This is a genomic window from Herminiimonas sp. KBW02 (genome assembly GCF_003852535.1).
Lineage (GTDB): Bacteria > Pseudomonadota > Gammaproteobacteria > Burkholderiales > Burkholderiaceae_D > Oxalicibacterium.
Genome location: NZ_QAJP01000004.1, coordinates 963,300 through 1,020,970 on the forward strand (window position 1 = coordinate 963,300; position 57,671 = coordinate 1,020,970).

A 57,671-nucleotide genomic window follows, 5' to 3' on the forward strand; every position below is an offset into this window, starting at 1 on the left:
TTTGTTGCCTGGTCTGAACGACCAACCAATATCAAGCTCCGTCAAGCAGCCATTGCTGCCTTCATCGCTTCCATCTTCGTAGCCATCCTGGGTGTCGCTTACACGCTGCTCTTTATCGTGCCGAACCTGCCGTCCATTGATGCGCTGACTGATTACAAACCCAAGATTCCGCTGCGTGTGTACACCGCAGACAACGTCCTTATCGGTGAATACGGCGAAGAGCGCCGTGACTTTGTCTCGGTTGCGAATATCCCGGCCAGCATGAAGAACGCGATCATCGCGATTGAAGACAATAACTTCTACGAACACGGCGGCGTGGATGTGCTGGGCGTGGTGCGTGCGGGTCTGGCCAACCTGGTACGCAGCCGGTCGCAGGGCGCGTCGACCATCACCATGCAGGTGGCGCGTACCTTTCTGCTGACGCGCAAGAAAACTTACAGCCGTAAACTGCAGGAAGTCATCCTCGCTTACCGTATCGAAAAGAACCTGAGCAAAGACCAGATTCTTGAGCTGTATATGAACCAGATCTACCTGGGGGAACGTGCTTACGGCTTTGGTAGCGCGGCGCGGATTTACTTCGGCAAGCCGATCAAGGACCTGACCATCGCCGAATCGGCGATGTTGGCCGGTATCCCGAAAGCGCCGGCCAGCGCCAATCCGGTCGTTAATCCCAAGCGTGCAACGGAGCGTCAGCAGTACATCCTCAAGCGCATGCATGAGTTGAAGTTCATCACGGATGAACAGTACAAGCAGGCGGCCGCAGAGAAACTGAACGTGCTGCCGAACGGCAATCGCTTCCGCACCCATGCCGAACACGCAGCGGAAACCGTGCGCCAGTTCATGTACGCACAGTACAAAGACGAGATTTATACCAGCGGCTTCACTGTCTACACCACACTGACCAAGGCCGATCAGGATGCCGCCTACGATGCGGTACGCCGTGGCGTGCTGGACTATGACCGCCGTCATGGCTATCGCGGACCGGAAGGGGCTATCGATCTGCCGAAGGATGAGGAAGACAGGCAGCAAGCGATCGATGATGTGCTGGCCAAGTACCCGGATAGCGACGATTTGCGCGCGGCCGTGGTGACGGAAGCAAATGCCAAACTGATACGCGCTGAATTGCTGTCCGGCGAAACGGTAGAGATTACCGGCGAAGGCTTGCGTTTCGCGGCTGCCTATTTGTCCGACAAGGCGACGGCACAAAAGAAACTGGTGCCGGGTTCCGTCATCCGCGTGGTACAGGATGCGAAAAAGAAATGGATGATCTCGCAATTGCCTGAGGTAGCTGCGGCTTTCGTTGCCGTCAATGGGCAGGATGGTTCCATCCGTGCGCTGGTCGGTGGCTTCGACTTCGCACTGAATCAATTCGATCACGTTACGCAAGCATGGCGTCAGCCGGGCTCGACCATCAAGCCTTTCATTTATTCGGCCGCGCTGGAAAAAGGCTTCTCTCCCGGCACCCTGATTAATGATGCGCCGCTGGCCGAAGACAGCGAAGGCGAGCAGGGCAGCAAAGCCTGGAATCCGGGTAACGACAATGGTAAATACGACGGTCCGGTGACTATGCGTACCGGCCTGAAGCGTTCGAAGAATCTGGTCTCCATCCGCATCCTGCGCAAGATTACCCCTGCGTATGCAATCGAGCATCTCGGTCATTTCGGTTTCGAAGCAGACAAGCAGCCAGCCAACCTGACGCTGACGCTGGGTACCGGTTCGGTTACGCCGCTGCAGATGGCGGGCGCGTACTCGGTATTCGCTAACGGCGGCTTCAAGGTGGCGCCGTATCTGATCCAGAAAGTAGTTGATGCGCGCGGCAAGGTCTTGCTGGAAGCGCAGCATCCGCAAGCCGGTGATGAAACCGCCCGCGCCATTGATCCGCGTAATGCTTTCATTACCGATTCCATGATGCGTGACGTCGTGCGTTCCGGTACTGGCTATCTGGCCAGCCAGCGCCTCGGTCGTAGCGACCTGGCTGGTAAAACAGGTACCACTGATAACGCGATGGATGGCTGGTTCGCCGGGTATGGCCGCGATATCGTCGCGGTGGCATGGATGGGTTACGACAAGCCACGCTCGCTGGGTACGCGTGAGTTCGGCGGCACGCTGGCCTTGCCGATCTGGATCGACTATATGCGTACCGCCTTGCGCGGCAAACCGGAGATGGCAAAGATAGCGCCGCCGGGCGTCACGCAGGTGGATGGCGACTGGATGTACGACGAGTACGCGAATGGCGATTCAGTCAAATCGCTGGATGTAGACGAGCAGAAGAGTTTCTGGGAACGTATGTTCAATTCTGGTCCGAACACCGAGCCACAACTGCAAACACCATCTGCACCAGCACCAGGTACGCCTGAAGAAAAAGAGAAGAAGCGCCTCGACGATTTGTATCGCGGCTAATCCGATCTGCGGCGCATGCCCAAAAAAAACAGCCACTGCAGTTTTGCAGTGGCTGTTTTTCTTTCTGAATTCACTTTAAATAATTCGCGTAAACCAGCGTCTGCAAGTGCTTGATATTGCAGCGCTTAATCTTCGCTTGTCCGTGCCTTGCGACAGCGTACCTTAAGGCAGGAACGGAACTGACAACAGACGCAAACCGATGGAGATCCAGCGCTCTTCGCTGCCGCTGCCAAAGCGGTTGCCGTAGGTGGTATCGATCTGCACATGGTCAGGCACCAGCCAGTGACGCACGCCGACCTGATAAAAAGGACGGCCTGCACTTTGATCGAACGTTTCTGCGATCAGCCAGGTACGCTCGGACAATTGCGTCTCGGAACCCAGGCCCCAGGTCGCACGATTGCGGTTATTCGGCTTGTCATGCAGCCAGCCGACATTGGTATGTAGTACGAAGCGATCGTCGCGGAAAGAGAAGCTGGCTGGTACATAAGCGTACGGCGAGCTCAACAAATGCCGCTGGCTCTCCGAACGTGGCTGCATTGCATTGCCGAAGGCCAGACCTATGCCCCAGCCATTCTTTTCCAGTGTTTTGAACAGGGTTTTACCCTGCATGATGTAGCTCTGGTTTTGCGTTTGTCCGTTTTGATTGATGGCGGAGCCGCCCAGGCTGACTTCGAGATTGCCGGTGAAATTGCAGGCCGGGATGGCCCAGTATTCGGTACTGTTTTTATTTCCCTTGACCCAGCTTTCGACCTGGCAGGCCTTGGCATCCACGATGCGCGCGTCATCGGTGATCATCGGGCGTGCAGCGTAGGTGTTCAGGCTCGCCGTGGCGGTCAAGGCCAGCAGGCTACGCAGCAGGAGGGGGGAGTGTGGGGTAAAACGCATGCCAAGTCTTTCTTGTATCTCTTACCCGCGGGTAAATAATGATGTGTGCCGGTGCTAATGCGAAGTAGCCAGCGCGACGCGTCGTCGGCCCAGATTCTTGGCCTTATACATGGCACCGTCGGCACGATGCAGTAAACCTTCGCTGGTCGTTCCGGAATCCGGATATGTCGCGACGCCAATACTGGCAGAGATATGTGACGTGAGCGTGTCGTCCAGCACGTAAGGTGCAGAAATGGCATCCACCATCTTTTCTGCAACAAAGCGGGCATTCTCCATGGTCGCGCCGACCATCACCATGGCGAATTCATCGCCACCCAGTCGCGCGACCACGTCGGAATGCCGGCTATTGGTTTTCAGGCGTGTCGCGACCGCACGTAGTAATTTGTCGCCCGCTTCGTGGCCGTACTTGTCGTTGACTGCCTTGAAGCCGTCGAGGTCGATATACAGGATAGACAGCACAGTCTTGTTGCGTTCGCACAGTGCCAGTTGCTGGCTGACGATCTCATGGAACAGCGCGCGATTCGCCAGACCGGTGAGTACGTCGTGATTCGCCTGGTGCTGGGCCTGATGCAGCATTTCCGACGCGCGCGCAAGCGAGGTACCGACTTCGTCTGCTTCGCGCAAATGCAGTGGCGGCACGATCACCAGCTTGCCAGCGCCCAATGCCAGCGCCGGGCCGGTCAGGCCATGGATGGAATCGGCGATACGACCACCAATCAACCAGGCTGCGGATACGCTGCAAGCCAGCAGGATAATCGTGGCCAGGATGAGCAGGAACAAAGTATTGCGCAGCTCATACATGATGCTTTGTGTCGGAATGCCGATGGCCAGCGACCAGTCCGACAGCTTGGAGCGGCTGAAGACAGTGTGTACTGAAGTGCCGTCGTAAGTCACGCTCTCGAACATGTCTTCATCTGCGCTACGCATGCGGCGCACGATTTCAGGCACGCCTTTCTTGCCTATCAGTTCCGGCTTGTTGCCAGTGCGGGCGACGATGGTGCCGGCGCTGTCAAAGATGGCGGCGATCCAGCCTTCCGGTACGTGTTGCTGTTGCAGTAGTTTATCCATGCGCTCCGGCATGACGCCGGCGCTCAGGCTGTAGCGAGTTTGCCGATTGCCTGGCACCGGTACAGTAATCGCAAACAGATTTTGTTTGGAGACGGTGCCAAAAAACAGATCGGAAATTACCGGCTGCTCATCCTTGAACAACTCTTCAAGGCGAATGATTTCCGTATGTGGTGGTAATGCGGAACCGTAGGGCTGATGTGTGTTCAGGTACTGGTTGCCCTGATTGTCGGACAGCACGATGTTGATGCCATCCTGGTCGCGCTGGTTTTTCAGTACTTGCTGCGCCTGATTATAAAAAGCGCGTAAATTGTTGGAGGCGAGGTAGGGGGAGGTCGCCAGGGTAATCAGCGAAGATTCGATGCTGGCGAAGTCCCGGTCAACCACCGAAATCATCGCGCGTGCGGTGCTCAGCGAATTAAGCAGCAACTGATCGCGGGCGCGCTGGTAATCATGGGCGATGAGCAGGACGGCCATTAAGGCCGCGGGCACCACGCACGCCATGACGAGTAAAACCAGCTTTGAGCGGATTGTTGGCGCGAGCTTGGTTTTCATTCTCTACGGCGGCTAATTGGCGGTAAAAGAAGCGGGGAAGGCCGAATTTTATCTCAAGTCGTCTCGCGCTCCGCGAATTTATTGCCAAAATAGAACTTGCGCTTCATTAATTTTGTTAAAGCGCAACGAACGGCAGATAATAGGCTCTTTAAAGCGCAGATAAGATTTCCATGTGGAAATAATCGACTCATGCCTGTGCACTTCGGCAGGGTGCGGGTACGCATATATATAGAGTTCTAATGAAGACAAGAATAGAAATCAGCGGATGTTTTCCGGTTCTGAGTTCCCTGAATGAACAGCAATTCATCAATGCGATAGAACCGCGTTTTATCGATATCCGTAATCCGGTAACCGGCCTGCAAATCGATTTGTTCGGCAAGGTGAGTGCGCTAGAGATTGCGCGCGAGCAAGGGTTGGTAATCGCGGAGATCGACATTCCGGATGATTTCCTGAGCAGGCACAAGCTGCAACGGGATCAACTGGAGCAGGTGCTGGTGGCGCGCGTCAGCAAACTCAGGCATCCGGCAACCGGGGCGATGGCACCGGTAGAGGCTCGTCTGGCGGCAAAATAGCAGGTTAAATATATTGGTAATTTAAATGAGATAAATTAAGCATCTTATTGAATTTAAAGTAAATAGTATTATTTAACAATTGCCATCTGGATTCATTGCTCTCGGCGTTTGTGGATCGCATGTCCTACATATTTCTGGAACGATTCAATCAATATAAAGCTCTCTGCCATCAGATCTACCAGGGCTCTGAGCTTTCTTCCCATATAACGTTGCTGTTGATAAACGCAATACACCGGTACTTTGTCAGCATGCCAATCCGGCAAGACGGCGGATAAAATCCCCGCATCAATTTCCGGCCGGGTAAAGAAGTCCGGCAGTAAAACAATACCGTAGCCATCTATCGCAAAGGTTTTTGTTATCCAGTAGTCGTTTGTGGTGACGATAGTCCGGGGCTGGCTATCGCAGGACGCACCTTGCTTATGTAAATGCCATCGTCCCCCGTGCGGCGCGGTCGTGAGGATGATGCGTGGGTGGTGTTCCAGGTCTTCCGGACGTGTCGGCGTGCCATGGCGCCGCAAATAGTCCGGGCTGGCATAGAGACGATAAGTGAGATAGCCCAGCAATTTCGCCACCAGATTGGGCTGATTGGGCGGCCGCGAGCAAACATAGCAATCGACATTGTCCGGAATGCTGGCTATGTCTTCCCCCACCAGATCCAGGTGGCAGGTAACGTTAGGATAGCTATCCAGATACAGACCGAGCACCCGCGATACAAAACTGGTCCCCAGGTGACTATTCGTCAGCATGTAGAGATCGCCGCGCAGTCCTGCAGACAGATTCTGTACATCCGTCTGCGCAGTGGCGATCCCCGCGTTGAGCTCTGCAAGAATTTGCTCGCAATGAGCATAGAAAGCTGTGCCGGCCTCAGTCGGTGCTATCCGGCGCGTCGAGCGCAGGAATAACTGCACCCCCAAAATTTCCTCAAGTTTTGCGATCTGCCGGCTGATAGTGGTCTTGGGAATGCCGCCTACATTTTCGGCGCGCCCCAGGCTGCCGTGCCGCATCAGGAGCACAAATGACTCTATGAGTTTGATGTCCATCATTGCGCGGACAGTCCATAGGAAATGACTGAAACCGACTGTGCCAAAAATGGAATAGACCTTTTCATGCATCCCCTTATGCCGTACTTCAGGAAAAACTATAGTGCCCCACATCAGCACATCGATTCGGTGCCAGGAGCTTTTAAATCATAACAGCGCCGACGGGCAGTGAAGTAAGGGGGAATGTATATCACCCATGCCTGGTATGTATTGAATGATGGTCGGGTCACTTCCCGGGTTATCAAAAAGAGCCGCACCATAAAACTTACAAAATCGGAGACAGATTATGTGGAGACCTACCCGCCGTGATGCCCTTAAGCGGCTTTCCGCTATCGGTTTGACTGCATTTGCAGGAAGCCGAGCATTGAATGCCTTTGCTGATGATGTTTTAAAGGTTGCGATTGTGTATGTTTCTCCGGTCGGCGAGATAGGCTGGACCAAGCAGCACGACCTGGCAAGACAGGCGATGGAAGCTGCGTTTCCGGGCAAGATCAAGGTGGTGAAAGTTGAAAGCGTCAGCCAGGTGCAGGACGCCGAACGGGTCTTCCGTGATCTGGCAGCAAGGGGCAACAAGCTGATCTTCGGTACCAGCTTCTCGCATATGAGCCCGATGCTCAAAGTCGCCCAGGCGATGCCCAAAACCACATTTGAACTGTGTTCAGGGATCAAGACCCTGAAAAACCTGGGTGCATTCGAAGCGCGTTGTTATGAGGGGACTTACCTGGCCGGCATCATTGCCGGAAAGATGAGCAAGAGCAATATCCTTGGCTTTGTCGGCGGTTTTCCGGTGCCGGATATATTGGGGCCGGCAAATGCCTTTCTGCTGGGTGCGCGCAGCGTCAACCCGAAAATGACGTGCAAGGTTATCTGGCTGTCCTCCTGGTATGACCCGGCGAAGGAGCGGGACGCCGCCAATGCACTGATCTCGGAAGGGGCGGATGTTGTGATGTCGATGACGGATACGCCGACCACCGTACAAGTAGGCGAAGAAAAAGGCGTGTGGACAGTCGGCTATGCGAGTGATATGTCCAGATACGGGCCGAAAAAACACCTGACATCGTTCATGGTGGACTGGAGCAGTGAGTACATCAATGCTGCACGTACCGTCATGGACGGAACCTGGACCTCCAGCCACCGCTGGGACGGATTGAAAGCAGGGGTGGTGAAAATGAGCCCTTACAACCCGGCGATACCAAAGGATGTTCTGGCCTATGTGGCAGAACAGGAACGCGCCATCATCGCCGGAAAATTACTGCCCTTTGCCGGACCGCTACGGGATCAACGCGGCAATCAGCGGGTAGCGGCCGGGGCTGTGCTGCATGAAGATCAAATCAAGGGCTTCAATTGGTTTGTCGAAGGCATGCAGGGCAATTTGCCGAGAAGCTAGGCAAGGTTCTTATTCCCATCAACTTGTATAAGTGACCGCCGCCGCAAGGCCGGGTGGCGGGACTCTTTGTATCCGGCATATGACTAATCTCTCTGTACGTGTGAACAAAATCACGCAAGAGGCGTGCGACATCAAGTCTTTCGAATTGCTGAGCGCATCAGGCGAAGCTTTACCCGCATTTGCTCCGGGTGCGCACATCGATGTGCGACTGGGGGAGGGAGTAATACGCCAGTATTCCTTGTGCAACGGGCCGGATGAAACTGACCGCTACCTGATTGCCGTGAAAAAAGAAACTGCTTCACGCGGTGGCTCCCTGGCCATGCATGAACGCATCAGGGAGGGCGACCTGATCACCATCAGCAGTCCGCGCAATCACTTTCCGCTTGAGCAATCGGGAGGGCCGTATCTGTTACTGGCGGCGGGTATCGGCGTAACGCCAATACTGGCGATGGCGCGTCATCTGCTGGCGGCTGACGCCCGCTTCGAACTGCATTATTTCACCCGTTCGATTGCGCACACGGCCTTCCAGGCTTTGCTATCCGGTGCCGGGTTCGCCGGGCACGTGCAATTTCATTACGGGCTCGAGCCGGACGGATTGCGCGCTTATCTGGAGCAGTTGCTATCGGTTTACCCGAAGAATAGTGCGCTCTATCTATGCGGGCCACGTGTGTTCATGGATTTGGTCGAATCCGCTGCAGCTGCGAGCTGGCCGCCGGAAGCAGTACATCTGGAATATTTCAATGCCGAACCGCAATCCCGCGACGCGGAGCACGTGTCATTTGAAGTCAGGCTGGAGCGTTCGGGCGGCACGTATCTGATTCCGCCGGACATGACCATCGTTGAAGTATTGGCGCAACACGGCATTCATATCGAAACTTCGTGCGAACAGGGCGTGTGCGGAACCTGCCTCACAGCGGTGCTGGAAGGAATTCCGGACCACAAGGACGTGTACCTCACCGCTGCGGAAAAAAAATCGTGCGACAAGATCATGCCCTGTGTATCACGAGCAAAGAGTGGCTTGTTGGTACTGGATTTGTAGCGCCGTTTTTGTAGCTCCGCTCGTGTCTTGGTAAAGCCAGCTTTAGTACAAGCAGCAAGAAGTGATCGCAGCCCGAAACATAAACCTATAGGAGAAAAGTTAACTATGACTCTCAACGCAGACGCCATGCATAGCTGGTCCGTGGTAGCGACTTCTGCCGAAGTAGCGACAGGCGAAATCGTGCAGGCATTTTTGCATGGGCAGGAACTGGCGCTCTGGCGCAATGCCGCCGGAGAGATACAGATATGGGCGAATCGCTGTCCGCATCGCGGCACACGCTTCACGCTGGGGCGCATAGTCGATGACCAGTTGTCCTGTGGTTACCATGGCTGGCGCTTTGGCAGTGGCGGTCTATGCACTTATATTCCGGCGCACCCCAAATTACAGCCGCCTAAGAACGTATGCGCAAAGACTTATCCGGCAGTCGAGCGCTATGGAATGATTTGGGCTTCACTGGGTGCTCCGGTCGCAGAACCGCCGCATCTGCCGGCACTGGCAGATGTCGGACAGCACGCCGTGTTCTGTCGCAGCTTTGTGATCTATCAATCTGCCGAGAAGGTGATGTATCAACTGCAGCAGCTTGCGGCAGATCGCTACGAGTCGCCGGAATCTAACGTACTGGTAGGCCAGGATGGCAATGGCGGAACAATAACCGTATTGCTGCAGCCGATGGCAGAAGGCAAATCCATTGCGCATCTATGGGCCAGTTCCAGCGATGCAACGGAAGACGTTAATAGCGTGCGTCAGCGTAACAACGCCTATTTCAAACAACACAGGCAACAGCTTGAAGCCTGCGTCTAGATATACACCCATCAATCATCCGGAGAAATATATGTCAGCCCAATTGGATCCTGTCGTATTGAATGACTGGTTTGTCGTCTCGGCAGCGCACACATTATTGCCAGGCGAGCCTTTGCTCACCCAATTGTTGGGCGTAGCCATCGCAGTCTGGCGCGAGGCCGACGACAGCCTGCACGCCGCCAGACATGGTGCCGACGAAGTGTGCGGCAAATACAAAGTCTGCGAGCGTTATGGCTATATATGGGTATCGCTTGGCAAGCCGGTCAGGGATATCTATTCACTCCCGGAATTCACTCAGCCCGGACGTCGCTTCGTCGATTGCGGTTCGTTTGGTGTCAAGGCGTCAGGCCTGAGAATCATAGAAAACTTCCTGGATATGGGGCATTTTCCTTTCGTGCATACCGATATTCTGGGCAAAGAGCCCCATACCGAAGTCAAGGATTACAAGGTGGAGACGGATGCCGAGACCCAGGAGTTATGGGCCACGGAATGCCGATTCTGGCAACCCAGGGCGGCGGCTTCAGCGACCGATGGCCTGGATGTCGAATATACCTATCGGGTGATGCAGCCATTTACGTCCGCGCTATACAAGACCTGCCCGACGCGAGCGGACGAACGGGATGTCATTGGCCTCTATGTACAACCGGTCAGCGAAGAAGAGTGCAAGGTCGCGCTATGGATGCTCTTGTTTGACGACATGCATACCGATGGCGAACTGATCGCTTTCCAGCAAACGATTTTTGGCCAGGATAAGCCCATCCTGGAAAGTCAGTTGCCCAAGCTGATCCCGCTTGATCCCAGGTCGGAGATCCCGACCCGTGCCGATGCATCCTCGATTGCCTATCGACGCTGGTTACGCGAGATCGGATTGCAATACGGCGTGCAAAAGGCTGCCTGAAGAGCATCTGTTACATGATGCTCCCGAACACCAGAACAGAAGGAATGCGCATGATCAAGCTCTATAACTACGAATTGTCCGGTAACTGTTACAAGCTGCGGCTGCTGATGAGCATGCTGAAGCTGCCCTATGACGCCATCGCAGTGGATTTTTATCCTGGACGGGAACACAAATCAAAACGCTTCCTCGCGCTCAATCCGTTCGGACAACTACCGGTACTGGAAGACGGTGCACTAAGGCTGCGTGATGCACAGGCGATATTGGTTTACCTGGCCACTCAGTACGACGCAAAGCGTACATGGTATCCCGACGATCCGGCTGCAATGGGGCAGATCACTATGTGGCTTGCCGTTGCCGATGAGATTACCCGCACCGCCTCTGCCGCACGCCTGCACGATGCACTCGGCTATGTGCTGGACATAGCAAAAGCACGCGCCGACGCGCATGCGCTGTTCCGCATCATTGATGACCATCTGGCCGACAAGGAGGTGATAGGGCAGCACTGGCTGGCCATGAACCAGGCAACCATCGCCGACATAGCCTGCTTCCCCTACATCGCCATGTCGCACGAAGGCAATATCATGCGCGACGATTATCCGGCGATCCGGCGATGGATAGAGAGGGTAAGACGGTTGCCAGGATTTGTCGGCATGTCGGGGATTTTTGCTCCTACGCTTTAAGGCCGGCGCGATATGGCCTGTCAGTGCGGTTTATATGAAAGGAAAAGATTTGCGTCGCAAAGCGTCTGAATGATGAGTTTGCTTTGCATAAGAAGATTTTTCACTATAAGAAATAAAGAGACAAATGACAAATCGCCTGGAACTTCATAGCATTACCAAACGCTATCCTTCGGTTGTCGCGAACGATGGCATCAACTTAACTGTTAAGCCAGGTGGCATCCACGCAGTATTAGGAGAAAACGGCGCGGGCAAATCCACCTTGATGAAAATCATCTACGGTGCGGTCAGGCCCGATTCCGGCAAGATGTTCTGGAATGGCAAGCAGGTGAATATTGCTAATCCGGCGATGGCACGGCATCTGGGTATCGCGATGGTATTCCAGCATTTCTCCTTGTTCGATACCCTGACCGTAGTTGAAAACATCGCCTTAGGCTTACCGCGCGATACCAGGCTGGATGAGCTGGCCCGGCGCATTTCAGAGACAGCGCAGCAATATGGTTTGGAGCTTGAGCCGCAGCGTCATGTGCATACTTTGTCGGTCGGTGAATGTCAGCGCGTGGAGATAGTGCGCGCCTTGCTGGCCAGGCCGCAATTACTGATATTGGATGAGCCTACTTCGGTATTGACGCCGCAAGCGGTCGAAAAACTGTTCGCAACCCTGCGCCAGCTGGCCGCAGAAGGTTGCAGCATTCTTTACATCAGCCACAAGCTCGATGAAATACGCACCTTGTGCGATACCTGTACGGTTGTACGTGCGGGTAAAAATGTGGGGAGCTGCGATCCGCGCAGGGAAACCACGGCCAGCCTGTCGCGCATGATGATAGGTCGCGAGCCGCCACCGATCAGGCATCTTCCCCGCGCTCCTGGCCAGACCTTGCTGGCGGTGAAAAACCTGTCCTTGCGCAAGAGTCATCCTTTCGCCACGGAACTGTCCGATATCAACTTCGACATACGGGGCGGGGAGATCCTCGGTATTGCCGGTATCTCCGGCAATGGGCAACAGGAACTATTGGCAGCCTTGTCCGGTGAAGATACGCGTGCCGGGGCTGAAATGATTGTATTGCAGGGAGTGTCTGCTGGGCGCATGGATTCTGCGCAACGGCGTACCCACGGTTTGGGTTTTGTGCCGGAAGAACGTCTGGGACGCGGTGCGGTGCCTGAAATGTCGCTGGCGGACAATATCTTGCTGTCGCATCAGAACGCGGCAACCATTGTGGCCGGTTTTATTCGTAAAAATTCCATCGCAAAAATGGCTGCCGATGTCATCCGGCGTTTCGGTGTGAAAGCGCATGGGCCAAATGCCGCAGCACGCAATCTGTCCGGCGGGAATTTGCAGAAGTACATTGTCGGCCGCGAAATCCTGCGCAAGCCTGCCGTACTTGTCGTCGCGCAGCCTACCTGGGGTGTGGATGTCGGTGCCAGCGCGCAAATACGTGCCGAGCTGGTCGCATTGCGGGATGCAGGATGCGCCTTGCTGGTCATCTCGGAAGAACTGGATGAGCTGTTTGAAATTTCGGATCGTTTGCAGGTTATCGCCAAGGGGCGTCTTTCACCGTCGATCCCGGTTGCCGATGCAACTATCGATTTGATCGGTCTGTGGATGAGCGGCATGTGGCACGACACTGCACCTATGCCAGTCAAGGAGGTCTTCTATGCTTAAGCTGGAGGCGCGCGCACGTCCATCCCGACTCATATCGTGGATGTCGCCAGTGCTGGCGGTGTTGCTGACCGTGATCTGCGGTGCGATTTTGTTTGCAACTCTGGGCAAGGATCCGCTTGCCGGTCTGGCGGTATTTTTCCTGGAGCCGCTGCAAGATTTGCATGGGTGGTCAGAAGTGGGCGTCAAGCTGGCGCCGTTGCTCATGATCGCCGCTGGCCTGGCGATATGTTTCCGTGCCAATGTATTCAACATCGGTGCGGAAGGGCAATTGGTATGCGGCGCGATAGCCGGCGGGGCCGTCGGCTTGTATTTGGATAATGGCAGTACTGGCGGTGCATTCATGATTACCGTTGTTTTGCTGGCAGGCATGCTGGGCGGTATGGCATGGGCGGCGATTACGGCCTTCCTGCGCGATCGTTTTAACGCCAATGAGATTCTGGTGTCGCTCATGCTGGTATATGTCGCGCAGCTGCTATTGAGCTACCTGGTGCAGGGCGTATTTAAAGATCCGGACGGCTATAACTTTCCACAGTCCCGGATGTTTTCTGAAGGGTTTCTGCTGCCAGTATTATTGGAAGAAACCCGCTTGCACATCGGCATACTGTTTGCGTTGCTGGCCTCGTTCATCGCCTGGCTATTTTTAGCGAAAAGCTTTGCCGGTTTTCGCCTGCAAACCGGCGGTATGGCGCCGCTGGCTGCACGCTATGCCGGTTTCTCTTCGCGCAAGGCGCTCTGGACTTCCTTGCTGATATGCGGTGCCTTATCCGGACTGGCTGGCGTATGCGAAGTGCTGGGGCCTATCGGTCAATTGACGCCGTCGGTATCGCCAGGCTACGGCTTCGCCGCCATCATCGTGGCTTATGTCGGCCGCCTGCATCCTATAGGTGTCATATTTTCCAGCTTCATCATGGCGCTGTTTTATATAGGTGGCGAGCTTTCGCAATCACGCCTTGGGATACCGAATGCCATTACTGGTGTATTCCAGGGGATATTGCTGTTTTCGCTGCTGGCTTGCGACGTCCTGATCAATTACAAGCTCCGCTGGAGCAATACCGCCACACATGCCCGCTTGCTTGGGAGTGAATGATGGAAACTTTTGCGTTATTGGTAGCTGCGTCCATCAATGCCGGCACGCCTTTGATGTTGGCTGCGTTGGGTTTATTGATTAATGAGAAATCAGGCGTCGTGAATCTCGGCGCCGAGGGCATGATGCTGGTCGCCGCCATAGTCGGCTTCGCGACGACGGTCCAGACTGGTAGCGTGACGATGGGGCTGATCGCGGGTGCGGGCTCCGGCATGTTGCTGGCCGCTTTTTTTGCCTGGCTGACAGTATGGCTGGGTGCGAATCAGGTGGCAACCAGTCTGGCCTTGTCCTTGTTTGGTAGTGGCGTGTCTGCTTATATCGGCATCAGCTACGTCAGCAAGACACTGCAAAATAGCAAATTCAGCATACCGTGGTTGCAAGACATTCCGTTTCTCGGCGTCGCTTTATTCAGGCAACACCCGATGGTGTATTTCTCGATGCTGCTATGTGCTGCGATTGTATGGTTTCTCTATCGCAGTCGTGCAGGTCTGGTATTGCGCGCAGTAGGTGAGTCGCCATTGTCCGCCCACGCACTTGGCTATAAGGTGCGTCTGATTCGTCTGGCAGCCCTGATGTTTGGCGGTGCATGTTGCGGCCTGGCGGGAGCGTTTCTGTCACTCATTTATACGTCGCAATGGCTGGAGGGCATGGTGGCAGGGCGGGGATGGATCGCACTGGCCCTGGTGACCTTTGCCAGTTGGCGTCCATTGCATATCATGGCGGGCGCGTATCTGTTCAGTAGCGTCACCATTTTGACCTTCTTCATGCAAAGCAAGGGCGTACCCGTCGCATCGCAATTGCTTTCGATGTTGCCTTATCTGGCGACCATACTTGTGTTGGTCTTGATTTCGAGTAACGCGAACCGTATCAAACTCAATATGCCTGCATCACTTGGCAAACATTTTAATCCGGGTAGTTAATGTCGACAGCGTTTCCGTCAAGATGAAGATCTGATTGCTCGTGCAGTTTTGAGCATTCAGATTACATTCAAATGCTGCTGCAAGCATTTGATTTAGATGAAATAGCTTTGCTTGAGCTATGCCCGGCTATTACTACGTCTGCCTTGTTTGCTGAGCGCGTTCAGAATCCGTCGCTGATTGGTTGGTGACAGGTGTTCGACAAACACCATACCTTGCAAGTGATCCATCTCATGCTGGATGCACATTGCTTTTAAACCTTCCGCCTGCACGTCGATAGTCTTGCCGTTCAGATCCAGCGCACGCACATGCACCCATGCTGCGCGCCTGACGCTTTCATACACATCCGGTACGGACAGGCAGCCTTCCTCGAATTCAGCCTTGCCGCCCATTTTGATGATGCTCGGGTTGATCAAGACCTGCAGCCTGTTTCGTCGTTCGGATACATCCAGCACAATGATTTGCAGATGCACATCGACCTGGGTTGCGGCCAGGCCTATGCCGTCGAGTGCATACATGGTTTGCGTCATATCGGCGACCAGGCGACGGATATCCTCGTTGACCAGTTGCACCGGTGCGGCAACCGTGTGCAGACGCGGATCAGGATATTGCAGTACGGATAATCTGGTCATAATTTACTTAAGCTAATCAACATTCAGATGCTGTTTCAAGCATTTGAATTTATTCGACTTTTGTTTCCTTGCTGGCTTTGGCCGCATCCGGATTATCCGCCTCCCAGCGTCCGGCAATGTTCTTCAACAGAATGTTCACAGCTGCCAATTGACGGTTCTGTGTACTGAGCAAACTGTTCTCGCTCGTCAATGCAGTGTTTTGTGCGATCACTACATTCAGATAGCTGACCGTACCCGCGCGATATTGATCCAGCGTAATTTCCAGCGTTCTTTGCGCGGCTTCCAGGCTTTCGCGCTGTAGCTGGGTTTCTTGCTGCAACTGTGCGGCAAGGATGAGATTATCTTCCACTTCCTGCAATGCCGTCAGCACGGTTTGCCTATAAGTTGACGTGGCCTGGTCGGCGGCGCTTTGGGCCTGGGCACTGGCCAGACGGCGTTGACCGCCATCGAAGATGGCTTGCGCTACGGACGCACCGAGCGACCAGAACAGATTCGGTGCGCTGATCAGATTGTTCAGCGAATTGTTTTGATAACCACCACCGGCAGACAACACGAGTGAAGGGAAGTAGGCTGCATGTGCGACGCCGATTTGTGCGTAGGCTGCGGCTACTCTTCTTTGTGCCGCGGCAATATCCGGCCGACGTTCGAGCAGGGTGGTCGGCAGCAGTTGTGGCACCAGTGGTGCTTGCGGTAAAGCGGCATTGCGTTCCAGTGCCAATGCGGACGGCGGTACGCCCAGCAATACGGCGATTGCATGTTCCAGTATCTGCCGTTGGGCAACAGCTTCGGCCAATTGCGCCTGCGCGGCCTTGAGCTGGGTTTGGGCCTGCAGCACATCGACACGCGCCGCCACGCCACCGCCATAACGGAACTGCGTCAGGTCGAGCGAGCGCTGGTAAGCCGCCACGCTGCGTTCCAGCACCACCATTTGCGCATCTGCGGTGCGTAGCGAGAAGTATGTTTGCGCCAGCGTGGCCTGGGCCGACAAGCGTGCGGCGGCGAGGTCGTCGACGCTGGCTTGCAGGCTGGCTTGTGCGCCGGTGGTGGCTTGTGCCAGACGTCCCCACAAGTCTATCTCCCAGCTTGCATTGCCGGACAACGAGACGTTGTTGTTCGGGTTCTGTACCGTCGTCGAACGGGTGGTGCTGGTCGCGTTGCTGGTACGCGTGCCATTCAGGCCGACCGATAAGGTAGGCAGGCGTGCGCTGTAGCTGGCGGCAACTGCCGCGCGTGCAGCCGCGACCTGCGCGACCAGTGATTTCAGGTTTTCATTGCCGACTACCAGACGGCCTTCAAGATCGTTCAGCACCGGATCGTTGAACAGGGTCCACCAGTCATCAGGCACGGTTGCGGCATTCGCTGCTGTACCTTCCTGCCACAATCCCGCTTCCTTGAATTGTGTCGGCGCAGGCGCTGCGGGCGGTGGCACAGGTGCACTGGCGCAGGCTGCCAATAGCAGTGTGGGCGCAATGATTAATAAGTAAGGGCGCATAAAATTCCTCTAAAACTCAGGCCGTAGCCAGTTGTGGGGCCGGGCTGTGCTTATGCTTGTCGCGGCGCAGCTTATCCATCAACACAAAGACGACAGGGGTCGTGTACAGCGTCAGCAACTGGCTCAGGATCAGGCCGCCGACGATGGCGATACCGAGCGGCTGGCGCAGTTCTGCACCGTCGCCGCTACCCAGCGCCAGTGGCAAAGCACCGAAGATGGCGGCAAAGGTCGTCATCAGGATAGGGCGCACGCGTAATAACGCCGCGCGATAAATGGCAGGGCCGGCACTGATGGCGCCGTGGCGTTGCCGCGTAATCGCAAAGTCGATCATCATGATGGCGTTCTTCTTGACGATACCGATCAGCAATATGACGCCGATCAGGGCAATGATGGAGAACTCGGTATTGAACATTTTCAGCGCCAGCAGCGCGCCGACACCAGCCGACGGCAAGGTCGACAAAATCGTAATCGGATGGATCAGGCTTTCATACAGTATGCCCAGCACCAGGTAAATCACGATAATGGCGGCGCCTATCAGCAAGGGTTGCGACGACAGCGATTCCTGGAAGGCATTCGCCGTGCCCTGGAAACCGCCGCGTACCGATACCGGCACGCCCAGCTTGCTGATTGCAGTATTGATGGCGACCGTCGCGTCTGACAGCGATACACCCAGCGGCAGGTTGAAGCTGATGGTGGATGCCGGGGTACCGCTTTGATGGCTGACGGCCAGCGGCGTATTCGTGGTTTCAACCCGCGTGAAGGCAGACAGCGGTACTTGTGCGCCGGTATTGCTGGTGACGTACAGGCGCTTCAGGGTTTCCGGCCCTTGCAGGAATTCCGGCGCCAGCTCCATCACGACCCGGTATTGATTCAGCGGGTTGTAGATGACGCCGACCTGGCGCTGGCCAAAGGCATTGTTGAGCGTGCTGTCTATGGTGGCGACGCTGATGCCCAGGCGTGCTGCCGCCTCACGGTCTATCACCAGCGAGGTTTGCATGCCCTTGTCCTGTTGATCGGAGTTGACGTCTGTCAGCTCGGGGATTTGCGCCAGCGCATTGCGGATCAGCGGATCCCAGGTGCGCAGATCTTCTATCGTGTCAGCTTGCAGCGTGTACTGGTACTGTGCGTTCGATTGGCGACCGCCGATGCGGATATCCTGCACCGGCACCATGAACAGGTTGGCCCCCGGTTCATGCGCCAGTTGCTTGCGCAAACGGGCAATCACGACATCTGCCGGGACTTTGCGCTCTGCCAGCGGTTTGAGCGTGATGTAAAACATGGCCGAGTTGCTTTGTCCGCCGCCGGTATTGCCGCTCACATTGGCGACCGCCGGATCGGAGCGAATGATGTCGGAGAAGGTATCCAGTCGCTTTTGCATCATCTGGAAGGAGCTGCCCTGGTCAGCCTGCACGCCACCGATCAGGACGCCGGTATCCTGCTGCGGGAAGAAGGTTTTCGGAATCGCTACGTAGAGATGTACGTTCAATGCGACCACTGCCAGCAAAGCGATAATCGCCAGCGGTTGATGACGCAGGGTCCAGATCAGCGTGTGACGGTAGCCGCGCATGACTGCGCGGTTGAAGCGACCGAACCATGCGGCGATACGTCCCGGATTGCGGGTCGCGCGCTTTTGCTGGAGCAGGGTGGCGGCCATCATGGGTGTGGTGGTCAGCGAAACCACCATCGATACCAGGATGGCTGCCGTGAGCACCACCGCAAATTCACGGAACAAGCGACCTACCACGCCTCCCATCATCAGCAAGGGGATGAAGACGGCGATCAGCGACAGGCTGATAGACACCACGGTAAAGCCGATTTCGCGCGCGCCTTTTAACGCCGCTTCGCGCGGAGTCAGCCCTTGTTCCAGATAGCGCGTAATGTTTTCCAGCACGACAATCGCGTCATCGACGACGAAGCCGGTGGCGACCGTGAGTGCCATAGCCGATAGATTATCCAGACTATAACCACACAGATACATGACGCCGAAGGTACCCGCCAGCGAGACTGGTACGGCCACCGCAGGGATCAGCGTAGCGCGCCAGTTACGCAGAAACAGCAAGACGACCAGGATCACCAGGCCGACGGCTATCCCCATCGAACGTTCGACTTCACGCAACGAAGCCTTGATGGTCGGGGTGCGGTCGGTAATTACATTCATCTGTATGGCCTGCGGGATGGATGCCTGCAGGCGCGGCAGGATGTCGCGTACGTTTTCTACGGTTTTAATAATGTTGGCACCCGGCTCCTTCAGCAGGAACAGCATAATCGCCGGTTTGCCGTTCGCCAGGCCATAGTTGCGCACGTCCTGCACTGAATCGACCACCTCGGCGACGTCACGCAGGCGTACTGCCGCACCTGAGCGATAGCTGATCACGACTGGTGCATACTCGGCGGCGGTACGTGCCTGGTCATTTGCACCTATTTGCCAGTACAGATCATCCAGCTCGACCGCACCTTTCGGGCGATTTGCATTGGTATTGGTGATGGCGGTGCGTACATTGTCGAGCGAGATGCCGATGTTGGCGAGCTTGTCCGGATTCAGTTGTACCCGCACCGCCGGCAGCGCGCCACCGCCGACATTGACCTGGCCGACGCCATCGACCTGCGACAGGCGTTGCGCGAGTACGGTCGAGGCGGCGTCATACATCTGGCCGCGCGTCAGCGTATCCGAAGTCAGCGCAATGATCATGATAGGCGCGGCTGCCGGATTCACCTTACGGTAGGTCGGGTTGCTCGGCATCCCGGTTGGCAATAGCGTACGCGCCGCATTGATCGCGGCCTGCACATCGCGTGCTGCGCCATCGATATCACGATTGAGGTCGAATTGCAGTACGACGTTGGTCGAGCCTAATGAAGAGCGCGAGGTGATTTCATTGACGCCGGCGATACTGCCAAGTGCGCGTTCCAGCGGCGTGGCGACGGTGGCCGCCATGGTGTCCGGACTGGCACCAGGCAGAGATGCGCTGACCGAGATCGTCGGGAAATCCACTTGCGGCAACGGTGCAATCGGCAGCAGGTTGAAGCCCAGTATGCCGGCCAGCGCGATGCCTATCGTGATCAGTGTGGTCGCGACTGGACGTGCAATAAAGGGCGCAGAGATGTTCACGTTGCGCTTCCACCTGCGGCACGCTCAGCGGCACGGCGTTCCTGCCATTCCTTCAGACGTTGCGCCTGTCTGGCAAAGCCAAGGTAAATCACGGGTGTGGTGAACAGCGTCAGCAACTGACTTACGATCAGGCCGCCGACCATGGTGACGCCGAGCGGATGACGCAGTTCATGTCCGGCGCCGGTACCCAGCATCAGCGGCAAGGCACCGAGCAAGGCCGCCATCGTCGTCATCAGAATAGGACGGAAACGCAGCAGGCAGGCTTTGTAAATCGCTTCGCGTGGCGCCAGGTTTTCTTCCCGCTCCGCATACAGTGCGAAGTCGATCATCATGATCGCGTTCTTTTTCACGATACCAATCAGCAGCACGATACCGATGATGCCGACGATGCCCAGATCCAGCCCGGCAACCAGCAAGGCGAGCAAAGCACCGAGACCAGCCGAAGGCAGGGTGGAGAGAATGGTGACCGGATGGATGTAGCTTTCATACAGCACGCCGAGCACGATATACATGGTGACGACCGCCGCCAGGATCAGCAGCAGGGTGCTGCTGAGTGACGCGCGGAAGGCTTCCGCCGCGCCCTGGAAGCTGGTTTCCACGCTCGGCGGCAGGTTCAGCTTTGCTTCTTCGGCCTTGATGGCATCGACCGCCTTGCCGAGCGAAGCACCCGGCGCGAGGTTGAATGAAATCGTCGCGGACGGGAATTGCGCGACATGGTTAATGGCCAATGCGGTAGGGCGTTCGATGATTTGCGCCACCGAGGTCAGCGGTACTTGTCCGGTCGCGGGGAACACCAGTGTGGAGCTGGTGCCGCCAGTGCCGTTGGTGGTGTTGGTATTGTTGTTGGTGACCGGCACATACAAGCCCTCCAGCGATACCGGACCGCGCCTGCGTCCGGCTTCCGCTTCCAGCACCACGCGGTACTGGCTGGATTGCGTATAGATAGTGGAGATCAGGCGCTGGCCAAAAGCGTTATACAGAGCATTATCGATGGCCGCGACGGTGACGCCGAGACGACCGGCGGTTTCGCGGTCTATCTGCACATAGGTTTGCAAGCCCTGGTTCTGCAGATCGCTGGCGACATCGACCAGTTCCGGCACCTCTTTCAGACGCGCCAGCAACAATTCATTCGACCTGGCGAGGTCGGCAGAGTCAGGCGAGCTGAGCAGGAATTGATACTGGGTTTTGGAGACGCGGTCTTCGATGGTCAGATCCTGCACCGGTTGCATATAGGCAGTGATGCCGGGTATGCGCGAGGTGGCGTCATTCAGGCGGCGGATGATGTCACTGGCGGAAGCGTCGCGTTCAGCAAACGGCTTCAGTGTGATTTGCATGCGCCCGGTACTCAGGGTCGGATTCGCACCATCGACCCCGATGAAGGAAGTGAGGTGTTCGACATCCTTATCCTTCAGGATCACATCCGCCAGCGCCTGCTGACGACGCGACATCGCTTCAAAGGAGCTGGTTTGAGTGGCTTCGGTAATGACCTGGATCAGGCCGGTATCCTGCACCGGGAAAAAGCCTTTTGGCACGATGACGTAGAGCAGGGCAGTCAGTGCCAGTGTCAGGCCAAATACACCCAGCGTGGCACGTGGCCGGTCCAGCACCCAAACCAGCGCACGACCGTAAGCAGCGACCATGCGGTTGAATTGCTCTTCACTCCATTTGCCGATGCGGGTCGGTTTGTTTTCGCGCTCAGGACGCAGCAGGCGTGCGCTCATCATCGGCGTCAGCGTCAGCGATACGAAGGCAGAAATCAGGATGGCGACTGCCATCGTGATTGCGAATTCATGGAACAGGCGACCCACCACATCACCCATGAACAGAAGCGGAATCAGCACCGCAATCAGCGATACCGTCAGCGAAATAATGGTGAAGCCGATCTGCTTGGAACCCTTGAGTGCCGCTTCCATCGGTGAGTCGCCTTCTTCGACGAAGCGCGCAATATTCTCGATCATGACAATCGCATCATCGACCACGAAGCCGGTCGAGATGGTCAGCGCCATCAGCGTCAGATTATTAATGGAGAAGCCAGCCAGATAAATCACGCCGAAGGTACCGACCAGTGACAAAGGCACCGCCACACTAGGAATAATGGTGGCCGATGCGCTGCGGAGGAACAGGAAAATCACCATTACCACCAGCGCGATCGCCAGCAGCAATTCAAATTGCGTATCGTCTACCGAGGCGCGGATGGTGGTGGTGCGATCCGCAACCACCTGTACATCGACCGAACCGGGCAATGAAGCCTGCAGCTTGGGCAGCAGCGCCTTGACCCTGTCCACGGTTTCGATCACGTTGGCGCCCGGCTGGCGCTGTACGTTCAGGATCACGCCGCGGGTGCGATCGACCCATGCCGCGAGGCGCAGGTTTTCTGCATCGTCAACGATTTGTGCGACATCGCTCAGACGCAGCGGATTGCCGTTTTTCCACGCGATGATGAGGTTTTGATACTCGGCGGCGGATTTCAGCTGGTCGTTGGCATCGATGGTGGACGCACGTTGTGCACCGTCGAAACTGCCTTTGGCCTGATTCACGTTGGCCGCCACGATAGCGGTACGGATGTCATCCAGCGACAGCCCGAGCGAAGCCAGGGCTTGCGGATTGCCCTGTATGCGTACGGCAGGACGCTGGCCACCGGCGATGCTGACCAGGCCCACGCCGTCCACTTGCGACAACTTCGGTGCAAGGCGGTTTTCCACCAGGTCATGCACTTTAATAATCGGCAGCGTCGGCGAGGTGATCGCTATCGTCAGTACCGGTGCATCGGCCGGATTCACCTTGCTGTAAATAGGCGGCATAGGCAAATCGCCGGGCAGTAAATTGCTACCAGCATTAATCGCGGCCTGTACTTCCTGCTCGGCGACGTCCAGCGACAGGCCCAGTGAGAAGCGCAGCGTAATCACCGAAGCGCCACCCGAGCTGGTCGAGGTCATTTGATTCAGACCTGGCATCTGGCCGAACTGACGTTCCAGCGGTGCCGTCACCGTAGTCGAGATGACGTCCGGGCTGGCGCCCGGATACAAGGTGGTGACCTGGATGGTCGGGTAATCAACTTCCGGCAAGGCGGACAGCGGCAGCAAGCGATACGCCAGCAAGCCTGCCAGCAGGATGGCGAGCATCAAGAGCGAAGTGGCAACCGGACGCTCAATAAAGATGCGTGATGGATTCATGGTGCAGGCTTTTTAAAACTACTTCAGTTGGACGGAGCGGCTGGTTTGTCCTGCTTGTCTTTCTTGCCACCACCGTTTTGCTGGAACCATGCGCGACGTTCTTCCGGGCTCATGTTCTTCAGTTTCTCTGCCATTTCCGGCGGGATGTTGCGACGCTTGCTGTCTGCCGGCGGCGCAGTTGCACCTGCACGCTGTTTCGGATCGGCGGCGATGACTTCAACCTTGCCGCCTTCACGCAAGCGGTCGGTGCCATCGATTACCACTTTTTCGCCTGCTTCCAGCTTCGCTTCAACCGCCATCCAGCCGCTATCGATGGCACCCGGTTTAACCACACGGGTGCTGACTGTGCTGTCGGCATTGACGACGTATACATAGAAGCCTTGTGCGCCGCGCAAGACTGCTGCCTGCGGCACAGTCAGTGCATCTTTTAATGTATTGAGCTGCATCACGACGCTGACCGCCTGGTTGGGGAAGAGTGCGTCGTCCAGGTTAGGGAACATCGCCTTGACCTTGATGGTGTCGGTGGTCACATCGATGGTGTTGTCAACGGTTGAAAGCTGGCCTGTCGCCAGCTTGGTTTTACCGGTGCGATCCCAGGCTTCGACCGCCATGCTTTCATTTGCACGCAAGCGGCTGGTGATGGCAGGAACGTTGGCTGACGGTACGGAAAATACCAGTGCAATCGGACGGGTCTGCGTGATGATGACGACGCCATTGGTGTCTGAAGGCTGCACGACATTGCCGAGATCCGCTTGCTTGAGACCGACGCGGCCAGCGATAGGTGCGGTGACGCGGGTGTAGGACAGCTGCAGTTTGGCGCTATCTACCGTGCCCTGGTCGGACTTGACGGTGCCTTCAAGCTGACGCACCAGCGCTTCCTGCGTATCGAGTTGCTGTTTCGGGATGGCGTCTTTGGACAGCAGATCCTTGTAACGGGCGAGGTCGATACGCGCATTATCGAGTTGTGCCTTGTCGCGTGCCAGCACACCTTCGGCCTGGCCCAGGGTTGCCTGGAATGCGCGCGGATCGATTTGCGCGAGCAATTGTCCGGCCTGAACTTGCTGGCCTTCCTTGAAGTTGATTTGCTGCAGTACGCCGCTGACCTGTACCCGCACGATGGCGGTGTTGGCAGCATTGATGCTGCCGATAGCATTGACTGTTACGCGTATATCCTGGCGTCGCGCCTCCGCGACCGATACCGGTTGCACCATATTCGGCCCGCCGAAACGCCCGCCGCCATTACCTTGCGCCGATTTATTCGCGGAAGACGGACTTTTCCACCACCAGAAACCGAGGCCTGCAGCGATGAATATGATCAGTGTCCAGATCAGGATGCGGCGGGTTTTGCCAGGACGCGTACGATGAGGGCGGGGCAGTGGTGGAGTGCTGGTGTCGGTATGGTCGGTCATGTGCGGCGGGTGATATCTGCGCGATTTGGGAGATTGATTATATTGCGCATTTACATAAAAAACCTGAGCGTTTAATTACTTTACAAAAGCGCTCAAAAGCGAAGGAATAACTTTACATACACATGCTTAAAATAGCCTGAAGCCATAGAAATGTCTGTGCAGGCGACCCGTCTGGTCGGAGTTCGGTAGAAATGAGGGCAGGAAATGAATAATTCCGTGTTTGTAGAGATTCAGTTCTTCATGCTGATAGTCTGCACCTTTGTGATTCCGATAGGTATTTACAGTTACATGATGTGGAAGCGCTCGATCTCGCGCAAGGTGGTGCTGATGTTCGGCGTGCTCCTGATCGCGGTGTCAGGCGGCAATATCTTCCTCTTGCATCTGCTGCGCATCATGGCGAAGGACACGCCATCCTTGCTCGACGATAGTATTTTTGCGTCGGAGATGTCGGTGGCGCTGTATCTGATCCCGGCCATCTTCGCCGGCATAGGCGTGAACATCATCTCGCATATATTGATCAGCCATCTGGCTGAGGCCGAGAAAAAATTCGACCGGGAACATAAAGAACGCCGGTAACGAGTACCGGCGTCCGGGTCTTACTTTATTCAGGCTTTGTGCGCCTGACGTGAGTCGCCAGGTGCTTCAGCTCGTTCATTCAAACCGTAATCGCGCAGTACATGCGCTACCCGCAAGCGGTAGTCGGCAAAGATGTGGTCGCGACCAGCAGCCTGCGCCTTGCGATGCACTTCCAGGTTGCGCCAGTTTTGCACCGCTGCTTCATCGCGCCAGTACGACAGCGACAACACCTTGTCCGGATTGGTCAGGCTCTGGAAACGTTCGACAGAAATGAATCCATCCATCTTTTCCAGGTGCGGGCGCAGTGCCGCGGCGGTGTCGAGGTAATTCTGTTTCAGTTCCGGATGGGGAATGACTTCAAAGATGACGGCTATCATTGTGATGCCTTTAGGGTAGACAAGACGCCCATGCAATTCTCCTCTTATGTTTGCCAGCTGAACTGACATATGAGTGTTATTTTAGCTGAAAATCAGTCTGTCTTGTAGCGTGCCAATACAAAAGCAACGGGCGTCCCTGCTGAACCAGAACTATTTTGAGTGATGCGAATGACCAAACATACCCAATCCAGGATATCCATGGGCGCTGGAACAGCAGTTAGTGCGGACATCTACTACATGTCTTGCTCTTTAGATGATCCAGCCATCGACGAACCATGCTCCCGTCTCTTCTTTTATCAAGATCAAACCAAGGAAAAGTGGTTCTATCATGACCAGCCGGGCTGGCGAGTCGTGTCCACCTGCCTGCTTCCAGAACACGGGACGACCCCGCGCTCAGTGGTTGCGTTGAGTGAGGAAGGCGGGATTGAGGTGTACAACAGGAATGGATCGCATGTAGAAAAGATTGTTGATGCAGGCCTGAGCGACAGCAGCAAGGGCTATGGCTATTTAAATAGAGTTCGATTGATCGGAGGAGCCCTTTTTGCTTGCGGTTACGGTGGGCAGTTATACAAAAGGGGCAGAACAGGTTGGCGGCATGTTGATCAGGGGCTTTTGCGAAAGCCGTCTCTCCCTATGCCAGCTGATCGATCAAAAATCGAAGAATGGATGAAAAATGAGGCGGAAGTAATTGATGTGTTGGACGTAAACGGAGTAAGTCAAACGGATATTTACGCCGTAGGCGACCATGGTTTCATCGCGCATTATGACGGATCCACTTGGGTAAGCTTACGGCCAAAAACGCAATCATGCCTATACAGCCTTTACATAGAGTCAGCCAATGATGTCTGGATTGCAGGGTCTCAGGGGACTTTACTCAAAGGAAATGCCCAGTCTGGCTTCCAGGCTGTATTAAGAAAGAGTACTGAGGCGGACTTCTACGCCATGACGAAATTCAATGATGAGGTCTACATAGGGGCAAGCGATGGCCTATACAAACTCCTCAGGGGCGATGTCATTGCAACAGAGCCAACCTTAAAGATGAAAATGACAGAAGTGGCAGATGTTGAGGCTAAAGAAGGGGTGCTGTGGGCGCTAGCATCCAAGCACCTGCTGCGATTCGATGGCAAAAAATGGGACATCTTTGAGCACATCGATAACACTTAACGCGTGTTATGAACTCGGTGGAGTGTTGAATTGCGCCGAATATTGCCCCGGTTTTTGCATCGAAATCTGACCCATCCAATTAATGTAATTTTGAGGCTAGGTAGATGCTAATCAGGTCTTTTTCTTCTTTTGGTCTACATGCTATTGATTTGCGCGCAGAGTTGCCCCTCTCTGACTGATCCACCTGCCACTGAAAAGATGCTGAAAGGCGACGATGCAGCCGCGGTACAACGTGCGGTTGCCGCGATGATGCAAATGAAGAAACCGGATATTGCGACGCTGGAGCGTGCATACAAAAATGCCTGAGCGGGGAATCATATCCCGACTCAGGCATTTTCATTTCTGACAGGCTGGCTTCAGGCTTCGTCGCCATACAGCTGGGCTGCAGTCACACCTACATCCAGTCGTGTCAGCGGCAATGGTTGCGGCTGTAAAGTCACGCCCAGTTTCTGATACACGGTTTCGCTGGACAGGCCATACGGTGCGGCATCCTTGTTATCGAAGGCGTAGTACACCTCGTCGACACCAGTCAGCAGCATTGCCGCCAGACACATGGGGCAGGGATGGCCGCTGGCGTAAATCACACTGCCTTTCAGGTTCGGACGTCCCAGCTTCTGGCTGGCGACGCGTATCGCTTCCATTTCCGCATGTGTGGTCGGGTCATTGGTATGCACGATATTGTTGACGCCGATGGCGATTGATTCGCCACCGACGGCCAGCACCGCACCGAATGGACGACCGCCGCGGGTTTTGTTGTCCTTGGCGAGGTTGACTGCCTGACGCAGGAATTTTTCGTGAGGGGATGGCATGTGTTGGCTCCTTTTATGATTGTTTTGCGATCTATGAATTTTTAATTTTCAGCGCGCACCGGCAGCGCGTAATAGCGCCACCATGGCGACATAATTGCGCTGCAGCGCATGCTGTAGCGGCCTGACGCCGTCTTTGTCTGCGAGATTTACATCCGCGCCTGCGGTTATCAGCAGATGCACGATTTCCTGGTGACGGATGCCGCCATCGGAAAGAATGATGGCTTCCAGCAAAGCGGTCCAGCCAAGGCGATTAATGTGATCCACTTTGACGCCTGCTTCTATCAAAGTGCGGACTACCGCCACATGGCCGCGCTCGGCAGCCGGTATCAAGGCAGTACCGCCGTAACGATTGGTGCTACTAAGGTCGGCGCCATGCGCCAGTGTCATTTTGAGTATTTCCAGTCGGCCTTGTGCGCCAGCCAGCAGGTAAGGGCTGTCTTGTCGCGCATCTTTGGCATTCACGTCGGCGCCAGCGGCGATCAGTGCACGCGCGATGGCTATGCGGTTATGGTCGGTTGCCAGCAGCAAGGGCGTGCGGCCCAATTCATCACGCGTTTCCAGTTGGCTGCGTTTGGCGGGCTGCTGCAGTATGGACTGAACGACAGTTAAATCATTGTTGGCAACGGCATTGAGCAAAGGCGTTGCATGCACAGGGAGTAAGAGCATGGAGCAGGCAAGAATGAGGAGCGAGTATAAGCGTTTCAACATAGGCGTTTGAACATCGAACGTTTCAATCTGGCAAGATGGCTTATCGGTATATACATCATTCTAGGCAGGCACTTGTGGATTTGAAAATTAAATGTTTGAATGCTGATCAGTGCCTTTGCCAATACCTGAAGTTTTATCGCATCCGGAAGCCTTCCTATATACATGTCCACCCCGATGTCAGCCTCGAAAATACTGGACCCGGTATTGTTGCGCAGTTTTCTTGCCGTCGCAGACACCGGCAGTTTCACGCGCGCCGCAGATAGTGTGCACCTGACGCAATCGACGGTGAGCCAGCAGATCCGACGTCTCGAAATCCAGTTCGGCTGCGATTTACTGGACCGTAATGGTCGCTATGTTGCCACCACACCAGAAGGCGAACGCCTGCTTGCCTATGCCCGGCGCATCATGCAATTGATGGATGAAGCGGTCGAACAGTTGACGCAAAGTGTGGAATTGGGAGAAATCCAGCTGGGCGTGCCGGAAGACTTCGCGTCACATGCCCTGACGCCGATACTGGCTGCATTCGCAGAAAACTATCCAGGCATACGACTCGAGATTACCAGTGGACTCAGCCATGAGTTGTGGCGCTTGTTCCAGCAAGGCAAACTGGATATGGCCTTGGTCAAACAACGCAAAGGCAGTGCGCCGGGTATTGCCAGCTGGCCTGAGCCGCTGTGCTGGGTTGACAGCCTGGAACGTCCTGCCGCTGCACGCAATCCGGTGCCGCTGGTAGCGTTTCCTATTGGTGGCTTGTATCGTAACGAGATGACGCATGCGCTGGATGCGACCGGGCAACGCTGGCGCATCGGCTTTGTCAGCACTAGCTTGGCCAGCGTCAGCGCGGCGGTAAAAGATGGGCTGGGCATCAGTTTGTTGCCACGTCGTATCGCGGCGCAGCACAGGATACTGGGCGAGGCGGATGGCTTTGCTGCTTTGCCTGATCTGGAACTGAGTTTGCATTTGCAGGACGGTGCCTCCACACACACCAAAACGCTGGCGACGGAATTAGTCGCCGCTTGCGACGTCATTATGGCAACATAGAAAAATTGGCATTTACTGCGCAGGACGTGTACAACGAAACCTGGTTCGCAGCTAAATGTCACAAGCAATCATTCGTATTGGTAGTGATGTAGTCGCAGGAAACAGGTATTTTTTGTTGATTGAACGATCCATATCAAAAGAGGAGCGCGCACATGAAAACCCTTCCAGTCCTTACATTATTGACAGCTGCCGTGGTCGCCACCGGCTGTGCCAGCTACGGTTCAGGTCCGACCGCAGAGGCCGTGATGCAACCAACGGCAGGCAATACTACCAACGGCGTCGTCAGCTTCAAGCAAAGTGGCGACAAAGTACTGGTCAGCGCGCGCATTACCGGCTTGTCGCCTGGTTTGCACGGTTTCCACATCCATGAAAAAGGTGATTGCAGTGCGCCTGATGGCATGAGCACAGGTGGCCACTTTAATCCTGGCGGTAAGAAACATGGCGCACCAGGGCACTCTGAACATCATGGCGGTGACTTCGGCAACCTGTCCGCTGACTCCAACGGCAATGCGTCGCTCAGCCTCAGCACCAGCCAGATCACGCTCGATCCGAATGCCGCCAACAGCATCATAGGTAAAGGCCTGATCGTGCATGCTGATCCGGATGACTTCGTCACCCAGCCTACCGGCAACTCTGGCAAGCGTCTGTCTTGTGGCGTGATCCGTCTGAAATAACAGACCTGAAAAAAACAGAAAACATAAAGTTCTTGCGTCATTCATTTGACGCAAGGCTATTCTCAGGGGACGTATATATGTTGCGTAAATTCGCAAAAACAGTCTTGCTTGGCTGCGCCTTTCTGGGTGTGGCAGGCGTGGTTACGGCAGACGAAAGCATACCGGTATATGCGGTCGCGTTACGCGGTACCGAGCCTGTTACATTGAAGGGCCGCTTACAGGGGCCGGAGAAATCGACCAAAGATTTTATTGTGCTCGTCAAGCAAGGCGAAACGCTTACAGTCAGCCTGAAGGCAAGCAAAGCCAACTCGACGTACTTCAATATCCTCCCACCGGATGATGCGACCGCTTTATTTGTCGGTGAAATGCAAGGCGCGAACGAGTGGCGGCAGCGCCTGGATGTGTCGGGCAATTACACGGTGCGGATTTATCTCAACCGCGCAGTGGCGCGCAAGGGCGTCAAATCCGATTACACCTTGAAGATTTCAGCTTCGTAGAGGTCAATACGTTCGTCGTCATATTGTCCTCATCGTGAATAGGGCGAATAAAGAGAGCGCTTGCATAGCGAACTTGTCTTATACCTGCTTCTGTTTCAGCGTGATTAGACGTTATCAGGCATGATGCGCTTCTTGTTGTTATCCTCGTCGTTACGCTCTTTACACGGATGAATTTGCATGGATAAACATATCGCGCCGGTCGCGCTGGAGAAGGCTTACAGATTGATTAACCATGGGCCGACCGTACTCGTGTCGTCCGGTCATGCAGGTGTAAGCAATGTGATGGCAGCGGCATGGTGTTGCGCACTGGATTTTGCTCCGCCTAAATTGACAGTTGTGATCGACAAGGCGACCAGGACGCGTGCGCTGGTAGAGAACAGTGGCAAGTTCGTGATCCAGGTGCCGACGGTGGCGCAACTGCAATTAACGCACGATGTAGGCAGCAAGAGCCTGTTACAGGAGCCGGACAAACTGGAACGTGCCGGCGTGGAACTGTTCCACATAGATGGTTATGAAACGCCATTCGTCGCCGGATGCTCAGCCTGGCTGGCATGCCGCCTGATACCCGAGCCACACAATCAGCAGGCATATGACCTGTTTATCGGTGAAGTCGTCGGTGCGTGGTCAGATACCCGCGTGTTCAGGGACGGACACTGGCATTTTGAAGATGCCAGCCCGGAACTGGGCAGCCTGCACTATATTGCTGGCGGCAATTTCTACGCCATCGGTCAGGTCTTGCAGGCGAATACCGATAAATAAATCTGCGTGCGTGACTGATGAATGCTGTAAAAAAGGATGCTGCGCGCATCCTTTTTTATTCCTCAATGCAGGCGCTCACGCCGCGCTTTTTCATTCCTGCGCCATTCCCAGGGCGCGACCGGGTATGCATCGGCCCACAAACCAGCACGTTTGGCTCGTGCTTCAAACTCTGCGAATTCGTATTGGCCGCGCTCTTGCGGACTTTGTTCATGCGCGTATGCCTTGTACCACCAACCGAGGCCAACTGTAATCAGTGCGAGGCCGCTATCCAGCGTCTTCGCTCCGTTCGGGGCGGAGCGGGGCGCTACCATTACCTTGCATATGTGACGCTTGTATTGATCGCGTGTATTGCACACCAGATTGGCTTGTCGGCCAAAGGTCAGATTGCTCAGGAGCTTGCGCGCACGGTTGCCGTAAGCTTGCTTGCGTTCCGGCGCATCGATACCGCCCAGTCGGACGATCATCGTTTTATACGCGCCCGGTTTGCCGCAGCGCGCTTTCAATGTGTCGCCGTCGGTGACACCAACTACCAGGCAATTTTTATAGATGCGTTCATGCAAGGGCTTGGCGCGCGGTGCAGCGGATGCCGAAGCAGTTGTCAGCAACAGGCATGACAACACTAAGGCAGGACGAAATAGGCTCTTCAAATTCATGGCTTGCGGGTAGTTCCACTCTTAAGCAGTAAGGGCAATCTCCAACTCTGCGCGATGCACTATGCAGTGTGGAGGCAGGACTATAGCAGTCAAATTACGCTTCAACGCCTGAAAACCGAAGGAGGAGTAAAATTCCACGGGTCTGTTTCAGAAAGCTTACTCGCAGGAAAGACAGTCGCAGGTGGACGTTGCTCCGCCGTATTGAATCTTCACCATATCAGCACTGCCAGGGACACACACTGTCCTTTGGTTTGTCCATGTAGCAAGTACCGTTGCCTTACATGAAAGCCGATGTTAATTAATGAATCAAGGGATTCGATAATGTTTAAAAAAAATCACCTCGCCATATTTGGCTTTATTTTTACCCTCGTAGTCACACCTCTGCACGCCGCAGAAGTAAAAAAAGTAGATGTTATGTTGATCGGTGGCGGCGTCATGAGCGCCACACTCGGAATCTGGCTCAATGAACTGGAACCCGGCTGGAGCATGGAAATGGTAGAACGTCTGGACGGCGTCGCCAAGGAAAGCTCGAATGGCTGGAACAACGCTGGTACAGGTCACTCAGCACTCGCAGAACTGAACTACACACCAGAAACCAAGGACGGCAAGATCGAGATTGCAAAAGCGATCGAAATCAATGAAGCCTTCCAGATCTCACGTCAATTCTGGGCCTGGCAAGTCAAGAACGGCGTCCTGAAGAACCCGCGCTCTTTTATCAACTCAACCCCGCACATGAGCTTCGTCTGGGGCGACGAGAATGTCAAATACCTGAAGAAACGCTACGAAGCATTGCAAGCCAGCCCTTTGTTCCGTGGCATGCAGTACTCGGAAGATCCTGAACAAATCAAGAAATGGGTGCCGCTCATGATGGAAGGCCGTCCGGCCAACCAAAAGATCGCAGCGACCTGGACGCCTATCGGTACCGACGTCAATTTTGGTGAAATCACCCGCCAATTCGTCGCCAACCTGCAAACCAAGCCTAACTTCTCGCTCAAGCTTTCCAGTGAAGTGCAAGACATCAAGCGCAATGCTGATGGGACCTGGCGCATAGGCTATAAAAACCTGAAGGATGGAACAAAAACCGAAACCGACGCCAAGTTCGTCTTCATCGGTGCGGGTGGCGGTGCCTTGCACCTGCTACAGAAATCCGGCATTCCGGAAGCCAATGAGTATGCAGGCTTCCCGGTCGGCGGCTCCTTCCTGGTAACCGAGAACCCTGCAATCGCTGAGCGTCATCTGGCGAAAGCCTATGGCAAGGCATCGGTCGGTGCGCCACCCATGTCGGTGCCGCATCTGGATACCCGTGTGCTGGATGGCAAGCGCGTGATCCTGTTTGGGCCGTTTGCGACTTTCTCTACCAAGTTCCTGAAGGAAGGTTCGTACTTCGACTTGCTGACCAGCACGACGACGCACAATGTGTGGCCTATGGTCAAAGTCGGTGTTGCAGAATACCCGCTGGTGGAATACCTGGCCGGCCAGTTGATGCTGTCGGATGATGATCGCCTGAAAGCATTGCAGGAATACTTCCCGAATGCGAAGAAAGAAGACTGGCGCTTGTGGCAGGCCGGTCAACGCGTGCAAATCATCAAGCGTGATGCCGACAAGGGCGGCGCGCTGAAACTCGGTACCGAAGTGGTGGCGTCGAAAGACGGCAGCATAGCCGGCTTGCTCGGCGCATCGCCAGGCGCATCGACCGCTGCACCTATCATGCTGGATGTACTGAAAAAAGTGTTCAAGGATAAAGTCGCTACACCAGCCTGGCAAAACAAAATCCGCCAGATCGTTCCGAGCTACGGCACCAAGCTGAATGATTCGCCGGATAAGGTTTATCAGGAATGGCTGAGCACTGGCCAGATCCTGCAACTGACACCGCCGCCCGCGATTGATCGCACGGTCGTGCCGCAAGCAGCGCCTGCGCCAGCACCTAAACGTGAAACGGCTGACTTGGCACTTTGATGCATAGGTAAGAAAACGGTACTCGGGCGAAATGTGTGCAAGCATATTTCGCCCTTATTATTTGCGTAGCAGATGGGCATAACAGACGGAACGAGAGGGCAAGACATGCACACCATCGCAAGCATCGCCACAGCACTAGTCGGCATTCTGCACATCTACATCCTGTATCTGGAAATGTTTTTATGGGATACACCGAAAGGCAGGCGTGCATTCGGCCTGACGGCAGAGTTCTCGGCGGCATCGAAAGTGCTGGCCGCGAATCAGGGCCTGTATAACGGCTTCCTCGCCGCAGGCCTGCTGTGGAGCGTGTGGCTGGGTGCTGCGGGCAACGATATCAAGATATTTTTTCTTGCTTGCGTTGTGGTGGCAGGTGTTTACGGCGGAGTGACAGCTGCGCGGAAGATAATATATGTACAGGCTTTGCCCGGACTCATCGCGCTGTTATTGGTATTGCTCGCAGGGTAATCATGGTGTCACTTCGGCTTCTGTAAACGTTTAACGAAGACCGTCATTTCCTTCACCGCCTGCAAGTCGCCGTGTTCTTGCGCGACTTTTATTCCGGTATTCCACGCCAGCTCCGCCTCATCCAGACGTTCCAGTTTCCGTAAGGCGACGCCCAGCAATTTCCATGCAGCTGAATAGGATGGATCTTGCAGTGTCGCCTGCTGCAAATGGATAACAGCGCTGGCGGCATCATCTTCCTGCAAGCAGCTGTTGCCGAGGCCGAAACGGAGCAGGGCGTTGTCGCGTCCTTCCGCCAGCAACTTCTCCAGGCGTTCGCGCATGCTCAGCTAATCCACTGGAAGTTGAAAAGGAAGAAGGCTGACAGCACCCATAGCAGCAAACTGATATGCGTCAGTTGCAGTTCACCCTGACGTATCCAGTATGCAAACCACAAACCGCCCAGATGCATCGCAAAGATGCAGGCGGCAAAACTGCATAAGGCGAGATTGAGCCAGGGCCGCGCGGCCTGCAGGTTGCCTGCGAGTGCCAGCTGATAACTGCCCAGCCAGCAAGCTAACGCGGCAGCGATTTGCAAGATGATCACGAACACCAGTGCCAGACGATGCAGGGTCGGTGAACTGATTGCACGTGTTTGCAAGGGAATATCTATGCGGGGTTCCTGCGTTAGCGGCGTCATGGCCATGGTATCGCCGACTGCCCAAACCGATGCGCGGAATGCGCGCAGGTTATTGATCGCTGCGATTGAAAGCCAATTGGCCAGGCCGATAGCAAACACGACCTGGAATAGCCAGATGGAGGTAGTGACGGACATGGAAATTCCTGAAATAAGACGCTGAATATCAAAGTATAGCCTTGGATAATAATGGCGACGCTCTGTTTAAACAAGGGCGGGATGGATCACGCCCAGGATATGTCTTGAGGGAACGAATGGGTATTGGGGAAGTAATGGCGCGGCACACGGCGCCTTAAAGAAAATTCTCGCCAGAAACAATATCAAAATTGGAGAGAAGATTTCATATGAAGATATGAGGAATCACGGTATTGATGCGATCAAAAAACCGACGCTGGACATTGCAACGAAAACTGCCTGAAAAATCAGTTCGATGAGTATTGCAAAAATTGTACAGGTAAGAATGTCTCAGCAAATCCAGGCGAGTCAGTAAGGCCCGAAAAGCCATCTCAGGATAAAAATACAGACGTGCCAATGGACTAAATAATGATGAAAACGATTGATTTCAGCAAAGAATTTTTGGGTTTCAATATCGTTGATTGTGTCGCCAGGAGTAGGGATAAGTTCTATTACCTTATCGTCCTTGCGCTTGCTCTCCACGCAAGGTCATGACAGAACTGATCACGGTTGCCGCGGCCTTGCCGTCCTCGCGCACTATCTCGCAAGTGTAATGAGTGATGGTGCGCCCGCTCTGTATCGGTTTTGCCGTAGCGCGTAGCCTGGTAGCCCAGACAGGCCGGAAGAAGTTGATTTTCAGATCGATGCTGGCAAACGATTCGCCTTCGGCCATCAGGGTTGAATGCGCCGTCCCGATTGCGGCATCTGCCAGCTCGCACATCAGACCGCCGTGCACGGTTGCCTGCTGATTGCCATGCAGGTCCGGTGACGCGTCGATCTCCACAGTTGCTGTACCCAGTCCGACTTCAACGATCCGTATACCCAAAGTTTGCGAAATAGGAGTGGGGTACTGCATATGTGTGGTATCGCCATCCTGCAAGGTGCCTGCCAATGACTTTTGCAGGTATTCCAGTACCGGGAGCTTGTTATTGGGTGCGGTCATGATGTTCCTGTGCGATGTATTTTCCTGAATCGTGTCTGACCAGGATGGCTACATAATACAAAGATTTCGGTAGCACTCAACATCCCCAGTCGTACGCGACCCTCTGCGCTTCAAGCTTGCGCTGCCTGATCCAGTCATGTGAATAGCCTCCTTGCGGCGATCTGGCCCAGCTATCCAGATACCTGGTTTCGTTCTGCACCCAGAGACACATTTCAGCGCGTTGTGCGGGCGTGGCATTCCTTGCTGCGCCGCCTGCGCCTATAGGCATGGGATTGGGTGTCGCAATGCCGGTGCCGCGCTCATCCATCCCGGCCCTGATCCTGGCTCTGGCTGCGTTTATCGTTTCCCTGTCATACGTCTGATTGCCCATGTATTCCGGCGTCGTATCGATGGTGGACTGTTTATTGGTTCCGATCGGGCAGGGGGATTCGGAATAGACGGTTTTTCCTTTGCTGACGCATTTGTAGATAGGTGCCTGGGCCATAGCCGGTGGCACGGTAAAAACAAGGGCTGCGATCAGAAAAATACTTTTCATGATTAGGGTTGGTGCTTATGGACGATGTGATGAGCTTGCTGCTACATTAAGTCGTATTTTGCCAGAGCGGCGCATTCAAGAGCCATCCCATTTATATGGCGTCGATTTTCATGATAATTTCCGACGCTACCATTCCATGACGTTTGCATTGTAGTCGTCCGAACAAGCCACTGCCCGTGTCACCATCTTGTCACAGAGGAAAACGATGTCGCAGAACGAGAACGATAAGAACAATAAATCGCGTTTGCTACGCATTTTCTCCATGATCCGGGACGTCATTTCCACTCCAGTAAAACTAGCCTGGTTGGGATTGGGCTGGGTATTGCAACAGCTGTTTGGCAAGTTCGACTGGCAAGCGCCTGCCTGGGCGCGCTGGACACAAGGACGCATGCAGCAGGCAGGCACTGCCATCCGGCAGCAACCAAAGCGCACTGCACTGTTTGCGCTGGCTTCCCTGGTGCTGATGACAGGCTCCTGGTACGCCTATGGCTGGTGGCAGGCACGGCCGCAACCGGTGGAAGTTACTTTTAAAGTCACCGCTCCGACGCGTACCGAAATTGAGCAGGAAGATCCCACCGCGCGCCTGCCTAAATCTTTGGAAATCCATTTCGATCACTCGGTCGCGCCACTGGCTGCCAGCGGCGAAGTGCTTAGCGAAGGCATTTCCACGTCGCCGACCCTGGCTGGCGTCTGGCGCTGGAGTAACGAAGATACGCTGACCTTTACACCAGCGGCTGACTGGGCAATTGGCGCGGAGTACACGGTGCGCTTCGACGCCAGGATGTTCAAGCCCGAGGTGCGCCTGGCTGAGTATCAGACCGTATTCCGTACCCCGGCCTTTACCGCATCCATAGTTCGCGCGGAGTTTTATCAGGATCCTATCAATCCCGTCACCAAACAAGGTGTGTTTGAACTGAGCTTCAGCCATCCTGTGAATACGGCCGAGCTGGAAAAACGCATAGAGTTGCAGCTCAGCGAACAGTCTGGCGGCGTACTCGGCATAGGCAAGGAAACTACGGCCTTTAGCGTCAGCTACGACAAATTCAAACTGCACGCCTATGTGCGCTCTGCAGTATTGGCTATCCCTAAGGAAAACAGTTCGCTCGGCTTCACTCTGGATAAAGGCGCCGTCGCCGTGCGCGACGGCCCGGCGCTGGACAAGCCCATGACACGCCGGATTGCCGTGCCCGGCTTGTATAGCTTGCGCGTGACGCAGGCGACGCCGCTGGTTGCCAACAACGACAAGAATGAACCAGAGCAGGTACTCATGATCAGCACCAATGCGAATGTGCATGAGCGTGAAATGAAGAAGGCAGTGCGTGCCTGGGTTTTGCCGAAAACACCTCTGGATGAACAAGGTGTACCCAAGCCCTATGAATCGGGCGATCCGGTCTATAACTGGCCGCGCAAGGACATCACGGCCCAGGTTCTGAAGCAGTCGCGTGTGTTGCCGCTGGAGCAAATCCCTGCTGAGTTTGAGTACACCAGCGAACATAACTTCAGGTACAACGCCGATGTCGGCGCGCAGATTTATGTGCAGATCGATGGCGGGATCAAGTCCTTTGGCGGCTACATCATGAGCAAGGCTGTTGCGCACGTGCTGTCTGTGCTGGCATTCCCTGCTGAAATCAAGATCCTGAGCCAGGGTTCTTTGCTCGCGATGAGTGGCGACAAGAAGGTAGCAGTACTGGTGCGCGATGTACCAGGCGTGAAGGTGGAGATCGGCCGCATCCTGCCGGCACAATTGCAGCATCTGGTGTCGCAGGCAGATGGCGATTTTGCGCATCCGCATTTTTACGGACGTTTCGGTGCAGACAACCTGACCGAACGGTTTGAATCGAAAATCCCACTGTTGGGACTGCCACAAGGCAAGGCGCATTACGAAGCCATCGATCTGAATCAGTACCTCAAGGGTGAGGGTGATGCGCGGCGCGGTATTTTCCTGCTGAATATTTCCGGCTACGATCCGCGTGCCGAGGAACGCGCGAAGAGGGAAAAAGAGCGTAACCAGCGTCAGCTTGGTGAAGCGCAAGCCAGTGATGGTGACGAGGCTGACGCGGACAGCCAGGACGCAGGCTCCACAGAGAACTATGAAAGCAAGTCTGACCAGCGCCTGGTCGTCGTGACGGATCTGGGTATCCTGGTGAAAAAATCCATTGATGGTTCGCAGGATGTCTTCGTGCAATCGATCTACACCGGCAAGCCTGTCGAAGGCGCCAGCGTCGAGATCATAGGCAAGAATGGTCAGACCTTGTTTAGCCAGAATACGGATGCCAGCGGCCGCGTGCATTTCGCCAAGATAGACGGCATGTCACGTGAACGTGCACCGTTGATGATATTGGTACGCAAGGCCGGCGACCTGAGCTTCCTGCCGTTGAATACGGCGGATCGTTCTCTGGACATGTCGCGTTTCGATGTCGGTGGCGGCAAAAATGCGAGCGTGCCAGACCAGGTTTCTGCTTATCTGTTCAGTGATCGCGGCATTTATCGCCCCGGCGATACCTTCCATATCGGCATGATCACCAAATCAGCCAACTGGAGCGGAGCTATCACTGGCTTGCCGCTGGAAGTTGAAGTCACTGATGCGCGTGGCCTGACGGTCAAACGCGAAAAAATCAAGTTGCCTGCTGGCGGCTTCAGCGAAATTTCGTATGCGACAGAAGAGAGTGCGGCTACCGGCACTTATAGCATCAACCTCTATCTGGTCAGGGATGGCAAGGCGGGCGCGCAAATCGGCAGCACCACCGTGAAAGTGCAGGAATTCCAGCCTGACCGCATGAAAGTAAATGCCAAGTTCACGACGCCGGATGGTATCGCGAGCACCGAGGGTTGGCTGCATCCACGTGATCTGAAAGTCGTGGTCAACGCGCAAAACCTGTTTGGTACGCCAGCAGAAAATCGCCGCGTGACGGCAGACCTGATATTGAGCCCGGCGTTCCCGGCCTTCAAACAATACCCTGACTATCGCTTCTACGACCCGCAACGAGCGAAAGAAGGTTACACCGATCAGCTGGGCGACCAGCAGACTGATCAGAAAGGCGATAGCACTTTCGATCTCGGCCTGGCTAAATATGCGAAAGCGACCTATCGCCTGCAATTCCTGACCCGTGCCTACGAACCGCAAGGCGGACGTGGCGTTGCGGCGGAGGTATCCGCGCTGGTCTCAGAGCTGCCTTATCTGGTCGGCTTCAAGAGTGATGGCGCGCTGGACTTCGTCAGTCGTGGCGGGCAGCGCAATGTGTCGTTGTTGGCGATAGATCCGAAAGCGCAACGCACGGCTGTTACCGGTTTGACCTTGTTGCATATGGAGCGCAAATACGTTTCCGTATTGACCAGGCAAATCGACGGTGGCTACAAATACGAGTCACGTCGCAAAGACATCCTGCTCAAGGAAACACCTCTGGTACTCCCCGCCAACGGTTACAACCTGGCGCTAGCCAGTGATACGCCGGGCAACTACGCCTACGTCATCCGCGATGCGCAAGGCGTGGAATTCAATCGTATCGACTACAGCGTTGCAGGGCAGGGCAATGTGACGCGTAACCTCGAACGCAACGCCGAGCTGCAACTGACGCTGAATAAGAAAGACTACCTGCCGGGTGAGGAAATCGAGGTCAGCATACGTGCACCGTATATCGGTGCCGGTCTGATTACGATCGAGCGCGATAAAGTGTTCACGCATCAATGGTTCCGTTCGACCACGTTGGCATCGGTACAGAAAATCCGCCTGCCGAAGGACTTTGAAGGGAATGGCTACATCAGCGTGCAATTCATACGTGATCCGTCATCCGATGAGATTTTCATGAGTCCGTTGAGTTATGGCGTCGTGCCATTCGCTACCAGCCTGGCATCGCGCACCAACAAACTCAGCCTGACCGCGCCGGATCTGGTCAAGCCGGGACAAACAATGCGCATGAAACTCACTTCATCACAGCCGACACGGGCCGTTGTGTTCGCGGTGGATGAGGGCATCTTGCAGGTGGCGCGCTACCAGACACCAGATCCGCTGGGATTCTTCTTCCAGAAGCGCATGCTGGAAGTGCGCAGCTCGCAGATACTGGATCTGATCCTGCCTGAATTCAAACGCCTGATGGCGATCAGCGCACCGGGTGGTGACGGTGACGGCGGCATAGGCAAGCATTTAAATCCGTTCAAACGCAAGCACGACAAACCGGCCGTTTATTGGTCCGGCATCGTCGATGTTAACGGCAGCAAGGAATTCAGCTATCAGGTGCCGGATACCTTCAATGGCAGCATGCGCATCATGGCAGTCGCCATCGATGACAAAACCATAGGAACAGCGCAAACAAAAGCCCTGGTACGCGGTGACTTTGTCATCTCGCCGAATGTGCCGCTCGCGGTAGCACCGGGTGATGAATTTGATGTCACAGTCGGCGTGTCTAACAACGTCGCTGGTTCCGGCAAGGATGCTGCTGTCAGCCTGGCATTGAAAACCTCGCCCCATCTTGCAGTAATAGGTGGCAGTGGCGCTGATGGCGTACAGACGCTAAAGATAGGTGAATCGCGCGAAGGTGTGGCCACCTACCGCATCAAGGCGCTGGACGGCGCGCAGACCATGCTGGGTTCTGCTTCACTGAGCTTTACTGCCAGCCTCGGTGGCAAGCAAAGCAAGCTGAGTACCGATGTCTCTGTACGTCCGGCGACGGCACGTTATACGCAGGTTACTGCAGGTAATTTCACCAGTTCGACCGAGGTGCAGGTCAAACGCAGCCTGTATCCGCAATATCGTGTGCTGGAAGCCGGCGTGTCTTCCTTGCCACTGGTGCTGAGTAATGGCTTGTCGGCTTATCTGGCGAACTTTCCGCATCTGTGTACCGAGCAAATGATCAGCCAGGCGATACCCGCGCTGATTTCATCCAAACGTCCCGAGTTCTTCAAGGGGCCAGCGGCACTGCCTGCTGCACGCAGCTTTACCGATGCAATCAAGTTCCTGCGCACACGCCAGAATGCAGAAGGTGGCTTTGGCCTGTGGACGGCATCGATAGAGTCGGATGAATTTGTCTCTGTCTATGCCGCACACCTGCTGCTGGAAGCGCACGAACAAGGTGAAAGCGTGCCAGCAGATATGCTGCAGAAATCCATGGCCTACATCCAGCGTCTGGCCACCAGCCCGGGTTCCGGTTTACCGGAACTGCGCGTGCGTGCCTATGCAGCTTATTTGTTGACGCGGCAGATGGTCGTGACGACGCCTATCTTGAGCGGCATACGTGAATCGCTGGAAGCCAGCTATCCGAAACTATGGAAGTCGGATCTGGCTGCAGCCTACCTAGCGGCGGCCTATCAATTGCAGAAGCAGGACAAGGTCGCGGGCGCGCTGATGGACGTGCAGGTCGAGCAATTGATCAAGTCCGGCAAAGAAAAAACCGATCCGGCTTTCAGTGCCTACTATGGAACCGGCATACGCAATGCGCAGGCCTTGTATCTGCTGGCGCGTCACTTCCCGGCACGCGTCAAAAACCTGCCGCCCGCGGCAATGACAACCCTGGTGCAGCCTATCGTTGACGGCTACTACAACACCTTGTCCAGTGCTTACCTGATCATGGCCTTTGATGCGTATGCGTCGGTGGCAGATCCGGCCGTACTAGGCAAACTGGGTATCGCCGAAATCAATGCTGCCGGCAAGCAAACGGCACTCAGCCTGCCAGCCAACCTGGTGCCGCGTGTCCCGTTCTCGGCGGATGCCAGCAAGCTACGCCTGAGCAACGATAGTAGTGCACAAACGTATTACTCCATTGTTGAAAGCGGCTTCGACAAAGCACCGCTGAAAGAGGAAATGCGTGCGGGTCTGGAAGTGCAGCGTGAGTTCCTCGGAGCAGATGGCAAGGCTGTGAGCAGCGTCAATGTCGGCGATGAAATCACCGTGCGCCTGCGCGTCCGTACGACTGCGCGTGACTACGTTCCAAGCGTGGCCTTGATAGACCTCACGCCGGGCGGATTCGAGCCCGTGCTTGACGCCGGTATGACACAGGAAAACGAAGCCGAAGAAGGAGATGAAGTATCGCCTATGGCTATCCTGTCCGGCGGACGTGCGACCGGCGCTCTTGAATATGTGGATGTACGCGAAGACCGGGTCGTGTTCTACGGCACCGTAGGTAAGGACATAAGCGAAATCAGTTACCGCATCAAAGCCACTAACAGCGGTCGCTTCCTGGTGCCACCGGCCTACGCTGAATCGATGTATGAACGCAGCGTGCAAGCACGCTCCGCTGGTGGACGGATCATGACGGTAACCGCACCGGCCAAGAAGTAGCGTATGGAGGAGGGCAGCAAGCAAAAAAGCAAATGGTATCGACCATCCCGTCGCTGGATGGTCGGTGCAGGACTGCTGGCTACAGTACTGTTCTTGCTGCGCATCCTGCCGCATGCACCACTGAGCGGGGTTGCACCGACCTCGGCTGCGATCTATGCCCGTAGCGGCGAGTTAATGCGTTTGTCGCTGGCTGCGGACGATCAATATCGTATCTGGACACCTTTATCTGAAATGGATCCGCGCCTGATTGACGCGGTATTGCTATATGAAGACAAATGGTTTTACTGGCACCCAGGCGTCAATCCGGTAGCCATAGGCAGGGCGCTAACATCCACGCTGGGCAACGGTGTACGGCAAGGCGCATCGACCATCAGCATGCAACTGGCGCGCCGCGTATATGGCATACGTAGCCAGCAGCCGCTCGGCAAACTCAGGCAAATTGCCGCGGCATTGTGGCTGGAACTACGTTACAGCAAACGCGAAATACTCGAGGCATATCTCAACCTGGCACCTTATGGCGGCAATATCGAAGGCGTCGCCACTGCCAGCCTTATTTATTTCCATAAGCGTGTCGGTCACCTGAGCCTGCCGGAAATACTGACGCTGGCCATCATCCCGCAAAACCCGAGCAAGCGCGGCGGCATGCAACGCCAGACCGCTGCCAACAGATACAGCTCATTGCCGGAGCCACGTGACCAGGCACGTCGCCGCCTGGCGCAACTTTGGCTGCAAGAACACCCTGAACTGCAGAACTACCAAAACGAACTGCATGCACCGCAAAGGCTATACGGCACCAACAACATGCCGTTCCTGGCACCACATGCCACGGACTATCTATTGCGCAGCCAGCGATCCGGCGAAATCTGGAGCAGTGTGGAGCTGCGGCAACAGGCAGCGCTGGAACGCATCATCCATCAGTTCATCGCCAATCACGGCGGCGCAGGCATCAACAACGCATCGGCAATGCTGATAGAGCGCCAGACCGGTGAAGTCCGGGCTTTGGTCGGCTCATCCAACTACTTTGGCGCTGCGATAGAAGGCCAGGTAAACGGCACACAAGCCAAGCGCTCACCCGGATCCACGCTCAAACCATTCATCTACGCGCTCGGACTCGATCAGGGCTTGATACATCCGATGAGCATGCTGAAGGACGCACCCGCCAGATTCGGCCCCTTCAGTCCGGAAAACTTTGATGGCCGTTTTGTCGGGCCTATCTCTGCACAGTTGGCGCTGATACGCAGCCGCAATGTCCCGGCCGTTACCTTGATGTCGCAACTATCCAAGCCGAGCCTGTATGAATTTTTGCAGCAAGCAGGTGTCTCCAAAATGGCAGCCGAGCGCCACTACGGCCTGGCGCTGGCACTAGGCGGCGGTGAATTGACGATGGAGGAACTAGGGCGCTTGTACCTGATGCTGGGTAACGGTGGCCTGGTTAAACCACTCAGCTATACCAGGACGACTGCAAACACCGAAACTAACGAAAAAAGCCGACCGCAAGCAAGCGCATCGCAGCGCTTATTATCTGAAGAAGCAGCCTTCCTTACTCTGCAAATGCTGCAGGAAAACCCGCGCCCGGAAACAGGTGAACCATCTCAACCAGCAGTCGCCTGGAAAACCGGTACTTCATGGGGTTTTCGTGATGCGTGGACGGTCGGCATCTTTGGTCGTTACGTCTTGCTGGTTTGGGTCGGCAACTTCAATGGCGCAGGCAATCCTGCCTTCGTCGGTGTGCAAACGGCGGCACCGTTATTCTTCCGCATCGTCGATGGCTTACGCTTGCAAACACCGGATGCCGCTATGCCTCTCAGCAAACAACCGCAGAACGTCAAACGTGTAGACGTATGCCGCGCCAGTGGTGATCTGCCGAACGCTTTTTGTCCGGACCTCACGCCGACCTGGTTCATCCCGGGTAAATCCCCGATCAAAGTCAGCGATCTGCATCGGGCGGTACAAATAGACAGCCGAACTGGCCTGGCCACGTGCAGCAAGGGGCCATATACCAAAACCGAAGTCTATGAATACTGGCCGACCGACATGCAGAAGCTATTCAGGGATGCCGGCATGCCGCGTCGCCAGCCGCCAGCAGAAGTAAGCTGCGACCAGGCTGATATGCGTGCGTCTGGTGGTGGTAGCGTGACGATTACTGCACCCGCCACGTCGGCAACTTACACATTGCGCCTGTCGAAGACCGCACCAATTATCCTGAGCGCGAGTGCGGTCAATGCGCGCCAGGATCTGTTCTGGTTTGCGAATGGCGGACTGATCGGCAAAGCACGCGCCGGGAACTCCATCAACTGGCTACCGGCCACACCGGGGAATTACCAGATTCGGGTTATCGATCAGGACGGGCGCTCGGATGGGCGTGAGGTGGTGGTGGAGTTTGTGCCGTAATCTGCATTGTTTGCGTTCGTACGTAATTTTACATAACACAAATTATACGAAGTTTATCTATGCGGATTGCAACCAACGATCACCTTTTATGGAGGCTGCGGAACTAAAGTTGTAAATTTGGGGGAACTAAAGATGTAAAATCTACCCCTTCGCATAGTTTTAACAACTTTACTTCCGATTCGGGTCCACTCGAACAGAGCCTTTAATCTAGAGATTTCGAGAGCGAACATTGCCCCTAGTTACGAATTGAGTAATCGGTGTGTAGTTTGGCATCCGATTCGGCAACGGCAAGTAATGTGTTTTTTATAAATTCAATAGGCAACTCAGGGTTGTCTTCAGCGGCCTTTCCCAAGCGAGCCCAGTATTCAATCTGCTGCGAAACTGACCTATGCGCCGCAACAGCGTATGGCGTAGCAAGATCAATTAATTCATCCGACAATTTCAACGTTGCAGCCATAATTCTCACCTATAGACTTACTGAGCAGAGCTTTTAGCTGATTGTCGTACTTTCAGCGGAAAATTTGGTTCGTGCTGCGCGCTGTTTAACGTTTCGGTCATCCAACTAATAAACGCACTCCACCCGGATTCAGTTAGTGCCATTCCTTCAGTTGGGTAGAGCTTTACCAAGGCAACAGGACCACTCATTAGTTCTATTGGCAATTCATCGATCCATTTTGCAATGATGCCTTCTAGCTCAAATGGCACATTCTTGATCAAAATACAGTTCTCTCCAGCAATGACTTCGAATCCCAATCCTCGCTGAAACCCGCAATGTAATGATCGAATTTTTTGACTGATGCTCATATTTTTACCAAAAATCAATTTTATTAATAAACGAACTTCCTTGAACGAACCTATGTGCAAAAGACCTATCTGCGAACTTAATATGTCGCCAAATTCATTTTTTACGACGCTCAGGAAATGATCCGCCTGTTTTAAATAAATTAAGAATTTACTGAAGTCATATCAACGGAGATTTTGTTAGCCGCTGCTTTCAGAAATTTGTTTAATTCAATCAAAACTTCCCAACTTTTCCCTGCCGTATCGTCGGCTAAATAGACAGCTTCCTCTGTCAATAAAATGTTCTTGGTGTCTGCGCGTTTGAACGATTCCAAAACAAGATCATAAAAAGGTAAACGATATGCTTGGGATAAACTGCCGTTGCCTGCTGCATGCCATTCAATAGTGTGGGCGTGCATGATGTAATTACATGCATCTCTCAAACCAAAATTAAGCACGCCATTGCCAGACCCCAGTAAATGGAAGCCAACGCGTTCTTTATCTCCTACTACCCTGCCCTTTAAGGTTGAGCGCTCATCTGCAGAAAGTGAACGCCATTCCGTGTCTTGTATCCTTCTAACAGAACTTGCAATGGATACCAAAAGATGGGCTGCCTCATTACTAAAGTACTTTTGGTGAAGCTCATTCAGCCATTTATTGTCGTTAAGCGTAGGGCTATTTATATTGGCGCGATACTCAATCATTAACATGAGGCGGTAAATATCGCGTAAAACAATTTCGTAATCGAACCAGGCGGCGGAGGGCTGCATGCTTCTATGCCAAAAAGTGCGACAAACCTATTTCGCAGAAAAAGTTAGAGAACATTTTTTATCTCCAAAAGCGGGTGGTAGTCATCAATTGCATGCATAAACAATCCAGACCTCCGTCAAGATGCTCGTGACCGCCGATACTCAGCCACATAAGACGCAGTAGTTGCACTTGTGGTGTCTTCATGTTTTCGTTTTGAGCGTCGGTGTATCCAATCGAAAACTAGTGGATTATTTCTGCGGTTGTTATAGATGCCCGCTTGTATCGTATTTGCGAATCCTATCAATTCTTCGTTAGTGGCAACATTAGTCAAGATTCTTTGCCAAACATCGTTAATGGCCTCACGCATTGAAGCAAGTCTTGTTATGGCCTCTAGATTCTCTTGTATTACTTTAGATGCAACCGAGACGAATGGCAGAATCAATGGAACAATCAGTCCGAGAATTATAGTAATCGTACAATCCAATGCGAGAACAATAATAAGAATCACGACAAAGAGAGCAATGCCAACAACGCGAATCATTTTATTATAGCGACGCCGAAGATCCTCATCCCACCAACAGTTGGCTCGTTGACAGATAATGCGAGCCACTTCCATCGGCAAGGCATCGACCTCAACTCGATACCAATTGGTAAACTCTTCTTTTGGTGTGCCGCTGGTAAAAGATTCTTCTGCCCATACCTCAACAATCTCTTGATCCAGCGGTTTTCCATAAGTGATATTGCACATTGGAATGCCAAGTACATCTGAGTCAAAATATTGTTGAATCTTTGCCGCAGTTTCCTTTTTATAATTCATTACAGGATTGAGATAAAGCTCTATCAACAGAAAAGACATTCCAGAAGAGAGTCCTACAAACCAGGCTATGTCTGTCTTGGGGAGACCAAACAACTCTTTGTCTAACGTTAAGGCGACAAACGCAATTAAGACAGCAACGGGTACGCTAAAAACGAACTGCGCCGCGAGAAAGTTTTTTGCACTTGAGTACAATGCACTTTGAGCAGCAAGACGCTTAATAGAAGTTTCACTGTTCTGTTTTTTTACTATGTTATTCATCGCTGTCACTTAACCAAACGTAGGAAATGTGGGGCCAAAAATTTCTCTCCATTTATTGATGGAACCCCGATAGTCTTCTTTAGATTCGAATTCCCTAGCTTCGAGGGCTTTTGCATAATCCAAAGCGCATCTAGTGGCTATTTCAACTCGTTCTGTCCAGGCAACATTATTCAAATCACCTTGAATACCTTTCGGATCAAATACCGAATGATAGACAGCGCTTCGAATGTAATTTATGACGTCTCTAAACTCTAAATCAGGATAGATATTGCAAATCGATTGCTCATAATAATCCAGCACCATATTTTCAAGCAGATATGACGGAAGTGACGGCATCGTTGGGCGGCGATTCCAAAATTTTACGAGGCGGATTACATCAAGCAGATTTTTACCGCGACTTCTTTCCAGTCGAGTAACTCTCGCCCGATCAATTCGGGGATCTGTTTTTTGCCAATTCCCGTCTCCATCCGGTATCAGATAAAACTCAATTCCATTCACATCCGGACTAGTATAAAAACAGGGAACCAAGTCATACACCCATGGATACGAATTCAAGCTCAATACTGCAGCTTCTCCTTTTCGACCAATCTCCGCATTGCCATATTGCGGTATGTTTGATAACGCATTCACGAACTTATTGATTACACGTTTTGAATTTATGTAGTTACTATTTTCAAATCGAAGTTTGAAGAGTGCAGAAGTCTCATTCGTAGTTGATATAAATATTTTGCCGCCATACTCTTCATAAGTTGCTCCATCCGCGTGTAGGCCAATCATGATGTCGATGTCGTCCAGCGGTCTTTTTTTTGTTCTTCGTTCGAACGAACCAAAAAATATATCTCTTTCGTTATACAACTTAGGGAAGAACTGATCAACGACAGGAAACCCATGAATACGATCCATCAACCAATCCCTGCTTCGTCGGGCTGTGTCAGTAATGGCTGAATCCAGATTGACTTGATCTCGTAGAAAATCATCGAACGCGGCAATCGTTGTTGTCGCCATTTAAGTATCTCCTGCGCAGCGTGAACCTTCTATTACGTGCCTGGCGATACATTTATCGTCAGGGTGCTTCCCACCCCCTTCCCATATTCCTGTGGCTAACCAATCTTCAAAATAGCTCAGCCACTCAACTGTCCATGCAATGTAAGTCTCACGCAGCTTCATTTGTTGATTCCACTCATGTCCGGATGGCCACCACAAACAGAGCTTGGTTCCCTTCCCTTCATATGGGTATATATGCGGAATTATTTTGTCAATTGTCAGTGCGTGAAGATCCGGTGAGCGGACAACCACCCACGGAAATGGATCTCCCATTTTGATATGAAGCGTACATTGATAAAGCCGCGAGTAATCACTCGGAGATACCGCAAAATAGAAAATTAATTCACGGCCGCCACGTAGCTCAACGCGAGAGTCTGGCAAGTGCAATTGGCGAAGTTCCCATGCCCTCTCAGCCAGAGTGGGCATTTTCTTTCGGTGAAAAGCCATTACGGCTTCCCGAAAAAGTTATGACTCTTTGATCCAATAGTCATCGGAACTGCTGAAGCAGTGAGCAAAGTGACCGTCCCAGCTTTGCGTTCAGTATTTCGATGTTCCAATTGATTTTGTTGTATCGCACGGGCCGCGCGATCGCCGAACACACGTTGGATTTTTTTATGAAGAATATCGAATCCAGCCCTATCCTCGATAGATATCACCAGGTCTTTGATGTCACCAACCAACTGCGCATGCCAGACCCAAAATGCAGCTTGGTGCGCAGGTGTATTCATCCCGCTGGCCAGGTTGTCACGGCTGGTAGATGGATTGTCTAAGCGCCATTCTTCGAGACGATGCCCTACCGGTTCCCTAGAAAAATATAGTGGCAGCGAGTGCACGATATCAAGCAATAAGTCCAACGGAGTTTCGTGAGGAATTCGCGCCTGGTCTTCATAGGCCAGAGCCGCCAATGTAGTGATAAAGGTCGAGCTGGGGGCATCTTTCTTTCCGAAGAAAAACTCGTTCCGATGTAACTTCACCATCTGAACCAGCCGGCATAGCATGCGCTGGAAAACTTCCTGTGCATCAGGCAATGGCGCGATTTCGGTCGAGCTATATACAGAATCCATAGCACTGATAGATCGCTCCACTAGCGTAAATATTGGCGAAATAGCCGCCACCTGATCAAACCATTTTGCGTAACCTCGAGGATTTGTGGAGTGGAACGCACGCTGATCCCGATCTGGAATCAAGGCGTGTGTATCACCGTATGCGGTGGCATGCTGAGGCGCGTCAATAACCGGGGCGATATCTGCGGTCATACCGCTCGCATACTCGAGCGTAACGCAACGTTCCCATTTCCTTATCTGTAACTGATGTTTGTCGGCATAGCTTTGCAATGCTTGAAACAAATTCATTAGTAATCGTGACGGCCCGCCGGTATCACTATATAAATAGTATGCAGAGTGAGGCAGGCGGGCAATCAAATCAACGTCGAAGCCATCTCGTCCTTCATCACGCGGCCTGACCAAGGTGCCTAGTTGCCGCGATCCATGCGCGTGGATTTCTTCAAATTGGTCTTTGAAGGACGTGGATTCTGCCAGGTGCTCTGCAGTGCTTTCGTAAGCACGTTGAAGAATCGAGAATTGAGTTTGGGTCGGCTCATTGCTTTTCCCAATGACTTCGGCCAATCTAAAAAATGCTGAGCTCGAACGGCCAGAGTAGCCGTGTTTTTGGGGAGGGAAAATATCGCGTTTCATTTGCCACCTCTGAGGAAGTGATCCAAATGAAATGCTAGATTGTCTTGGCGACAATCGGCCAAATGCTGAGGCATATAAGTCCTTTCTCTATGCCAAAGCGACTACAGAAACAAGCCGGTTGATCTTGACCAGTAAATGTTGCAATATAAAAACATTTACATTTAAAAGCTTTACGTCACAGATTTCTCGCTCATATAATGCAGACCGCTTTAAGTACTAAAAATTTACCAAACAAGTTTCTTCGCGGGAGCATTGTTTGGGAGCCGTGGTGCTTTGAGTCAAAAGTCGGAGACGTCGAGAGGCGTCTTCGACTTTTTGTTTTCAGCTCGGCAATATTAGCACTCTCTTTATGTGATTGCTAATGGTTTCACTGTTTTTTTTTACAGTGAAAAATTAAATGCGCTTCCTAACGCCATAAAAGACACAATTGAGCGGTTTTGGGGGCGAGTGAGGGGGTGGTGGCTATTTTTTGACAAATGCGCCCCTTGAGTGGTTATAGTCGATTTTTTGAGGGTGCGTGCATTTCTGCACTAGTTGAGAGTCGCGATTTTCGCATTCGGAATGAACGTCGCTACCTACTATAGCGCCCTGATACAGTGTTACGAAACGCTCGAAAGCAGATGGTTTCTAAAAGGATCTGCTGCATCTACGTACCTAGCGGCAGACTGCACATCTTTCCATCCAACGTACGACATCAATGTTTTGATATCCCATCCGCTGGAAATAGCCCAATTTGCAAATCCTCTACGCAAAGAGTGACTGCTGTAGAGTTCGCTTGATACAACGCCGTTCTCAGACAAGATTGAACGTAGAAGCGGTCCTATGCTATCGACATGCATGCCCCGCTCACCTACATGCCCCCACCGATCAATGGCTCGAAAAACAGGTCCCTCTTCTAGTTGGGCCGCATTTTGCCAATCTTGGTAGGCACTCACAGGGCATAACTTAGCCAGCGCGGGCACCTTAAATGGCGTTCCGCGATATTGCCGATCTCCTTTCGTGTGTGGAAGATAGCAAATCATGCCTTCTCCTGGCGTCACGCTAATGCTCTCAACCGCGAGCCTGGTCAGCTCATCAGCACGAAATCCGCGCCAAAATCCGATGAGCAAAAGTGCATGATTTCGTTTAAGGCGGAGAGACAGTGGCCGGTCCCCCATTTCTTGAGCTTGAGCAGCGGCAGTACTCAGGGATATTGCTACTTGCTCTACCTCTGCTAGCAAAAGAGGCTTTGCTTGTTTTTCCTGCAATGGATGCGACGCACGGATACCGCGAAACACATTCCGCACGATCGGCGCTTTCGTTGGATCTGGAAAGCCCTGGTTGATGTGCCACTGGCCTAGTGCCGCCAAACGCTGGCGCAACGTATTTGCCGATAGTAATTCGGCATGGTCCGCAAGATAACGCGCCACACTGTTCGCAGTTGCAGGTAAAAAACCGCCCCACTCTACCTCGAAGTGTCGAACGGCTGCCTGATAACTTTTACGCGTGTTCTCGCGCGTGGCAGCATAGAGATAGTGATCAACGTTGTTCATCACGATAGCTTAGCCGAAAAACTCAGCTAATACTTCCCGGAATTGGCTATCGCGCGGTCGTCAGTGGGCCATTCTTAATATGGATTGTTTCGACTATATTTCTCAATTAAATCCAGCCGATGCCTCTGGGCCGCATCTTCTCCGAGTTGTTGGACTTGGCAGCGAAATAGTGGCGCGAATGCAAGCATTAACGCGGCATAACAAGTCACGGCCAATGAAAGAGTTATCGTCGATAGCAATCGTACTTCCCAAAACATGCCTGTAATCACCGACAACATTAGAGCGATAGCAAATCCATAGAAAATCGTGAGCAACGACGGTCTTAGGCCTTTTTCAAAATCCATTAACGACGCTGGAATGATCGTCTCGTCGGCCAACTGCCGATACTGAACTGGTTGCATATCAATGTCGTTAAATCTGCTGTCGGCCGAGTATGCTTTACGGTCGAATGCTTCAAATATCCGCTCCAAAGATGGATAAGATTCTGGCCAAACTTTTTCTACCTTGACGCCATATGGCTCCAGAATTATTCGAGTTAACTCAGGACTAGCCAGGCGTTGCACGTAACGATCATCGAGAATGGCAAACGTTGCTCTGTCAAGATAAATAAGACGAATTCGTTTTGCGTCCGGGTAGTCTTGATCGCTTACCAATGCAGGGATTGGTAAATCGAGTTTCCGAAATAATGCGACCCGATTTTTGCCCTCTGCAGCCAAGACCAGACCCAACTTCGGGATAAGGGTATAACTGGCGGCGTGTGAACTTTTCTCTTCCACGAGTGCATTGAATGATGCCCTTACCACCGCATCGTTGTGTTCTTTTGTTTCGCTCTCTGGTGTCCATTTCCAGCTTTCCCCAATTGTTATTTCCGGAGAAACCAGCGCCTTGTAATCCGCAGATTCTTTGCTGCGCTCCCGTGGTGAGCGAAAGAATGGCAACAAGGCATGCACATAACTGTATGCGTCTATCGTTCCATAAGAATAATGGGATCCCATCACTTGGCCAACTACAGCGGAGCCTCCTCTTTCTTTGGTGAGGAGATCTAGTAGGGATTTCGTTTTAACAAGTTGCCTTACACCCTGCCCTAGCACAGTTTCGGAAGGGGTTAGTTGAATGAGCTCATCCGCGAAGGTGCCAAATTCCGGAAGCAGGTCTTGAGGCAAAGTAAATGTGTTTGGAGCTTGCATTGTCAGCCTTAAAGAAAGCCGGGTGGTCGCCAATTCACATGAGATCCCGGTACTAGTTAATCAGGAAGTAACCGGTCCATTACACTTCAATTATTGCCGCACGACAACTAAAATCAATATCACATCGGATAACTTAATATTACCCAATCTTAATTTAATCTTGAATGAGTGAAATATAAGGGTTAAATTAGTATGTAATTACGTATTACGTAATACATTATCTTATTTGTAAATGGGAAAATTATGGCGCGCTCAGGATTGTTAAAATCGGATGTAAAAAAAGCCCGAGATTCATTATTGGCTCAGCAAATCAATCCCTCTGTCGATGCGGTAAGAGTCGCTCTTGGCAATACTGGATCTAAGACAACCATCCATAAATATCTCAAAGAGTTAGATGATGCAGCTGACCGCCCTGCTCCGTCGATAAGTGAATCTCTATTGGATATCGTGAATCGTTTGGCGGCTCAATTGCAGACCGAAGCCGACTCCAAAATTGAAGAGATTCTTACGCAGAGTGACGAGAAAAATCGCGAGCACATCACCGCAATTTCTGAGCTTCAAAACACGGTTGCTGCCCTGCGTAACCAAATTGGCCAACTTGAGGCTGATCTGTTCCAGGAGCAAACATCAAAATCTGAGATGCTAGAGCTCCTCCAAGAAGAGAAGCTTGTTCGACGCGCAGCGGATCAACAGGTTATAAATCTTAAGGAACGCTTACTAGAAAACGAGTCATATCGCGCTTCATTAGAAGAAAAGCATCGTCACTCGCGCGAGGCGTTGGAGCATTATCGCCAATCGATGAAGGAGCAGCGAGATCAGGATCAACGCCGTCATGAACACCAAGTTCAACAATTGCAGGCTGAAATGCGCCAGTTGCAGCAAAGTATGATCGTCAAACAGGATGAGGTCACTCGGCTTAATCAAGAAGGCGCGAGACTAGTAACCGACTTGTCGCACGCGCAGAAATCTATTTACGAGCTCAAAAATCAAGAAAGAGAGGCCGGGCAAAAATTAGAAAAATGGCACGAAGCTCTACAACGAAACGCGCTGCTTGAACTTCAGATTGGCGAAAAAGACGTGCGTATAGAAGAGCTTGTAAAGCAAGTATTCGACACATTACTGCAGACAAATGAAATGGGCAAAGAGGCACATCGCTTAGAGTTGGCCCTGGCCGCATCCAACGCGGCGCTCGCAGCTCAGGAAAAAGTCCATGAACAGATCAGAAAGCACTGGACGCAGCAATCCACAGTTGAAAAATAAGTCCAGCTCTTATGTACGCCTTTTCAGGATCAATACTTGGATGATGATAAGGCGAAAGTGGTAAATCCATTTTTACACTTGTTGCTTTTCCTTTCTTTCCATGTAAAAGCATACTGGATTAAGCAATGGCTAAGCCCAATCCAGTACAGGATGCAGAATTTGGAGGCGCTGTATTAGCCCGATAGAATCGGTCAAATAATCTGGAGATAAGAACAGAAATCTGACGTGACCCTATCTTATAAAAGGTATTAATCACGGCGGTCTTAGTCTTCTACGTTTTAGCTGACCGAATGTTGTAAACAACGCTCGCGATAATAATTGCCACTATCAATGTTTGCGCAACGACCGTTTGCATAGTTGGAAAAATTCCGAGCAGTTCTATTTGTGGAAACGGGAGTGGGGAAATCTCGAAAACACCAACCTTCTGCAATGCTGCCACTCCTTTGCCAACCATAACGAAGGCCAGTATTGCCACTAGTGCTGAGCTGGCAGCAAAGAATTTCCCGATAGGAAGACGAGCTGAAGTGCGAAGCAAAACAAATGCAACCACAGTCAATATCAGAATTGCTGCGCCCATACCGAGCAACATATAAATACCATTTCCACCGGTCCAAAGTGCCGCATAGAAAAGGACTGTTTCAAAAACTTCGCGATAAACTGTTACAAAGGATAAGAGGAAAAGCATCATCGCTGAGCGACGATTGAGTGCCGAGGATAGTTTTTCTTTCACGTATGCTTGCCAACGTCCCGCCATGCTTTTCTGATGCATCCAAATCCCGACTCCAAGAAGAACAACCGCGGCGAATATTGCCGAGAACCCTTCCGTCATCTCGCGACTTGCGCCGCTTAAATCAACCAGGTAAGTCGCCACAGCCCAAGTGACGGCGCCACCGGCTAATGCCACAATCCAACCAGCATGGACGTATACCAGCACATCACGTCGATCTGCCTTTTTCAAAAATGCGACCATCGCGACGACAACCAGCAGTGCTTCCAAACCTTCGCGTAAAAGAATGGTGAAGGCGCCAAGGAATGTTGCAAGCGGATCATCTGTAGCGGTGGCTAATGCGTCTTGCGCTTGGGTCAGCTTTACTTGCAGTTGCTGTTCCGCGTTTTTTGCTTCGTCAAGTTGACCACGATTCACAATTGCGCGGAACGCACCCATGCCCTTTTCCAAATCATTGAACAGCTCTTTATTTTTAGCAGCGAGCGCCGGCTCAGCAATTTCAAAGCCATCCAGATAGGCAGAAAGAGCCAGTCGAGATGCGTTTGCTTTGTCGCCCGCTTGCAATGCTTGAACGCTCTCTGACAAGCGCTTCTTCGCCAATGCAAGACTGTCCTCGTTAGAGGCCATCAATTGGTCTGGCTCGCTGCGGAGATGCGCCAAGATTGGACGTGCGTTTGATGCTATCTGCTTTTCCAAACCTGTTTCAGTGGCTTGCGTTAGGGCGTTGATATTTGGTACCGCATTGTGGAGCGATTTGTTTTCCGTCCATGCTTTCTTACCAGCCGCACGATCAGCATCGGTATAAGACATGGTGGATGCAAAAAAGGCGATAGCCCAACGATCATCTTCAGACAGTTGAGCGAAACTTGGCATAGAGGTGCCAGCAACACCGTGGGAAATAATCTGCTGCAGCGAAAAGACACTTCGCTCTTTAGCACGTTCTTTGTCCGACAAAGCGATCGGAGGAGGATTCAAACTTTTAGCAAGCGGACCGTCACCGTTTCCTGAAGCACCATGGCACGAAGCGCAATTTGCTTGATACAGTGCTCCGCCTTTTTTGAGATCGGGTACCTGTGTTGGTGAAAGTGGCACTGGATAGACTTTGAGCACTTCTGCTGCCAAAGCTCTCGAGTAGTTACCCACCTCTTCAGGAGGCGCTTTGGCAGCAATCATGCTTTGAAGCTTGCCTGCTTGTGCCACCAATTTCGCGCTAGCGTCTGTTTTTGGTAGCTCGGACAATTGCTTTTCTGCGTTCGCAGAGAATTCCTGCATCTCGCCATATTCGTCTTTGCTAACCACTACGCCATTCTGTACCGCTGCGCCGTAATCAACTGCCAAGTAATCCAGCACTTGCCATATTTGCTTTACCTTTTCTTGAGTCACCGTATCTTGGGCATTAGCAGAAATAACGCTGGTTGAAAGAGCCAAGAAAACGGCAGTAATGAAAAGGCTAAACTTTGAACGGATATGCATGATGAATATAAAAATAAGAATTATTCACATTCTAAGATTGAATCATTTGTATGAAAAGAACAGACGTAAATTTGTCGCATGACTGTATTGATTAACATCAAAACTGACCTACGGTTTCAAATGCGTGTGACGCTCAGTTGCGCTTACGTTAGTTGCTTTGCCTTGGATTAGAGTGCTTATGATAAGTAAGGCCGCTCCTGACATAATGGCGACATCGGCAAAGTTGAAGGCAGGCCAGTGCGTGTTCTGCCAGTGGAAATCTAGGAAGTCTACGACCTGCCCCCGTAACAGACGATCAGCGACATTTCCAAGCGCCCCACCTAGAATTAAGCTGTATCCCAGAGCTTCGAGGCGTGGTAACCCCTGTTTCAGCATGCGCATCAGCCAAGCCGAAACTGCCAAGCCAAGGAGGATGAAGAAGTAGCGTTGCCAACCGTCTGCGTTTGCCAGAAAGCTAAACGCAGCCCCCGGATTCAGCACATGAACAAAATTAAAAAATGGCGTTACTTCAACCTGTTCGCCATATGCATACGTGCGGACGATGATGAGCTTTGTGAGCTGGTCAGCTATGAAGGCACAAACCGCCACCGCATACCAGACTAAAAACAACTTGTGGCGAATCACCTGCCACGCGGGAGTGGTAAGCGATATTAGTTGTCCGGCTAGAACGACACTACCCAACCCTAGG

Annotated in this window: 47 protein-coding genes (2 of these 47 cut by a window edge); 21 read left to right on the forward strand and 26 right to left on the reverse strand. The window is 53.3% G+C overall.

From position 1 onward, the window contains the following. A protein-coding gene (locus DBR37_RS08805; RefSeq protein ID WP_124574051.1) for a penicillin-binding protein 1A crosses the window boundary here: on the forward strand, positions 1 to 2,400 show its 3' portion. Its footprint begins 30 nt before the window's first position; 2,400 of the gene's 2,430 nt are visible here — the last part of the coding sequence; its start codon lies beyond the left edge, outside the window; its stop codon occupies positions 2,398 to 2,400. A 162-nt stretch (positions 2,401 to 2,562) separates the two neighbouring features. Here the strand turns inward: DBR37_RS08805 and DBR37_RS08810 are convergent, their stop codons facing one another. Then, positions 2,563 to 3,285: a hypothetical protein gene (locus DBR37_RS08810; protein ID WP_124574052.1), complete on the reverse strand. Its 723-nt coding sequence runs from the start codon at positions 3,283 to 3,285 to the stop codon at positions 2,563 to 2,565. A 54-nt stretch (positions 3,286 to 3,339) separates the two neighbouring features. Continuing rightward, complete coding sequence (locus DBR37_RS08815; protein ID WP_124574053.1) at positions 3,340 to 4,905, reverse strand: sensor domain-containing diguanylate cyclase; 1,566 nt, start codon at positions 4,903 to 4,905, stop codon at positions 3,340 to 3,342. A 239-nt stretch (positions 4,906 to 5,144) separates the two neighbouring features. On the opposite strand from DBR37_RS08815, the gene DBR37_RS08820 reads away from it, so the two are divergent. Next, positions 5,145 to 5,477, forward strand: coding sequence for a hypothetical protein (locus DBR37_RS08820; protein WP_124574054.1), 333 nt, complete (start codon positions 5,145 to 5,147; stop codon positions 5,475 to 5,477). A gap of 92 nt (positions 5,478 to 5,569) precedes the next feature. On the opposite strand, the gene DBR37_RS08825 is transcribed toward DBR37_RS08820, so the two are convergent. Beyond that, entirely contained in the window at positions 5,570 to 6,589 is a 1,020-nt protein-coding gene (locus DBR37_RS08825) for a LysR family transcriptional regulator (RefSeq protein WP_124574055.1), read from the reverse strand. A gap of 214 nt (positions 6,590 to 6,803) precedes the next feature. Here DBR37_RS08825 and DBR37_RS08830 point away from each other — a divergent pair, with 214 nt between their 5' ends. The 8 genes from DBR37_RS08830 (at position 6,804) to DBR37_RS08865 (ending at position 14,986) form a co-directional block, all read left to right on the forward strand. Next, positions 6,804 to 7,904, forward strand: a complete 1,101-nt coding sequence (locus DBR37_RS08830) for a BMP family ABC transporter substrate-binding protein (RefSeq protein WP_124574056.1) — start codon at positions 6,804 to 6,806, stop codon at positions 7,902 to 7,904. Positions 7,905 to 7,983: 79 nt separating this feature from the next. Further along, positions 7,984 to 8,943, forward strand: a complete 960-nt coding sequence (locus DBR37_RS08835; protein ID WP_124574057.1) for a PDR/VanB family oxidoreductase — start codon at positions 7,984 to 7,986, stop codon at positions 8,941 to 8,943. Positions 8,944 to 9,048: 105 nt separating this feature from the next. Then, entirely contained in the window at positions 9,049 to 9,744 is a 696-nt protein-coding gene (locus tag DBR37_RS08840; protein WP_124574058.1) for a Rieske (2Fe-2S) protein, read from the forward strand. 31 nt (positions 9,745 to 9,775) lie between these two features. Continuing rightward, the gene (locus DBR37_RS08845) at positions 9,776 to 10,642 is read left to right on the forward strand and encodes an aromatic ring-hydroxylating dioxygenase subunit alpha (protein WP_124574059.1); all 867 of its coding nucleotides are present in this window, start codon (positions 9,776 to 9,778) and stop codon (positions 10,640 to 10,642) included. A gap of 50 nt (positions 10,643 to 10,692) precedes the next feature. Then, a complete protein-coding gene (locus tag DBR37_RS08850) occupies positions 10,693 to 11,322 on the forward strand; it encodes a glutathione S-transferase family protein (protein ID WP_124574060.1) in 630 nt (209 codons plus the stop codon). Between the two features lie 124 nt (positions 11,323 to 11,446). Then, positions 11,447 to 12,982, forward strand: a complete 1,536-nt coding sequence (locus DBR37_RS08855) for an ABC transporter ATP-binding protein (protein ID WP_124574061.1) — start codon at positions 11,447 to 11,449, stop codon at positions 12,980 to 12,982. After that, positions 12,975 to 14,069, forward strand: coding sequence for an ABC transporter permease (locus tag DBR37_RS08860; RefSeq protein ID WP_124574062.1), 1,095 nt, complete (start codon positions 12,975 to 12,977; stop codon positions 14,067 to 14,069). Before DBR37_RS08855 ends, DBR37_RS08860 begins: the two co-directional genes overlap by 8 nt. After that, positions 14,069 to 14,986 carry an ABC transporter permease gene (locus DBR37_RS08865; protein WP_124574215.1) on the forward strand — a complete coding sequence of 306 codons (918 nt, stop codon included), beginning with the start codon at positions 14,069 to 14,071 and terminating at the stop codon, positions 14,984 to 14,986. The genes DBR37_RS08860 and DBR37_RS08865 overlap by 1 nt, the downstream gene beginning before the upstream one ends. Before the next feature lie 116 nt (positions 14,987 to 15,102). On the opposite strand, the gene def is transcribed toward DBR37_RS08865, so the two are convergent. The 5 genes from def to DBR37_RS08890 are packed head-to-tail and all read right to left on the reverse strand — an operon-like array spanning position 15,103 to position 24,795. Next, a complete protein-coding gene (gene def / locus DBR37_RS08870; RefSeq protein ID WP_124574063.1) occupies positions 15,103 to 15,615 on the reverse strand; it encodes a peptide deformylase in 513 nt (170 codons plus the stop codon). A gap of 49 nt (positions 15,616 to 15,664) precedes the next feature. Beyond that, on the reverse strand, positions 15,665 to 17,107 hold the full coding sequence (locus DBR37_RS08875) for an efflux transporter outer membrane subunit (RefSeq protein WP_124574064.1): 1,443 nt from the start codon (positions 17,105 to 17,107) through the stop codon (positions 15,665 to 15,667). Positions 17,108 to 17,123: 16 nt separating this feature from the next. Next, positions 17,124 to 20,213, reverse strand: a complete 3,090-nt coding sequence (locus DBR37_RS08880) for a multidrug efflux RND transporter permease subunit (RefSeq protein WP_124574065.1) — start codon at positions 20,211 to 20,213, stop codon at positions 17,124 to 17,126. Beyond that, positions 20,210 to 23,386, reverse strand: a complete 3,177-nt coding sequence (locus DBR37_RS08885) for an MdtB/MuxB family multidrug efflux RND transporter permease subunit (protein ID WP_124574066.1) — start codon at positions 23,384 to 23,386, stop codon at positions 20,210 to 20,212. The genes DBR37_RS08880 and DBR37_RS08885 overlap by 4 nt, the downstream gene beginning before the upstream one ends. A gap of 23 nt (positions 23,387 to 23,409) precedes the next feature. Continuing rightward, entirely contained in the window at positions 23,410 to 24,795 is a 1,386-nt protein-coding gene (locus DBR37_RS08890; RefSeq protein ID WP_124574067.1) for an MdtA/MuxA family multidrug efflux RND transporter periplasmic adaptor subunit, read from the reverse strand. A 204-nt stretch (positions 24,796 to 24,999) separates the two neighbouring features. On the opposite strand from DBR37_RS08890, the gene DBR37_RS08895 reads away from it, so the two are divergent. Next, the gene (locus DBR37_RS08895) at positions 25,000 to 25,371 is read left to right on the forward strand and encodes a hypothetical protein (protein WP_124574068.1); all 372 of its coding nucleotides are present in this window, start codon (positions 25,000 to 25,002) and stop codon (positions 25,369 to 25,371) included. A 29-nt stretch (positions 25,372 to 25,400) separates the two neighbouring features. Here the strand turns inward: DBR37_RS08895 and DBR37_RS08900 are convergent, their stop codons facing one another. Further along, positions 25,401 to 25,748, reverse strand: a complete 348-nt coding sequence (locus DBR37_RS08900) for an antibiotic biosynthesis monooxygenase (protein ID WP_124574069.1) — start codon at positions 25,746 to 25,748, stop codon at positions 25,401 to 25,403. 168 nt (positions 25,749 to 25,916) lie between these two features. Here DBR37_RS08900 and DBR37_RS08905 point away from each other — a divergent pair, with 168 nt between their 5' ends. Further along, on the forward strand, positions 25,917 to 26,912 hold the full coding sequence (locus DBR37_RS08905; RefSeq protein ID WP_124574070.1) for a hypothetical protein: 996 nt from the start codon (positions 25,917 to 25,919) through the stop codon (positions 26,910 to 26,912). A 356-nt stretch (positions 26,913 to 27,268) separates the two neighbouring features. Here the strand turns inward: DBR37_RS08905 and DBR37_RS08915 are convergent, their stop codons facing one another. After that, complete coding sequence (locus tag DBR37_RS08915) at positions 27,269 to 27,721, reverse strand: nucleoside deaminase (protein WP_124574071.1); 453 nt, start codon at positions 27,719 to 27,721, stop codon at positions 27,269 to 27,271. A 48-nt stretch (positions 27,722 to 27,769) separates the two neighbouring features. Further along, positions 27,770 to 28,387, reverse strand: coding sequence for an ankyrin repeat domain-containing protein (locus DBR37_RS08920; protein WP_233588317.1), 618 nt, complete (start codon positions 28,385 to 28,387; stop codon positions 27,770 to 27,772). 216 nt (positions 28,388 to 28,603) lie between these two features. Here DBR37_RS08920 and DBR37_RS08925 point away from each other — a divergent pair, with 216 nt between their 5' ends. From DBR37_RS08925 to DBR37_RS08940, 4 genes are all read left to right on the forward strand, one after another. Continuing rightward, positions 28,604 to 29,470, forward strand: coding sequence for a LysR substrate-binding domain-containing protein (locus DBR37_RS08925; RefSeq protein WP_124574073.1), 867 nt, complete (start codon positions 28,604 to 28,606; stop codon positions 29,468 to 29,470). Between the two features lie 152 nt (positions 29,471 to 29,622). Next, the gene (locus DBR37_RS08930) at positions 29,623 to 30,144 is read left to right on the forward strand and encodes a superoxide dismutase family protein (RefSeq protein ID WP_124574074.1); all 522 of its coding nucleotides are present in this window, start codon (positions 29,623 to 29,625) and stop codon (positions 30,142 to 30,144) included. A gap of 77 nt (positions 30,145 to 30,221) precedes the next feature. Beyond that, positions 30,222 to 30,641, forward strand: coding sequence for a hypothetical protein (locus DBR37_RS08935; protein ID WP_124574075.1), 420 nt, complete (start codon positions 30,222 to 30,224; stop codon positions 30,639 to 30,641). Positions 30,642 to 30,818: 177 nt separating this feature from the next. Next, positions 30,819 to 31,400: a flavin reductase family protein gene (locus DBR37_RS08940; protein WP_124574076.1), complete on the forward strand. Its 582-nt coding sequence runs from the start codon at positions 30,819 to 30,821 to the stop codon at positions 31,398 to 31,400. Positions 31,401 to 31,462: 62 nt separating this feature from the next. On the opposite strand, the gene DBR37_RS08945 is transcribed toward DBR37_RS08940, so the two are convergent. Then, positions 31,463 to 32,053 carry a thermonuclease family protein gene (locus tag DBR37_RS08945; RefSeq protein WP_124574077.1) on the reverse strand — a complete coding sequence of 197 codons (591 nt, stop codon included), beginning with the start codon at positions 32,051 to 32,053 and terminating at the stop codon, positions 31,463 to 31,465. 321 nt (positions 32,054 to 32,374) lie between these two features. Here DBR37_RS08945 and mqo point away from each other — a divergent pair, with 321 nt between their 5' ends. Further along, entirely contained in the window at positions 32,375 to 34,009 is a 1,635-nt protein-coding gene (gene mqo, locus DBR37_RS08950) for a malate dehydrogenase (quinone) (protein WP_124574078.1), read from the forward strand. Between the two features lie 105 nt (positions 34,010 to 34,114). Continuing rightward, the gene (locus DBR37_RS08955) at positions 34,115 to 34,474 is read left to right on the forward strand and encodes a DUF1304 domain-containing protein (RefSeq protein WP_124574079.1); all 360 of its coding nucleotides are present in this window, start codon (positions 34,115 to 34,117) and stop codon (positions 34,472 to 34,474) included. 8 nt (positions 34,475 to 34,482) lie between these two features. Here DBR37_RS08955 and DBR37_RS08960 read toward each other — a convergent pair whose 3' ends face one another. From DBR37_RS08960 to DBR37_RS08975, 4 genes are all read right to left on the reverse strand, one after another. Beyond that, on the reverse strand, positions 34,483 to 34,794 hold the full coding sequence (locus DBR37_RS08960) for a tetratricopeptide repeat protein (RefSeq protein WP_124574080.1): 312 nt from the start codon (positions 34,792 to 34,794) through the stop codon (positions 34,483 to 34,485). A 2-nt stretch (positions 34,795 to 34,796) separates the two neighbouring features. After that, complete coding sequence (locus DBR37_RS08965) at positions 34,797 to 35,285, reverse strand: DUF2165 family protein (RefSeq protein WP_124574081.1); 489 nt, start codon at positions 35,283 to 35,285, stop codon at positions 34,797 to 34,799. 493 nt (positions 35,286 to 35,778) lie between these two features. Continuing rightward, positions 35,779 to 36,264 carry a PaaI family thioesterase gene (locus DBR37_RS08970; protein WP_124574082.1) on the reverse strand — a complete coding sequence of 162 codons (486 nt, stop codon included), beginning with the start codon at positions 36,262 to 36,264 and terminating at the stop codon, positions 35,779 to 35,781. 76 nt (positions 36,265 to 36,340) lie between these two features. After that, complete coding sequence (locus tag DBR37_RS08975; RefSeq protein ID WP_124574083.1) at positions 36,341 to 36,799, reverse strand: DUF4124 domain-containing protein; 459 nt, start codon at positions 36,797 to 36,799, stop codon at positions 36,341 to 36,343. Between the two features lie 205 nt (positions 36,800 to 37,004). On the opposite strand from DBR37_RS08975, the gene DBR37_RS08980 reads away from it, so the two are divergent. Then, positions 37,005 to 43,070 carry an alpha-2-macroglobulin gene (locus tag DBR37_RS08980; protein ID WP_124574084.1) on the forward strand — a complete coding sequence of 2,022 codons (6,066 nt, stop codon included), beginning with the start codon at positions 37,005 to 37,007 and terminating at the stop codon, positions 43,068 to 43,070. A 3-nt stretch (positions 43,071 to 43,073) separates the two neighbouring features. Further along, positions 43,074 to 45,461 carry a penicillin-binding protein 1C gene (gene pbpC / locus DBR37_RS08985; protein ID WP_233588318.1) on the forward strand — a complete coding sequence of 796 codons (2,388 nt, stop codon included), beginning with the start codon at positions 43,074 to 43,076 and terminating at the stop codon, positions 45,459 to 45,461. 235 nt (positions 45,462 to 45,696) lie between these two features. Here the strand turns inward: pbpC and DBR37_RS08990 are convergent, their stop codons facing one another. The 8 genes from DBR37_RS08990 to DBR37_RS09030 all read right to left on the reverse strand — a co-directional run bounded on the left by DBR37_RS08990 (position 45,697) and on the right by DBR37_RS09030 (position 53,523). Then, positions 45,697 to 45,918 carry a hypothetical protein gene (locus DBR37_RS08990; RefSeq protein ID WP_124574085.1) on the reverse strand — a complete coding sequence of 74 codons (222 nt, stop codon included), beginning with the start codon at positions 45,916 to 45,918 and terminating at the stop codon, positions 45,697 to 45,699. Positions 45,919 to 45,935: 17 nt separating this feature from the next. After that, positions 45,936 to 46,265, reverse strand: coding sequence for a hypothetical protein (locus DBR37_RS08995; protein ID WP_124574086.1), 330 nt, complete (start codon positions 46,263 to 46,265; stop codon positions 45,936 to 45,938). Between the two features lie 140 nt (positions 46,266 to 46,405). Continuing rightward, a complete protein-coding gene (locus tag DBR37_RS09000; RefSeq protein WP_124574087.1) occupies positions 46,406 to 47,011 on the reverse strand; it encodes a hypothetical protein in 606 nt (201 codons plus the stop codon). A 116-nt stretch (positions 47,012 to 47,127) separates the two neighbouring features. After that, positions 47,128 to 48,066 (reverse strand): S-4TM family putative pore-forming effector, encoded by a 939-nt coding sequence (locus tag DBR37_RS09005; protein WP_124574088.1) that lies wholly within the window; start codon positions 48,064 to 48,066, stop codon positions 47,128 to 47,130. Between the two features lie 9 nt (positions 48,067 to 48,075). Further along, positions 48,076 to 49,071: a nucleotidyltransferase gene (locus DBR37_RS09010; protein WP_124574089.1), complete on the reverse strand. Its 996-nt coding sequence runs from the start codon at positions 49,069 to 49,071 to the stop codon at positions 48,076 to 48,078. 485 nt (positions 49,072 to 49,556) lie between these two features. Further along, entirely contained in the window at positions 49,557 to 50,804 is a 1,248-nt protein-coding gene (locus DBR37_RS09020) for a nucleotidyltransferase (protein WP_233588319.1), read from the reverse strand. A gap of 599 nt (positions 50,805 to 51,403) precedes the next feature. Beyond that, the gene (locus DBR37_RS09025; protein ID WP_124574091.1) at positions 51,404 to 52,336 is read right to left on the reverse strand and encodes a site-specific integrase; all 933 of its coding nucleotides are present in this window, start codon (positions 52,334 to 52,336) and stop codon (positions 51,404 to 51,406) included. A 74-nt stretch (positions 52,337 to 52,410) separates the two neighbouring features. Next, complete coding sequence (locus DBR37_RS09030) at positions 52,411 to 53,523, reverse strand: hypothetical protein (RefSeq protein ID WP_124574092.1); 1,113 nt, start codon at positions 53,521 to 53,523, stop codon at positions 52,411 to 52,413. Between the two features lie 243 nt (positions 53,524 to 53,766). On the opposite strand from DBR37_RS09030, the gene DBR37_RS09035 reads away from it, so the two are divergent. Continuing rightward, on the forward strand, positions 53,767 to 54,783 hold the full coding sequence (locus DBR37_RS09035; protein WP_124574093.1) for a DNA-binding protein: 1,017 nt from the start codon (positions 53,767 to 53,769) through the stop codon (positions 54,781 to 54,783). Positions 54,784 to 55,054: 271 nt separating this feature from the next. Here DBR37_RS09035 and DBR37_RS09040 read toward each other — a convergent pair whose 3' ends face one another. Continuing rightward, positions 55,055 to 56,983 carry a cytochrome c/FTR1 family iron permease gene (locus DBR37_RS09040; RefSeq protein ID WP_124574094.1) on the reverse strand — a complete coding sequence of 643 codons (1,929 nt, stop codon included), beginning with the start codon at positions 56,981 to 56,983 and terminating at the stop codon, positions 55,055 to 55,057. Between the two features lie 108 nt (positions 56,984 to 57,091). Further along, positions 57,092 to 57,671 carry the 3' portion of a signal peptidase II gene (lspA, locus tag DBR37_RS09045; RefSeq protein WP_124574095.1) on the reverse strand. 515 nt of this gene lie beyond the right edge of the window, so only the last 580 of its 1,095 coding nucleotides appear in the window; its start codon lies off the right edge, out of view — the gene reads right to left on this strand; it ends in the stop codon at positions 57,092 to 57,094.

Excerpts from the sequence above, each read along its gene's own strand:
- def (WP_124574063.1), bottom strand. The coding sequence starts at position 15,615 with ATGACCAGATTATCCGTACTGCAATATCCTGATCCGCGTCTGCACACG.
- DBR37_RS08990 (WP_124574085.1), bottom strand. The coding sequence starts at position 45,918 with ATGGCTGCAACGTTGAAATTGTCGGATGAATTAATTGATCTTGCTACG.
- DBR37_RS08900 (WP_124574069.1), bottom strand. The coding sequence starts at position 25,748 with ATGATAGCCGTCATCTTTGAAGTCATTCCCCATCCGGAACTGAAACAG.
- DBR37_RS08955 (WP_124574079.1), top strand. The coding sequence starts at position 34,115 with ATGCACACCATCGCAAGCATCGCCACAGCACTAGTCGGCATTCTGCAC.
- DBR37_RS09035 (WP_124574093.1), top strand. The coding sequence starts at position 53,767 with ATGGCGCGCTCAGGATTGTTAAAATCGGATGTAAAAAAAGCCCGAGAT.
- DBR37_RS08830 (WP_124574056.1), top strand. The coding sequence starts at position 6,804 with ATGTGGAGACCTACCCGCCGTGATGCCCTTAAGCGGCTTTCCGCTATC.
- DBR37_RS08905 (WP_124574070.1), top strand. The coding sequence starts at position 25,917 with ATGACCAAACATACCCAATCCAGGATATCCATGGGCGCTGGAACAGCA.
- DBR37_RS08840 (WP_124574058.1), top strand. The coding sequence starts at position 9,049 with ATGACTCTCAACGCAGACGCCATGCATAGCTGGTCCGTGGTAGCGACT.
- DBR37_RS09030 (WP_124574092.1), bottom strand. The coding sequence starts at position 53,523 with ATGCAAGCTCCAAACACATTTACTTTGCCTCAAGACCTGCTTCCGGAA.
- DBR37_RS08845 (WP_124574059.1), top strand. The coding sequence starts at position 9,776 with ATGTCAGCCCAATTGGATCCTGTCGTATTGAATGACTGGTTTGTCGTC.
- DBR37_RS09040 (WP_124574094.1), bottom strand. The coding sequence starts at position 56,983 with ATGCATATCCGTTCAAAGTTTAGCCTTTTCATTACTGCCGTTTTCTTG.
- DBR37_RS08995 (WP_124574086.1), bottom strand. The coding sequence starts at position 46,265 with ATGAGCATCAGTCAAAAAATTCGATCATTACATTGCGGGTTTCAGCGA.
- DBR37_RS08915 (WP_124574071.1), bottom strand. The coding sequence starts at position 27,721 with ATGCCATCCCCTCACGAAAAATTCCTGCGTCAGGCAGTCAACCTCGCC.
- DBR37_RS08970 (WP_124574082.1), bottom strand. The coding sequence starts at position 36,264 with ATGACCGCACCCAATAACAAGCTCCCGGTACTGGAATACCTGCAAAAG.
- DBR37_RS08890 (WP_124574067.1), bottom strand. The coding sequence starts at position 24,795 with ATGACCGACCATACCGACACCAGCACTCCACCACTGCCCCGCCCTCAT.
- DBR37_RS08945 (WP_124574077.1), bottom strand. The coding sequence starts at position 32,053 with ATGAATTTGAAGAGCCTATTTCGTCCTGCCTTAGTGTTGTCATGCCTG.
- DBR37_RS08885 (WP_124574066.1), bottom strand. The coding sequence starts at position 23,386 with ATGAATCCATCACGCATCTTTATTGAGCGTCCGGTTGCCACTTCGCTC.
- DBR37_RS08940 (WP_124574076.1), top strand. The coding sequence starts at position 30,819 with ATGGATAAACATATCGCGCCGGTCGCGCTGGAGAAGGCTTACAGATTG.
- pbpC (WP_233588318.1), top strand. The coding sequence starts at position 43,074 with ATGGAGGAGGGCAGCAAGCAAAAAAGCAAATGGTATCGACCATCCCGT.
- DBR37_RS09000 (WP_124574087.1), bottom strand. The coding sequence starts at position 47,011 with ATGCAGCCCTCCGCCGCCTGGTTCGATTACGAAATTGTTTTACGCGAT.
- DBR37_RS08920 (WP_233588317.1), bottom strand. The coding sequence starts at position 28,387 with ATGCTCTTACTCCCTGTGCATGCAACGCCTTTGCTCAATGCCGTTGCC.
- DBR37_RS08855 (WP_124574061.1), top strand. The coding sequence starts at position 11,447 with ATGACAAATCGCCTGGAACTTCATAGCATTACCAAACGCTATCCTTCG.
- DBR37_RS09005 (WP_124574088.1), bottom strand. The coding sequence starts at position 48,066 with ATGAATAACATAGTAAAAAAACAGAACAGTGAAACTTCTATTAAGCGT.
- DBR37_RS08850 (WP_124574060.1), top strand. The coding sequence starts at position 10,693 with ATGATCAAGCTCTATAACTACGAATTGTCCGGTAACTGTTACAAGCTG.
- DBR37_RS08820 (WP_124574054.1), top strand. The coding sequence starts at position 5,145 with ATGAAGACAAGAATAGAAATCAGCGGATGTTTTCCGGTTCTGAGTTCC.
- mqo (WP_124574078.1), top strand. The coding sequence starts at position 32,375 with ATGTTTAAAAAAAATCACCTCGCCATATTTGGCTTTATTTTTACCCTC.
- DBR37_RS08935 (WP_124574075.1), top strand. The coding sequence starts at position 30,222 with ATGTTGCGTAAATTCGCAAAAACAGTCTTGCTTGGCTGCGCCTTTCTG.
- DBR37_RS08835 (WP_124574057.1), top strand. The coding sequence starts at position 7,984 with ATGACTAATCTCTCTGTACGTGTGAACAAAATCACGCAAGAGGCGTGC.
- DBR37_RS08975 (WP_124574083.1), bottom strand. The coding sequence starts at position 36,799 with ATGAAAAGTATTTTTCTGATCGCAGCCCTTGTTTTTACCGTGCCACCG.
- DBR37_RS08825 (WP_124574055.1), bottom strand. The coding sequence starts at position 6,589 with ATGCATGAAAAGGTCTATTCCATTTTTGGCACAGTCGGTTTCAGTCAT.
- DBR37_RS08895 (WP_124574068.1), top strand. The coding sequence starts at position 25,000 with ATGAATAATTCCGTGTTTGTAGAGATTCAGTTCTTCATGCTGATAGTC.
- DBR37_RS08980 (WP_124574084.1), top strand. The coding sequence starts at position 37,005 with ATGTCGCAGAACGAGAACGATAAGAACAATAAATCGCGTTTGCTACGC.
- DBR37_RS08925 (WP_124574073.1), top strand. The coding sequence starts at position 28,604 with ATGTCAGCCTCGAAAATACTGGACCCGGTATTGTTGCGCAGTTTTCTT.
- DBR37_RS08810 (WP_124574052.1), bottom strand. The coding sequence starts at position 3,285 with ATGCGTTTTACCCCACACTCCCCCCTCCTGCTGCGTAGCCTGCTGGCC.
- DBR37_RS08865 (WP_124574215.1), top strand. The coding sequence starts at position 14,069 with ATGGAAACTTTTGCGTTATTGGTAGCTGCGTCCATCAATGCCGGCACG.
- DBR37_RS09020 (WP_233588319.1), bottom strand. The coding sequence starts at position 50,804 with ATGAAACGCGATATTTTCCCTCCCCAAAAACACGGCTACTCTGGCCGT.
- DBR37_RS08930 (WP_124574074.1), top strand. The coding sequence starts at position 29,623 with ATGAAAACCCTTCCAGTCCTTACATTATTGACAGCTGCCGTGGTCGCC.
- DBR37_RS08965 (WP_124574081.1), bottom strand. The coding sequence starts at position 35,285 with ATGTCCGTCACTACCTCCATCTGGCTATTCCAGGTCGTGTTTGCTATC.
- DBR37_RS08860 (WP_124574062.1), top strand. The coding sequence starts at position 12,975 with ATGCTTAAGCTGGAGGCGCGCGCACGTCCATCCCGACTCATATCGTGG.
- DBR37_RS08875 (WP_124574064.1), bottom strand. The coding sequence starts at position 17,107 with ATGCGCCCTTACTTATTAATCATTGCGCCCACACTGCTATTGGCAGCC.
- DBR37_RS09025 (WP_124574091.1), bottom strand. The coding sequence starts at position 52,336 with ATGAACAACGTTGATCACTATCTCTATGCTGCCACGCGCGAGAACACG.
- DBR37_RS08815 (WP_124574053.1), bottom strand. The coding sequence starts at position 4,905 with ATGAAAACCAAGCTCGCGCCAACAATCCGCTCAAAGCTGGTTTTACTC.
- DBR37_RS08960 (WP_124574080.1), bottom strand. The coding sequence starts at position 34,794 with ATGCGCGAACGCCTGGAGAAGTTGCTGGCGGAAGGACGCGACAACGCC.
- DBR37_RS09010 (WP_124574089.1), bottom strand. The coding sequence starts at position 49,071 with ATGGCGACAACAACGATTGCCGCGTTCGATGATTTTCTACGAGATCAA.